We start from the raw sequence: 57,671 nt of genomic DNA, 5'->3' as shown, positions 1-57,671 counted from the left end.
TCGATGACGAGCCGCCTGTGCCTGCACAGGCGGTTTTTTCATGCGCGAAGAATCGGCGGGGATGCACGGGAAAAAGTTGCCGTTGCAACCAACCACTGGCGCGCAATAGGTTCTGTTGCGGCATCGCAACAACTGTGATTTAGTCGGGTTTCCGGTGACATTTCGAAGTGCCGCTGCGTGGGCAGGGCACGGTGTCGCCGTCACTCCGGTTTGAGGCAACACATGGCCCCTCGCAATCGCCAAGGCGGCTTTGACAACGGTCTGTACGACCCGAACGACGAACGCGACGCCTGCGGCTTCGGCATGATCGCGCAACTCGACGACCAGCCCTCGCGCGCGCTGGTCGATACCGCCATTGCTGCGCTGTCGCGCATGACCCACCGGGGCGGCGTCGCCGCCGACGGGCTCACCGGTGACGGCTGCGGCCTGCTGATCCGCAAACCCGATGTCTTCCTGCGCGCGCTCGCGACCGAAGCGAACATCGCGCTCGGTGCGCGCTTCGCGTCGGGCCTGGTATTCCTGCCGCACGACGAGGCGCAGGCCGCGCAGTGCCGCGCCACGCTGGAAGCCGAACTGTTCCGCACCGGCGTCACCGTGAAGGGCTGGCGCCTCCCGCCGACCAACGACGGCGTGTGCGGGCAACTGGCCAAGGACACGCTGCCGCGCATCGAGCAGGTGTTCGTCGAGGCCGGCGACGAGCAGAAGGACGAACCCTTCGCGCTGGCGCTGTTCCTCGCGCGCCGCCGCAGCGAACAGCAGTTGCGCATCAGCGTGCCCGACTTCTACGTGGTGACGCTGTCGCCGCACTCGATCGGCTACAAGGGCATGGTGCTGCCGGACAAGCTGGCGGCGTTCTACACCGACCTGCAGCGTCCGGAACTGGCCAGCAGCGCGGTGGTGTTCCACCAGCGCTTCTCGACCAACACGCTGCCGCGCTGGCCGCTGGCGCACCCGTTCCGCCTGCTGGCGCACAACGGCGAAATCAACACCATCGAAGGCAACCGCCGCTGGGCGCAGGCGCGCAGCAAGGTGTGGAAGACGCCGCGCTTCGACATCGGCGAGTTCGACCCGGTCATCTCGATGCACGGCTCGGATTCGCAGAGCCTGGACAACATGCTGGAGCTGCTGGTCGCCGGTGGCATGGAACTGATCCAGGCGTTGCGCGTGCTGGTCCCGCCAGCCACGCAGTCGCTGGAATTCAAGGACGCCGACCTGGCCGCGTTCTACGAGTTCTACGGCCTCAATACCGAGCCGTGGGACGGCCCCGCCGGCATCGTCACGATGGATGCGCGCTACGCCGCCTGCACGCTGGACCGCAACGGCCTGCGCCCCGCGCGCTGGATGCTGACCAGCGACCGCCACTTCATCGTCGCCAGCGAAGCCGGCGTGTGGGAAGTGCCGGCCGAACGCGTGACCCGCAAGGGCAAGCTGGGTCCGGGCGAGATGATGGCCATCGACCTGCGTCGCGGCGACCTGCTCGACAGCGACGCGGTGGACCGGATCAACCGCGGTCGCGCACCGTACAAGCAATGGCTGCAGCAGGGCGTCACCTACCTGCAGACCGAACTGATCGACCCGTCGCTGGTCGAGGAGCCGTTCGACGAGAAGACGCTGCGCGGTTACCACAAGCTGTTCCAGCTGACGACCGAGGAAGTGGAGCAGGTGTTGCGTCCGCTCGCGGAAACCGAGCAGGAAGCCACCGGCTCGATGGGTGACGACACGCCGATGGCGGTGCTGAGCCGGCAGACGCGGCCGCTGTACGACTACTTCCGGCAGGCGTTCGCGCAGGTCACCAACCCGCCGATCGATCCGCTGCGCGAAGACTGCGTGATGTCGCTGACCACGCAGCTGGGCCGGGAGACCAACATCTTCCACGCCGGCGCGGAGACGGTGAACCACGTCATCCTCAATTCGCCGGTGCTGAGCCAGCGCAAACTGCGGCAGTTGCTGAAGATGCCGCAGTACGTCGAGAAGAACCGTCTGATCGATCTGTCCTACGCGCCGGAGGAAGGCCTCAAGGCCGGCCTTGAGCGGATCTGTCGCGAAGCCGAGCAGGCCGCGCGCGACGGCGAGGTCATGCTGCTGCTGTCGGACCGGTATCCGCAGCCGGGCCGGCCGATGGCGCATGCGCTGCTGGCCACCGGTGCGGTGCACCACCACCTGTGTCGGGTCGGCCTGCGCTGCGACGCCAACCTGATCGTGGAGACCGGCACGGCGCGCGATCCGCACCACATGGCGTGCCTGATCGGCGTCGGCGCCACCGCGGTGTATCCCTATCTCGCCTACCAGACCCTGTTCGACCTGGGTCGTCGCGGCATCCTGCAGATCAAGAAGGGCGGTGAACAGGCGCAGATCGGCCGCAGCTACCGCAAGGGCGTCTACAAGGGCCTGTCGAAGATCATCTCGAAGATGGGCATCTGCACGATCAGCAGCTACCGCGGCGCGCAGCTGTTCGAGATCGTCGGCCTCGATCCGGACGTCGTCGACCTGTGCTTCGCCGAAACCCCGTCGCGCATCGGCGGTGTCGGCTTCGAGCGTCTCGATCTGGAAGCGCGCCAGCTGGATGCGCGCGCCTGGAACGAGCGCGAGTCGCCCGAGGTCGGCGGCCTGCTGAAGTACGTGCACGGCGGCGAGTACCACATGTACAACCCGGACGTGGTGATGACGCTGCAGCGCGCGACGCGCAGCGGCGATGCCCGCGACTGGCAGGCGTACGCGGATGCGGTGAACTCGCGTCCGCCGTCCGCGCTGCGCGACCTACTGCAACTGAAGAAGGCCGACGTGCCGACGCCGCTGGACCAGGTGGCGGATGCGTCCGACCTGCTGCGGCGTTTCGACAGTGCCGCGATCAGCCTGGGTGCGTTGTCGCCGGAAGCGCACGAGGCGCTGGCCATCGCGATGAACCGCCTCGGCGGCCGCAGCAACTCCGGCGAAGGCGGCGAAGACCCCGCGCGCTACGGCACCGAGAAGCGCAGCAAGATCAAGCAGGTCGCGTCCGGCCGCTTCGGCGTGACCCCGGAATACCTGGTCAATGCGGAAGTGCTGCAGATCAAGGTCGCGCAGGGCGCCAAGCCCGGTGAGGGTGGCCAGCTGCCGGGCCACAAGGTCAACGAACTGATCGCGCGGCTGCGTTACGCCAAGCCGGGCATCGGCCTGATCTCGCCGCCGCCGCACCACGACATCTATTCGATCGAAGACCTCGCGCAGCTGATCTACGACCTCAAGCAGGTCAATCCGACCGCGCTGGTGTCGGTGAAGCTGGTCAGCCATGCCGGTGTCGGCACGATCGCCGCGGGCGTGGTGAAGGCGGGCGCCGACCTGATCACCATCTCCGGCCACGACGGCGGTACCGGTGCCAGTCCGGTCAGCTCGATCCGTTACGCAGGCGTGCCGTGGGAGCTCGGCATCGCCGAGGCGCACCACGCGCTGGTGGTCAACCAGTTGCGCGACCGCACCGTGCTGCAGACCGACGGCGGCCTGAAGACCGGCCTGGACGTGGTGAAGGCGGCGCTGCTGGGCGCGGACAGTTTCGGCTTCGGCACCGGGCCGATGATCGTGCTGGGCTGCAAGTACCTGCGCATCTGCCACCTCAACAACTGCGCCACCGGCGTGGCCACGCAGGACGAGCGCCTGCGCACGCAGTACTTCACCGGCATGCCCGAGCGCGTGGAGAATTTCTTCCGCCTGCTCAGCGAGGAAGTGCGGCAGTGGCTGTCGTACCTCGGTGCGACGTCGCTGGACGAGATCGTCGGCCGTACCGACCTGCTGCAGCAGATCGATGCCTCGCCGCGCGAAGGCGTGCGCGTCGACCTGTCGCGCCTGCTGAAGGGCGCACAGTTCGACAGCAGCAGCTGCGCGGCGCAGCGCCTGTACGAATCGCCCGACAGCCTGGCCACGCAGCTCGACGGCCTGCTGGCGGAACCGATCCGCAAGAAGAGCGGTGGCGACCATCGCTTCCTGATCCACAACACCGACCGCAGCATCGGCACGCGCCTGTCCGGCGCCATCGCCCGCGCGCACGGCAACCACGGCATGGCGGACGCGCCGTTCAACCTGCGCTTCCGCGGCACGGCGGGACAGAGCTTCGGCGCGTTCAACGCCGGCGGCCTGCAGATGGAACTGGAAGGCGAAGCCAACGACTACGTCGGCAAGGGCATGGCCGGCGGCCGGCTGGTGGTGCGTCCGCCGCGCGGCGCGCGCTTCGAGGCACGCAACACGCCGATCATCGGCAACACCTGCCTGTACGGTGCGACGGGCGGCGAACTGTTCGCCGCCGGCCGCGCGGGCGAACGCTTCGGCGTGCGCAACTCCGGCGCGCTGGCGGTGATCGAAGGCGCGGGCGACCACTGCTGCGAGTACATGACCGACGGCATCGTGCTGGTGCTGGGCAAGGTGGGCCTGAACTTCGGCGCCGGCTTCACCGGCGGCCTGGCCTACGTGCTCGACCTGGACCGCGATTTCGTCGACCGCTACAACCACGAGTTGATCGACATCCACCGCATCAGCCCGGAAGGCTTCGAGAGCCACCGCCAGCACCTGCACACGCTGGTCAGCCGCCACCGTGAACTGACTGGCAGCATCTGGGCGCAGCAGATCCTCGACGAGTTCCGCGACTACGTGGGCAAGTTCTGGCTGGTGAAGCCGAAGGCGGCGAGCATCGACTCGTTGAACGAGACCCTGAGGCGCGCGGCATGAGTGCGCTCTCCGTGCTGCGCACGAATCGCCCCAGCGTTCGCTTCGCGAACACCGGGCCCCGCTATGTGCTTCCGATCCCCGCCCTTTCAGGGCGCCCCCTTACCAAGGGGGCTCTCGTTACGAGAGCCAGCGCGACGTTGCAGGTGAGCTGCCATGAGTAAAAAGCAGGTATTCCAGTTCCTCGACCTGCCGCGGACGATGCCGCAGCGCATCCCGCTGGAACTGCGCACGGGTGGCGACTGGGGCGAGCTGTACGGCAAGTTCGGCAAGGACGACGCGCAGTACCAGGCCGGTCGCTGCCTGGATTGCGGTAATCCGTACTGCAGCTGGAAGTGCCCGGTGCACAACGCCATCCCGCAGTGGCTGCAGCTGGTGCAGGAGAACCGCATCGAGGAAGCCGCGGCGCTGTGCCATTCCACCAATCCGCTACCGGAGGTCTGCGGACGCGTCTGCCCGCAGGACCGACTGTGCGAAGGCAGCTGCACGCTGGAGGAATTCGGCGCGGTCACCATCGGCGCGGTGGAGAAGTACATCGTCGACACCGCGCTGGCCAACGGCTGGCGTCCCGACCTCAGCGACGTGCAGCCGACCGGCAAGCGCGTGGCGGTGATCGGTGCCGGTCCCGCGGGCCTCGGCTGCGCGGACCGCCTGGCGCGCGCCGGCATCCAGGCCGTGGTCTACGATCGTTACGAACAGATTGGCGGCCTGCTGCAGTTCGGCATCCCCAGCTTCAAGCTCGACAAGAGCGTCATCGCGCAGCGCCGCGAGGTGCTGGAAGGCATGGGCGTGGAGTTCCGCCTGGGCGTGGAGATCGGCCGCGACCTGACGTTGGCGCAACTGCTCGAGGAGTACGACGCCGTGTTCCTCGGCACCGGCGCCTATCGCTATACCGACGGTGGCCTGCCTGGGCAGGATCTCGGTGGCGTGCTGCCGGCCCTGCCCTTCCTGGTGCAGAACGGTCGCGTCGTCAGCGGCAACGATCCATGGGGTCGGCCGATCGCCGGCTGGGAAGACAAGCTGCAATTGCCGGACCTGCAGGGCAAGCGCGTGGTCGTGCTCGGCGGCGGCGACACCGGCATGGATTGCGTGCGCAGCGCGATCCGCCTGGGTGCGGCCAAGGTCACCTGCGCGTACCGCCGCGACGAAGCCAACATGCCCGGTTCCGCGCGCGAGGTGGCGAACGCGCGCGAAGAAGGCGTGCGCTTCCTGTTCAACCGCCAGCCGCTCGCCGTCGTGGCGGGTGACGACGGTGCCGTCGCCGGCGTGCAGGTGGTGGAAACGAAGCTGGGCGAACCCGACGAGCGCGGCCGCCAGAACGCGGTGCCGATCGAGGGCAGCGAGTCGGTGCTGGAAGCGGACGTGGTGATCATCGCATTCGGCTTCTCGCCCAGCGTGCCGGCGTGGTTGGCGGACGTGGGCGTGGAAGGCACGCCGAACGGCCGCATCGTCGCCGGCGGCGGCGACCGCCTGCCGTTCCAGACCACACACCCGAAGCTGTTCGCCGGCGGCGACGCCGTGCGTGGTGCGGATCTCGTCGTCACTGCGGTGGCCGAAGGCCGCGATGCGGCGGGCAGCATCGCGACGCTGCTGCTGTCCTGAAACGGAAGAGCCGGGCGATGCCCGGCTCTTCTTTCTTTGCCCGGGCTGATCAGGCCTTCAGTGTCGCCATGTCGATGACGAAGCGGTATTTCACGTCGCCCTTCAGCATGCGCTCGTAGGCGGTGTTGATCTCGTCCATGCGGATCGTCTCAATGTCGGACACGATGCCGTGCTTCGCGCAGAAGTCGAGCATCTCCTGCGTTTCGCGGATGCCGCCGATCAGCGAGCCGGCGATCGAGCGGCGCTTGAGGATCAGGTTGAACACGCCCGGCGACGGATGCGGCTGGTCCGGCGCACCGACCAGGGCCAGGGTGCCGTCGCGCTTCAGCGCATTGAGGAACGGATCCAGGTTGTGCGGCGCCGCCACCGTGTTGACGATGAAGTCGAGCGTGTTGCCCTGCGCCGCCATCTGCGCGTCGTCCTTCGACACGACGACTTCGTCGGCGCCCAGGCGCAGCGCGTCCTCGCGCTTGCGTTCCGACGTGGTGAACAGCACCACGTAGGCACCCATCGCTTTGGCGATCTTCACCGCCATGTGGCCCAGGCCACCGAGGCCGACCACGCCCACCTTGCTGCCCGGTCCCACCTTCCAGTGCGCCAGCGGCGAATAAGTGGTGATGCCGGCGCACAGCAGCGGCGCGACCGCGGCCAGCTGCGCTTCGTCGTGCGCGATCCTCAGCACGTACTTGGCGTCGACCACGATCTGGTCGGAGTAACCGCCGTAGGTGTTCTCTCCGCCGAACAGCGGGCCGTTGTAGGTGCCGGTGAAGCCGTTCTCGCAGTACTGCTCCTCACCCTCCTGGCAGGAGGCGCAGGTGCGGCAGCTGTCGACGATGCAGCCGACGCCGGCGATGTCACCGACCTTGAACGCCTGCACGCCACTGCCGACGGCGGTGACGCGGCCGACGATTTCGTGGCCGGGTACGGACGGATAGAGGGTGTTCTGCCACTCGTTGCGCGCGGTGTGCAGGTCGGAATGGCAGACGCCGCAATAGAGGATCTCGATGCGGACGTCCTGCGGACCGGGTTCGCGGCGTTCGAAGGCGAACGCGGTCAGCGGCTGGTCGGACGAACGTGCGGCATAGCCGTGGGCAGCACTCATGGAATTTTCCGGTTGGGGGATAGACCGTCATTCTAGTCGGCCACCTGTGACGGACAATGCCGATTCCCTCCGCTTGCTTGCCTGATCCTGCAAGGCCCGCAGCGCTTGGCTTAGACTGACGTTCCCCCTTCAACGACGACGTCGCATGCGCCTGGGCCTGGCTGCCAACCGCCTGCATCACCACACCGAAGACGCCGCGCTGTTCCGCTGGCTGCGCGCCTGCGAATCGGGCATCCGGGAACTGCAGCTCGGCCTGCATGCGGTAGGTCGCACGCATGACGCGATCGCCGCCGCCGGCATGCTGCGCGGTTTCGACGCGTTGAAGCGCTACCCGTACGGCCGCGATGGCGGACTGATGAAGCTGGTCGCGGAAGTGGTCGGGCTGGAAGGAGCCGAGCGCAGCCTCGACGGCGCGATCTACTTCATCGATCCGGTCGATCCGTCCTCGATCTTCCCCGAAGCGACCGCCCTGAAACGCCAGTGCGTGATCCATGGCAAGCCGTTCCTGTCGACCGTTGCCTCGGCACGCGACTGGATCGAGATGGAGCGCATCCACGCCGGCTTCGCCCCGGACCGCAATGCCGACCCGTTCCACGCACTCGAGTCGCAGACGCTGGCGCTGATCGCCCACGATGCGATGAAGCCGCAGATGCTGGCCTTCGCCGACCTCCACTTCGACGTGCTCTCGCGCTTCGCCCATCGCATGGCGACGGGCACCACCGGTCAGCGGCTCAACGAACTCGCGTGGAGCCGCGGCTGGCCGCAGGACACGCCGTGGGTCGAGCGCTTCCAGAGCGGTCCGCTGGGCGGCGACGCGCAGATCGCCGACCGCGTGCTGGAGCGTCGTTGCCAGCGCGTGATCTTCTTCGAGGATCCGCACGTCGCACGCCAGCACGAAGCCGACATCCAGCTGCTGGAGCGCGCGGTGACCACGGTGACCGACGAGGCGGTCTGCACCACCTCACTGGCCGTCGCGCGCCGCTGGTGCGAGGCAGTGTCCAAGAGGTTGGCCGTTGTGGGAGCGACGTAAGTCGCGGCCGCACGCCGGAACCTCCCGTGACTCCCTCCGGCAAGCGGCGAAGATCATTCCATTCTCGCGGTCGCGACTTACGTCGCTCCTACAGGAACGGCAAGAGCGCATGAGCACTACATCCCGCCATCTGTTCAAAGACCTTTCGCTGTCCGCCATTGCGGCCGGCTTCGTCACCGTGCTGGTCGGCTTCGCCAGCTCGGCGGTGATCGTGTTCCAGGCGGCGCAGTCGCTGGGCGCATCGCCGGAAGAGATCAGTTCGTGGATGTGGGCGCTGGGCCTGGGCATGGGGCTGACCTGCATAGGGCTGTCGCTGCGCTACCGCATGCCGGTGGTGACGGCATGGTCCACCCCCGGCGCGGCCATGCTGATCAGCAGCGCGGCGGGACTGCCGCTGTCCGACGCGACCGGCGCCTTCCTGCTGTCGGCGTTGCTGATCGCGGTATGCGGCTTCTCCGGCTTCTTCGAGCGCATGATCAGCCGCATTCCGGTGTCGCTGGCGTCCGGCATGCTGGCCGGCGTACTGCTGCGCTTCGGCATCGATGCTTTCGCCTCCATGAAGACGCAGCTCGGCATGGTGCTGACGATGTTCGCGGTCTACCTGCTCGCGCGCAGGCTGCTGCCACGTTACGCGGTGATCCTGACGCTGCTGGTCGGCATCGCGTTCGCGGCGGCGCTCGGCCTGCTGCACGTGGACGGCCTGTCGCTGCAGTTGGCGAAACCGATCTTCACGACGCCGACCTTCTCGTTCGCCGCTGTCGTCGGCATCGCGCTGCCGTTGTTCATCGTCACCATGGCCTCGCAGAACGTGCCCGGCGTGGCGGTGATCCGCGCATCCGGCTATGCGATTCCGATCTCGCCCGTCGTCGGCTGGACCGGCGTGACCAACCTGCTGCTGGCGCCGTTCGGTGCGTTCGCACTGAACCTCGCCGCGATCACCGCCGCGATCTGCATGGGACGCGAGGCGCATGAAGATGCGTCGCGGCGCTACGTCGCCGCCATCGCGGCCGGCGTGTTCTACCTGATCGTCGGCCTGTTCGGTGCGACGGTGGCCGCCTTGTTCGCGGCGTTCCCGAAGGAACTGATCCTTGCCATCGCCGGCATCGCGCTGCTCGGCACCATCGGCAACAGCCTCGCCGCCGCGCTGCGCGAGGAAGCGGAGCGCGAACCGGCACTGGTGACCTTCCTCGTCACTGCATCCGGGCTGTCGCTGGGTGGCATCGGGTCGGCGTTCTGTGGACTGGTGGCGGGCGTCGTCACCCTGCTGGTATTGCGTCGAAGCTGAGTCTTCCGACGCAATTCCGCTTGTTCTCATGCAGGTGAACGCGGCGTGGAGTGTTCAGTTTGAACACCACATATTCACCTGCAGGTGATGCGAGCGCGGGCAGGATCTCCGCTCCACCCTCGCAGGAGAACCCCATGCAGATCCTTCGTCTTCGTCATCGTCTGTTGGCCCTCGCCACGCTGGCCGCACTGTCGGGCGCTGCGTTCGCGCAGACACCCTCGCCGACTGCAGGCAAGGATGCGCTGAAGGAACCGCAGGTGCGCGCGCTGCTGAGCGAGAAGGGCTACACCAACGTCGATGATCTCGACTTCGAGGATGGCCAGTGGGAAACCGATGCCACCAGCGCCAACGGTGAACGTGTCGACGTGCGTATCAATCCGGCCACCGGCGATGTTGTCGCCGAGAAGCTGGTGTCGAACCTCAGCGAGAATGACGTCAAGGCCAAGCTCGCCGCGGCCGGCTACTCCAAGATCCACGACGTCGATTTCGATGACGGCGTGTGGAAGGCCGAGGCCGAGCGCACCGACGGCAACGATGTCGAGATCCACCTGGCCGCCAACACCGGCGAGATCGTCCACGTCGAGAACGACTGATCGGTCGCGGCGACGCCATGAAGAAGGCCGCCCCTCGGGCGGCCTTCTTTCATCCGGCTGTCGCCGCGTGCGGTGGTCGTGCGAACCGCCATCCCACCAACCAGCCGATGGCCAGCAGTACGGCCGCCAGCAACCACGGCGCACCGGGTACGTGGGCCGGCGCTGATTGGCCGATGAACAGTGCGAACGTACCGGCGAACATCATCGGGCCAACGATACCGGCGAGACTGACGAGGCTCATCAGCGCACCCTGCACGCGGCCCTGCACGTCGGCGCCCACCTGCTGCGTGATCAGGGCTTGCGTCGCCGGACCCGCGAGCCCCCACAGCGCGCTGATCGGCAGACCGATGAGGAACACCCAGCCCACGTCGGCGATGCCGTAGATGAAGAAGCCGACCACGCCACACGCCAGTCCGAACAGCAGCGTGCGCCGCTCGCCGAGTTTCGGCACCACGCGGCCGACCAGCCCGGCCTGCACGATCACGCTGAAGACACCGACCGCTGCCAGCACCCAACTCACCTGCTGCTCGTTCCAGCGGTACTGGTACTCGGCGAACAGCACGAACACGCTGGGATAGACGTAGTGCGCCAGGTTGGCGATCAGCACGACGGCCGCCAGCCCGAACACCTGCGGATAGCGCTTCAGTAGCGCCATTGAGCCGATCGGGTTGGCGTGCGACCAATCGAATGTCGGTGTGCGGCGCTCCTTCGGCAGCGACTCCGGCAGCACGAACCAGCCGTAGAGGAAGTTGAGTAGCGCCAGTCCCGCTGCGAACCAGAATGGCAGGCGCAGGTCGATCGCACCCAGCTGGCCGCCGACGATCGGCCCGATGATGAAGCCCACGCCGAACGCCGCCCCGATCATGCCGAACGCCTGCGCGCGCTTGTCCGGCGCGGTGATGTCGGCGATGTAGGCGTTGGCGGTGGTGAAGCTGGCCGAGAACACGCCGGAGAAGATGCGCGCCACCAGCAGCCACGGCAGTGATTGCGCCAGCGCCATCAACACGAAGTCGATGCCCAGGCCCAGGCACGACAGCAGGATCACCGGCCGACGACCGAAGCGGTCCGACAATGCGCCCTGGATTGGCGTGCAGATGAACTGGATGGCGGCGAACAGCATGCCGAACGTTCCCACCCACCACGCGGCCTGCACGAAATCGCCACCGGTGAACTGGCGCACCAGCCCCGGCAGCACCGGAATGATCACGCCGAACGACAGGATGTCGATCAGCACCGTGATGAAGATGAAGACCAGGGCGGCGCGACGGCCGGGGATGGCGGGGATTTCAGCGCTCACGGGCGTGGAACCGCGGAAAAGGTGCGCAAGTGTAGGGCATGGCGCGAGGCGCGTGCTCCTCTGCTTGTGCAGGAGCGACGTGAGTCGTGACCGCGAACATTGCACGCCTGGAATCTGCCGGATCGAGACGATCTCGTTGCTGTGAGTCCACTGCCACGGAGGATCTGCGGTCGCGACTCACGCCGCTCCTACAGTGGAGACACCGAGACCACCTGGCTCAAGCGGTGCCGCTGGCCCGGCTCAAGCTCGATCGCATCGTCGCTGGCATTGGCCGCCTCCAGACAGACGAAGCTCTGCCAGCCATCGTCCGGCATGTCGCCGATGGCCGTGGCGCCGGCCTCGCCCGGATTCCACACCACCAGCGAACGGCTGCCGAAGGTGTCCAGGCGGATACGGCGACCACCGGCAGGATCGAGCAGGTCGAAGCGGTGCCCGGTGCCTGCATAGATGCGGTCGCTGCGGCCGGGATCGCGCGGATCGTGCAGCGACCACTCTCCGGACTGCACATGCGTGCCGCCGTCGTACTTGTCCTCGTAACGCAGCCCATCCAGGCCGGTGACCCGTACCTGCGTGGCGTCGGCGACGCGGAAGTAGGTATGCAGCGCCTGTGTCAGTCGGTACGGTGCATCACCGCGGTGGGCGGTATCGATGCTTTGCCGCAGCTCACGTCCGACATGCAGCGACATCTGCAGCTCCAGCGGCACGCCGTCGCGCAGTGGGAGCGCCAGCTTCAGCACCGCGCTGCCATCGGCTTCGCGCTTCACGTCGGTCAACGGCCAGCGCGAAATGCGCGCGTGGCCGTGCTGGACGGCATCGTCCGGCTGTCCCTGCTTGCCGAAGTACGGCCAGCAGACGGGTACGCCGCCGCGGATCGCCTTCGGCGGCAGCGCGGTGGTCGGCGACACCCACAGCAGGTCGTCGAAACCGGTCGGCACGAATGACAGCACCTGTGCGCCATGCAGGCTGATGCGCGCGGTGGAGAACGGCGTCTCCACGCGCAGCACGTCGATGCCCCCCCAGGTTTCGCGGGTCACGCCGTCGGGAAGCGCATTCATGGCTTGATCGCTGCAGGTGGCAAGACCGGCGGCCCTTCGGCCTTCAGCGCTGCAAGGATCTTCGTCCCCGCGCGACCGTCGGCCGGCAGCAGGCCCAGGCGCTGCTGTTCGACCACGATGGCGCGCCGCGTCTGCGTGCCGATCATGCCGTCGGCGGTGCCGATGGCATGGCCGCGCGCGAGCAGCAGGGTCTGCAGTTCGCGTCGCTGCGGGCGCCCGATCCCGGGATCGTCGGTCGGCCAGGCGGCGACCAGCCCCGTCCCGCCACGCAGGCGGTCCGCCAGCAGCGCGATGGCCAGCGCGTAACTCTCGGCGGCGTTGTAGGAATAGATCGCGTCGTAGTTCTTGAATACGACAAAGGCAGGGCCATTGACGCCGGTCGGCACCAGGACCGCGGCGTTACGGTCGTCGGCGGGCAACGGTTGGCCGTCGACGCGGGCGATGCCTTGCGACACCCACTGGGTCAGCGGCTTGCGGTTGGTGCGCCCGGCCTGCGCGAGGTCGAAGCCGGCGGGCAGCTTCACTTCGTAACCCCACGGCTCGCCCGTCCGCCAGCCGGACTTCACCAGGTAGTTCGCGGTCGAGGCCAGCGCATCGGGAATGCTGTCGATCAGGTTGCGGCGCCCATCGCCATCGAAATCGACCGCGATGCGCTGGTAGGTACTGGGCATGAACTGCGTGTGGCCGAACGCGCCGGCCCAGGAGCCGTTCAAGCCGTCCACGCGCACGTCGCCCGCCTGCAGCAGCTTCAGCGTGGTCAGGAACTCGCCGCGGAAGAACGCCTGCCGCCGGCCGAAGCACGACAGCGTGGACAGCGACACCAGCAGCGGCCGCTTGCCGAACACGCGCCCGTAGTCGCTCTCAACGCCCCACACCGCGACGACGGTGGCGGGATCCACGGCATAGGCCTGCGACACCCGACCCAGCAGTTCGGCGTGGGTCGTCAGCATGGCCAGCCCGTCGGCCACGCGCTGGTCGTCGACCAGGGCCGCCAGGTAATCCCACAGTGGCGTGGTGAATTCGGGCTGCGCGTCGAGCAGGTCCAGCACGCTCATGTCGGCGGCCAGGTCTTTCGTGTACGTGTCGAACGTCGCCGTCGTGACGCCCTGCTTCTCGGCGACGCCGCGCAGGCTGGTCATGCAGGTCGCGAATACCGGGTCCGGCACCGGCGTCGCTGCAGGTGCAGGTGCAGGTGCAGGTGCAGGTGCGATCGAGGGTGCCTGCGCGGCGGATGTCTGTGCGACCGCCGGGGCCGCGGCCATCAGCGCCAGCCAGAGAACGGATGCATGCGAGGTCATGACGGCCTCCCTTGCCTTTCGGGGGAGCGGTCACTTTGCCTTGCGACGACATCGAAGCCAAGCCGGAATCGAGCACGCCGGACACGGCGATGCACGACGCGCATCCTGCGGAACGGATCAGCGAACGATCACGTCATACTCCACCACCTCGACCGGCGGCACGGTCTCCCACGATCGTCGATAGACCATCCGCACGGTCGCCTCGCCCGGTTTATCCGCGCGAAACCACCAGCGCGCGATCGACGGTGCGCCCGGCATCGGCGGTTGCGTGTCCATCGGCGGCGGCGTGGCCGGACCGGTGGTCCGGGCCAGCACGGGTGCACCGTCCGAGGTGAACTCCCACTGGTAGCCGGTGCTGGCGTTCGACATCAGGGCGATCTCCAGCACCTGGCCCACGCGCATCACTACCGGTCCCTTGCCCTGCGGCCTGACCAGGCCGTCGTCGGCCAACGTGGCGGGCGGCGGACCGCCGCTGCTGGTAGGGCCGCCGACACAGCCGGACAGCAGGACGCACAGGCCCGGCAGCAGCAGTGATCGCATGGTCGCGTCCTCCCTGGAGACGCCGCCGTTATACACCCCGGCTTTAGGGCCCGTCCGTAAAATGGCGGCATGAACAACACCCCCCAGGATTCCTCGCTGGGTCGCGAGGTCGCGTATCCCGCGCACTACGACCCGACCCTGCTGTTCCCCATCCCGCGCCAGGGCGCGCGCGATGAAATCGGCATCGCGGCCGATGCCCTGCCCTTCGTCGGCCACGACCGCTGGCACGGCTATGAACTGAGCTGGCTGGATGCCCGCGGCAAGCCGCGCGTGGCGACCGCCACCCTGACCGTGCCCTGCACCTCACCGTGCCTGATCGAATCCAAGTCGCTCAAGCTCTACCTCAACTCGCTCAACAGCACCCGTTTCAACAGCGACGCCGCCGTGCTCGAGCGCATCGCCACCGACCTGTCGGCGCGCGCCGGCGCGGACGTGCAGGTGGTGTTCGGCCTGCCGCCGATGGCGGATGCGCCGGAGGGCGAATCGATCGACGGACTGGACGTCGAGATCGACCATTACGGTCCGCCGCGCGCCGAGTTCCTCGCCGCCGATCCGGAGGAGGACATCGAGGAAACGCTGTCGTCCGAACTCCTGAAATCCAACTGCCCGGTCACGGGCCAACCGGACTGGGCGACCATGGTGATCCGCTACCGGGGCCCGCGCATCGACCGCGTGGAATTGCTGCGCTACCTGGTCAGCTTCCGCGACCACGCCGAGTTCCACGAGCAGTGCGTCGAACGGATTTTTCACGATCTGCTGGCGCACTGCCGTCCGGCCTCGCTGTCGGTGGAGGCGCGCTACACGCGTCGTGGCGGCCTGGACATCAATCCATGGCGCGCGACCGCCGACATGAATGTCCCGCTCATGAAGCGCGACGTACGACAGTAAGGTTACTCACGTAACAATAGAGCCGGTTTCACGTGCGCGCTATGGTTTCTTAACAGCGCACGTGCAACGCTTTGCCCATCCCAACGGCCCGCCAGGAAGGGTGGTTGCAATGAGCACAGAAAAGAAAGCGGATTTCTCGGACGTTACTGCCAAGGTGGACTCCACTGCAGAGAAGGCAGCCGACTTCTCCGACGTGAGCGCGCGGGTGGACAGCACCGCCGAGATCATCGGTGAGCAGAGCTACACCATCGAGAAGGGCGACACGCTCTCCAAGATCGCCAAGGCGCACTACGGCAGCGCCAATGCATGGAAGCAGATCTTCGAAGCCAACCGCGACGTCATCGACGATCCGGATCGCATCTTCCCGGGGCAGGTCATCAAGCTGCCGCCGAAGCCTGCCGACGCCTGATCGCTTACCACTTCATTACAAGGACCGAACCCATGAAGCAGAACCGCATCTCCTACGCTCTGGCCATCGCGCTGGTCGGCACCGTCGCACTCGCCGGCTGCAAGAAGAAGGAAGAGCCCGTCGTGGCGCCACCGGTCGCCGTCGAGCCCGCACCTGCGCCTGCCGAGCCCGTGCCGGCACCCGCGCCCGTCAGCGCCACCAGCGTCACTGTCGGCAACACAGCCGCCGCGGACAAGTCCGTTGCCGCCGTCGGCATGTTCGGCGTGAAGGACAAGATCATCGTGTCAGTGAAGACAGATGCCACGACACCGGCCAATGCCGCGATCGATGCCAAGCTGACGTTCCAGGACGGCCAGGTGGCCGGCCAGCAGACCGCCAACGTCGTCGCAGGTGGTGTCGATACCACCAACATCGAGTTCACCAAGGCCACCGACTGGCCCGCCGGCAAGTACAAGGTCGACGTGACCTTGAACGGCCAGCCGGTCGGCATCACCCAGGAAATCGAGGTCAAGTAATCCCGTAGTACCAAGGCTCTCTCCCACGTGTGTGGGGCAAGCTCGGGCGTGGAGCGATCCACGCCCGCTTTTTTTGCGCGGCACCCCCGCGCGCGGTCGTCTCCTTTGCAACGACCGCATTCCCTGTCCCAGGACAACCCTCGTGCTGCGCGAGGGCATCCATACCCCTTCGTTTTGCCCTGCGTGCGATGGCGCGCGACAATGGCGTGCTGAATTCCCCATCGCCCCTTGTCGAGAGTCCTGATCCCCATGTCGGATACGCCCCGCATCATCTACACCCTCACCGACGAAGCCCCGTTCCTCGCCACCCAGTCGCTGTTGCCGATCATCGAGGCGTTCACCGCCCCCGCCGGCATCGCCGTTGAAACCCGCGACATCTCGCTGGCCGGCCGCCTGCTGTCGCAGTTCCCCGAGTACCTGAGCGACGCGCAGAAGATCAGCGACGACCTGTCCGAGCTGGGCCAACTGGCGACGCAGCCGGAAGCCAACATCATCAAGCTGCCGAACATCAGCGCCTCGGTGCCGCAGCTGAAGGCCGCCATCAAGGAACTGCAGGCGCAGGGTTACCCGCTGCCGGACTACCCGGACGAACCGAAGGACGACAAGGAAAAGGACGCGAAGGCGCGCTACGACAAGGTCAAGGGCAGCGCGGTGAACCCGGTGCTGCGCGAAGGCAACTCCGACCGTCGCGCCCCGCTGTCGGTCAAGAATTTCGCCCGCAAGCACCCGCACCGCATGGGCGCGTGGAGCAAGGACTCGACCTCGCACGTCGCGCACATGGCCGCCGGTGATTTCTTCGGCAGCGAACAGTCCGCCACACTGGCCGCCGACGGTGCGCTGAAGATCGAACTGGTCGCCGCCAACGGCGCGGTCAACGTGCTGAAGGACAAGGTGAAGGTGAAGGCCGGCGAGATCGTCGACGCCGCCTCGTTGAGCCGCAAGGCGCTGGCGTCGTTCGTCGCCGCCGAAATCGCCGACGCCAAGGCCAAGGGCGTGCTGTTCTCGCTGCACCTCAAGGCCACGATGATGAAGGTCTCGGACCCCATCATGTTCGGCGTCGTGGTCAACGAGTACTACAAGGCCGCGCTGGCGAAGCATGCTGCCGTGCTGGAGCAGATCGGCTTCGATGCCAACAACGGCATCGGCGACCTGTACGCACGCCTCGGCGCGCTGCCGGCCGACCAGCAGGAGGCGATCAAGGCCGACCTGCAGGCCGTCTACGCCGACGGCGCCGCGGTGGCGATGGTGAACTCCGACAAGGGCATCACCAACCTGCACGTGCCGAGCGACGTGATCGTCGACGCCTCGATGCCGGCGATGATCCGCGACTCCGGCAAGATGTGGAACGCCGACGGCAAGCTGCAGGACACCAAGGCCGTCATCCCCGACCGCTGCTACGCCGGCATCTACCAGGCGGTCATCGACGACTGTCGCGCGAACGGTGCGTTCGACCCCGCCACGATGGGCAGCGTGCCCAATGTCGGCCTGATGGCGCAGAAGGCCGAGGAATACGGCAGCCACGACAAGACCTTCCAGATCCCGGCCGACGGCACCGTGCGCGTCACCGACGATGCCGGCAAGGTCGTGTTCGAACAGCAGGTCGAAGCCGGCGACATCTGGCGCATGTGCCAGACCAAGGACGCGCCCATCCAGGACTGGGTGAAGCTGGCCGTCGGCCGCGCGCGCCTGAGCAAGACCCCGGCGATCTTCTGGCTGGACAAGGCCCGCGCGCACGACGCGCAGGTGATCGCCAAGGTCGAGCAGTACCTGAAGGACTACACCATCGATGCGCTGGACATCCGCATCCTGCCGCCGGTCGAGGCGATGAAGGTGTCGCTGGAACGTACCCGCAAGGGCGAGGACACCATCTCGGTGACCGGCAACGTGCTGCGTGACTACCTGACCGACCTGTTCCCGATCATGGAGCTGGGCACCAGCGCCAAGATGCTGTCGATCGTGCCGCTGATGGCCGGTGGCGGCCTGTTCGAGACCGGCGCCGGCGGTTCCGCCCCGAAGCACGTGCAGCAGTTCCTGGAAGAGGACTACCTGCGCTGGGATTCGCTGGGCGAGTTCCTGGCGTTGGCCGCATCGCTGGAACACCTGGGCCAGCGCTACCTCAACACGCCGGCGAAGGTGCTGGCGAACGCGCTGGACGTGGCCAACGGCCGCATCCTGGACGAGAACCGCTCGCCTGCGCGCAAGGTCGGCGAACTCGACAACCGCGGCAGCCATTTCTACCTGGCCCTGTACTGGGCGCAGGCGCTCGCAGCACAGGATGAGAATGCGGAGCTGAAGGCCAAGTTCGCCCCGCTGGCGAAGGTGCTGGCCGACAACGAGGCGACCATCCTCGGCGAGTTGAACGGCGCGCAGGGCAAGGCGCTCGACATCGGCGGTTACTACCACCCCGACATCGCAAAGACCTCGGCGGCGATGCGTCCCAGCAAGACGTTCAACGACGCGCTCGCCGCGCTGTAAGCGCTGCGGCGATGCCTTCGTGGCGTCGCTGTCCGGTGTTCCCTGTCAGGAAAAACCCGCGCTCCGGCGCGGGTTTTTCTTTGCGCGCACGCCGCGCGTCAGGTTCATGCAGATACGTCGCGTGCCGCTCGCGGTTCTGTGGTTGCCCGCACGAATCGCCCGTGGTGGTTTGCATACCGTACGTGGCACACCACACCGGTGTCGTCGCAGTGCTTCTTTCAGGGGAAGAGCATGGCCAGCCGTCTTGCAGCCGACCCGCACCAACGGGATCGGCCAGTGCCATCGTCGCTCTCGCACGCCGATGCGGGCGACGACGCCACGTCGACGCTGCTGCCCGCCGTCACCGGCAGCAAGCCGCTGACGCAGCGCTTGCGCCAACGTCTGTGGCAGAAAGCCGGATTCGCGCAGTTGTCCCTCGACGGCCAGCCTCGCCTGTTGATCGATTTCGCGCAGGACCACGGCGTGCCGGTGAATACCGCGATGCTGGCACGGCCGCTGGTGTGGGCGCTCGGCGCGGGCTTCGGCCGTATCGTCCTGCAGGAACTTCCAGCCGACCGCTTCGCATCGCTCGCGAGCGGACACGTCCACCAGCCACTGCGCCCGGTCCTGTGGCAGATCGCGCAGCACGGTGGCGAGTGGGACGATCTGGATCGCCGGCTGCTGCACCACGCACGCATCCGTCTGCTGCGCTGGCCGGATTTCCGCCTGCTCGCGCATCAGCACGACGGTTTTCGCCTGTGTTCGCTGCTGCTGAAACGGCCGAGCACGGTGGACGAATGCCGGCGGATGCTGGAGCTGGACAGCGACACCGTGCAGGCCTTCGTCCGGTCGGCCTACCTGTGCGGCTACGCGATGGTGGAAACCCCGGCGTCCGCCGCGCGCGCCGCGCCCTCGCCGGCAGCGGCGCATGGTGGCTCGATGCTGGCGCGCATGTGGCGCAGCCTGCGGAGCACCGCCTCGTGAGTCCGCGCGAGCACAAGATCGTGGTGCTGGGCGCAATGGGCGCCGGCAAGTCCACGCTGGTACGCGCGCTTGCCGGCGACCGGATGGTGGATACCGACGTGGCCAACACCGACGCGGCGTCCGACAAGCTGTCGACGACGGTGGCGATGGACTATGCCGACATCGACCTGCCGAACGGCGACCGCCTGCGCCTGTACGGCACGCCGGGCCAGGCGCGCTTCGACTTCATCTGGCCCGTGCTGCTGCAGGGCGCCAGCGGCGTGCTGGTCTTGGCGGATGCGAGCGTGCCGGCGTTCGTCGCCGACCTCGACCGCTACCTGAGGACGCTGCGCGACCACGCGCCGGACGTGGCGGCGGCCATTGGCGTGTCGAAGCTGGATCTCGCGCCGCACGCCGATATCGACGCGCTCGCGACACGCGCGATGGACCTGCTGCGCGCGCTGCCGGTGGTGCCGTTCGATCCGCGCTCCGATGCGGCCGTGATGATGTTGATGGATGTGCTGATGTCGGAGATCGAAGCCATGGATCTGGTGGGATCGCATGGCTGACGGACAGCGCCACCGCGGACTCGGCGAACCCGTGCGCGCCAACGTGGAGCGCCGCCTGAGTGAGTTCTCCGATTCGGTCGATGGCGTCCGCACGGCCGTGGTCGCCAGCGTCGACGGTTTCGCGCTGGCGCAGTCGAACCCCGCATCAGCGAACGGAGAGCGCCTGGCGGCGATGACCAGCGCGATGCTGGCACTGGCCGCCGCCATCGGCCGCGAACTGTCGCTGGGCCAACTGGGCGTGCTGATGCTCGAATCCGAACACGGCAAGGTACTGATGCTCTCGCTGCGGACGGACGACACGCCATTGCTGCTGATGGCCGCCTGCGACCACCGCAGCGTGATCGGCAACGTGCTGTGGAGCGCGAAGGAATGCGGCCGGAACGTCCTGGCCGAACTCGCTGGGTCCTGAGCCGGCCCGCGTCGAGGTAAGCATGGCTCTTCATATCAACCACAGGGGTGCGACATGGCAGGACTCGGCGATTCGTTGAACGAACTGATGACCATCGACGGTGCGCAGGCGGTGGCGCTGGTCGACTACGAGAGTGGCATGCTGCTGGGCGAGGCCGGCGCCGGTATGGACATGGAAGTGGCGGCCGCGGGCAACACCGAGGTGATCCGCGCCAAGATGAAGACCGCCAACGCGCTCAAGCTCAACGACACCATCGAGGACATCCTGATCTCGCTGGGCAAGGCGTACCACATCATGCGCCCGGTGGCCTCGAAGCCGGGGCTGTTCTTCTACGTGGTGCTCGACCGCAACAAGTCGAACCTCGCACTGGCGCGCCGCAAGGTGCTGGACGTCGAAAGCCAGCTGAGCATCTGACCCGGACACGCCGGGCGGTCCATGTCGCCCGGCAGTCATGCATTGCGGAGCACGCCTCCGCACCCGCATGCTGGGCGTCCACGAACGGGTGGCACGCCCATGGCGGATCGCGACATCCTGCTGTTTTCCTACGGCACGCTGCAGCTGGAAAGCGTGCAGCTCTCCTCGTTCGGCCGCCGGCTCGACGGCGAACCGGATGCGATGACCGGTTACGCGCGGACGATGGTGGAGATCACCGATCCCGATGTGCTCGCCGCCAGTGGCGAACGCTTCCATCCCATCGTCAGTCCGAGCGACGAACCCGCCGACGAAGTGGCCGGCACCGTGTTCCGCATCAGCGCCGACGAACTCGCGGCGGCGGACCGCTACGAAGTCGCCGACTACACGCGGGTGCAGGTCCGGCTGAAATCCGGCCACGATGCCTGGGTCTACGTGAAGGCCTGACGGCAGCATCGAAGCCGATGTGGGAGCGACGTCAGTCGCGATGGATTACCGCGGAAGCTGTTTCGCGACTGACGTCGCTCCCACGAGGAAATGCTCGATCGTCGCCCGCTGCCGGGCAATCGGATGCCTGCAGCGCTTTCAGGGAACGGGCCGCTCGGCCGACAGCAACGAGACGAGCAGATGCAGGCGCCGCGCACCCAATCGCTGCACCGCGTGTTGATGCCGCACCTTGCCTGCCGCGTCGTGCACATGGTGACGGCGCGCTTCCTGTGCCTGCGTTGCCTCGACGGGCTGCACGACATGACCCTGCAGGAACAACGCGCCCTGGCTCATGCCACCCAATTGCTGCCACCACTGCTTTCTGGTTTCGGTCTGCATGGCACTGCTACGTTGCGCCGTCGTCCGGCTTGAAGGCTTACCAAGCTAGGCGCATCATCTGCCCCCAAAAAGCGAAAGCTCCGCAACCCAGCCTTGAGGTGGATTCAAGATGAGCCGGCTGCCGCTGGACCAGGTGGATGCCTTCGTCACCGCTGCCCGCCTGCGCAACCTGACGCGTGCGGCGGAAGCCATGCACCTCACCGTCAGCGCACTGAGCCATCGCATGCGGCTGCTGGAGCAACGGCTGGGCCACAAGCTGCTGGCGCGTGGCCCGCGCGGGGTGGAACTGACGCCACACGGACAGCGGTTGTTCGATGCGATCTCCGGCCCGCTCGACACCATCGACCATGCCCTGCGTCGCGCCACGCTGCGCAACGACCACACGGTGACGCTCAGCCTGATCCCGTCGATGGCGACCGCGTGGCTGGTGCCGCGCCTGCCCGCGTTCCTCGCGGCACATCCCGAGTTGGGCCTCAACCTGCAATCGAGCACGCACGTCGTCGACTTCGAGCGCGAGCCGGTGGACCTGGCGCTGCGCCTCGGCGGGGGCCGCTGGCCGAACGTGCACGCCGAGTTCCTCTTCCACGAATGGATCACGCCGGTGGCCAGTCCAGCGCTGGTAAAGCAGCACGGCAAGCCGGCCCCGGACCAGATGGCGAAGCTGCCGCTGCTCGGCGACCCGGCCAACCGCTGGAAGGACTGGTTCGAGCATTTCGGCGGGCAAGCGCCGGCGCGCTACGTGGCCCAGTTCGACGACACCGAGACGCTGCACCAGGCCGCGGCGCAGGGCGTCGGCGTGGCGCTGGCGCGCTGGACGCTGGCCGAGCCGCTGGTGAAGGCCGGCCGGCTGGTGACGCTGACGAAGAAGCGGCTGCAGGCCGACTTCGCGCACTACCTGGTCTACCCCGAGCGCAGCCTCTCCCATCCGGGCTTCCGCAAGGTGCGCGGCTGGCTGCTGGAACAGGCCGGCATCGCGGTGGAGCGATGACTCCAGCGCGCGCCGGCTAACATCCTGCGCATGGTCCACGAGAATGCCATCGCCCGCCTGATCCACGACGCCTTCGCGGACTACCACGCGCGGTTCGCCGAGATCACGCAGCGCGCGAAAGTCCGGTTCGAGACGATGGACTGGGCCGGCGCGCGGGGCGACGCGGTGGAGCGCATCGAACTGTACGACCAGTGCATCGCCGAGTGCGCGCTACGCCTGCAGTCCACGCTGCTCGGGCGTGCGCACGATCGCGCGCCCTGGATCGACGCGCGTGCGGCCTTCGAACAGCTGATCGCGGGACAGATCGACCGCGAGCTCTACAAGACCTTCTACAACACGCTGAGCCGGCGGTTCTTCCGCACCCGCGGCGTCGATCCCGCGCTGGAGTTCGTCGCGCTGGACGTGGAGCCCACCGATGCGATCACCCATCCGGTCGCGCGCCACAGTTATGCCGTATCCGAACAGCGGCCGACCGATACCTTCGCGCGGATGCTCGGCGATTACCGGTTCGATGTGCCGTACGCGCACCGCACGCGCTGTGCCGCGGCCATCGCCGTGCGCCTGCAGGACGACCTGGCGCACTGGGGCGCCAATCCCGTCCGCGGCATCGAACTGCTGGATACCGTGTTCTATCGCGAACGCCGCGCCTACCTCGTGGGCCGCGTATTCGGAGAGCATCGGTTCTCGCCCTGCGTCATCGCATTGGTCAACGACGGCGGCCAGCTGAAGGCGGAAGCCGTGCTGACCCATCGTGGCGACGTGGCGCATCTGTTCGGCACCTCGCGCAGCTATTTCCACGCCGACCTGGCGACGGTCGGCGACGCGGTGGTGTTCCTGCGCTCGCTTCTGCCGGGCAAGCCGATCGACGAGATCTACACCGTGCTCGGCCGCGCCAAGCAGGGCAAGACCGAGCGCTACCGCACCTTCTTCCATCACTTCCACGCGCAGCCGGACGAACGGCTGGTGCACGCCGAAGGCACGCCCGGCATGGTGATGGCGGTGTTCACCCTGCCCAGCTACCCGCTGGTGTTCAAGGTGATCCGCGATCGCTTCGCCTACCCCAAGGCGATGAGCCGGCAGGACGTGGAGGAAAAATACGACCTGGTGTTCCACCTGGACCGCGTCGGCCGGCTGCTGGATACGCAGGCGTTCCGTTTCCTGCGCTTCCCGCGTGTACGCTTCTCGCCGGAGCTGCTGCAGGAACTGCGCGAAAGCTGCGGGCAGAGCCTGAGCGAGGACGACAACGACCTGGTCATCCATCTCTGCTATGTGCAGCGACGCCTGCGCCCGTTGAACCTGTACCTGCGCGAACAGAAGGCCGAGGCGGCGCGCACCGCCGCGCTCGACTACGGGCAGGCGATCAAGGACATGGCGCGCAACAACATCTTCCCCGGCGACATGCTGCTGAAGAACTTCGGCGTGTCGCGCCACGGCCGCGTGGTGTTCTACGACTACGACGAACTGCGCCTGGTCGCCGACTGCCGCTTCCGCGACTGGCCGCAGCCGAGCACGTACGAGGAGCAGATGGCCGATGGCCCGTGGTTCCATGTGGATGCCGGCGATGTCTTCCCCGAACGCTTCCCGCAGTTCCTCGGCCTGCCCGACGCACAGGCGAAAGCGCTCAAGGCCGCGCATGGCGAGCTGTTCCGTCCGGCGTGGTGGCGCGACCTCCAGTCGCATCTCGCCGCCGGCGATTACCCGGATACTGCGCCGTATCCGGATGCGTTGAAGCTGGCGTGATGGCGCGCATGCGGTCGCAATGCGCATCGCGCTACCCTTGCCTGCATCCGGAGAACGCCGTCCCGCCATGAGCACGTACCGCCTCGATTCGATCTTCCGGCCTCGCGCCGTCGCGGTGGTGGGCAGCCAGTCGCGGCCGCGTTCGGTCGGCCGTGCGGTGATCGAGAACCTGCTGGCGGCCGGCTTCGACGGAAAGATCGGGCTGGTGAACAAGCATCCGACCCCGATGGACGGCGTCGCCATCGCGCGCCACCTGCGCGAGCTGCCCTGGACACCGGACCTGGTGGTGATCGCGACACCTGCGGCGACGGTGCCGCAGATCGCCGCGGAAGCCGCCGAAAAAGGCGCGGCCGCCGTGGTGGTACTGACCGCCGCGATGGGCAGTGGCCCCGGTTCGCCCGCCGCGCAGCTGGAAGCGTTGACGCGCGAGAAGGGCCTGCGCGTCCTTGGCCCGAACTGCCTGGGCGTGATCGCACCGCATGCGCGCCTCAACGCCAGCCTCGCCAGCCGCTTCCCGAAGGCGGGCGATCTCGCGCTCATTTCGCAGTCGGGTGCGATTTCCGGTGGGCTCGTCGAGTGGAGCATGAGCCAGCCGGTCGGCTTTTCCGCCGTGGTGTCGCTGGGCGATGCGCTGGACGTCGACTTCGCCGATCTGCTGGATTACTTCGCGACGGACCACCGCACGCGGGCGATCCTGCTGTACGTCGAAACCATCCGCGACGCACGCAAGTTCATGTCGGCGGCGCGCGCCGCGGCGCGCACCAAGCCCGTGGTGGTGGTGAAGTCGGGCCACGGTGGCAACGCGCAGGTCACGCCGGCAGGCAGCACGCATACGCAGAACCTGGCGAAACCGAACGCGGTGTATGGCGCCGCGTTCCGCCGCGCGGGCCTGCTGCGCGTGCGCTCGCTGCATGATCTGTTCGCCGCTGCGCGCACGCTCGGCCAGGTGCGCCCGTTCCACGGACGCCGGCTCGCTGTGCTGACCAATGGCGGCGGCGTAGGCGCATTGTCCGTCGACCATCTGTACGAACAGGGCGGCACGCTGGCGACGCTGTCGGACGCCACCCGCGATGCGCTGGACCGCTTGCTGCCGGTGGGCTGGTCGCGGACCAATCCGGTCGATCTGCTGACCGACATCGACGCCGACCGTTATGCCGCGACGATCGAAGCGCTGCTCGCCGATCCGGAGAACGATGCGCTGCTCGCGGTCAACGTACCGACGGTGCTGTCGTCGTCGTCGGAAGCCGCGCACGCGGTCACCCGCGTGCTGTCGCAGCGACCCGCGCACGGTGCGCGCAAACCGGTCTTCACCGTCTGGCTGGGCAACGACCCGCAGGCCGAAGCCGTGCTCGACGAGGCCCAGATCCCGCGCTATCCGAACGAGTCCGACGCGGTCGCCGGCTTCATGCACCTGGTCCGCCATCGCGAGGTGCAGGCCGCCCTGATGGAGACCCCGCCCAGCCTGCCGGAGGACTTCAGCCCGGACATCGCCACCGCGCGCATGCTGGTCGAGGCCGCACTCGATGCAGGACAGACCTGGCTGGACCCATTGGCGACGACGCAGTTGCTCGCCGCCTATGGCATCCCGATGGCGCCGCTGTGGCGCGCTCGCGATGCCGACGATGCCGCGCGCATCGCCGCGCCGTTGCTGGCCGAGGGCGCCACCGTCGCGGTGAAGATCCTGTCGCCCGACATTCCGCACAAGTCGGACGTTGATGGCGTCCGCCTCAACCTGCCCAACGCGAACGCCGTCCGCGAAGCTGCCGCCGGCATCCTGCAACGCGCGCGCGAACGCCGGCCGGACGCCCGCATCGAGGGCGTGCTGGTGCAGCCCACGCTGCTGCGGCCGAAGGCGCGCGAACTGATCGCCGGCATCGCCGACGATCCGGTGTTCGGCCCGGTCATCGCGTTCGGCCGCGGCGGTACCGCGGTGGAGGTCATCAACGACCAGGCGGTCGCGCTGCCGCCGCTGGACCTGCGCCTGGCGCACGAACTCATCGCGCGCACCCGCGTGTCGCGCGTGCTGAAGGCCTACCGCGACGTGCCGGCGGCCGACGAGCGCGCCGTCGCACTGGTGCTGGTGAAGCTGGCGCAACTCGCGGCCGACCTTCCGGAGATCCAGCAGCTCGACATCAATCCGCTGCTGGCCGACCGCGACGGCGTGGTCGCCGTCGATGCGCGCATCGCGGTCGCGCGCGGGCGCGCGCTGCACAAGGGCCGCGGCCATCCGCGTTTTGCGATCTTTCCGTATCCGACCGAGTGGGAACGCACGATCCCGCTCGCCGACGGCCAACCGGCGCTGGTGCGCCCGGTGCGACCGGAAGACGACGCGATGTTCCGCGAGTTCTTCACCCACATCACCGACGAAGACCTGCGCCTGCGCTTCTTCCAGTCGGTGCGCCACTTCAGCCACGAGTTCATCGCCCGCCTGACCCAGCTCGATTACGCACGCTCGATCGCGCTGGTCGCGGTGCATCCCGGCACGCACGAGATGCTGGGCGCGGTGCGCCTGCATGCCGACGCCAACTACGAGAAGGGCGAGTACGGCATCCTGGTGCGCTCGGACCTGAAGGGCCACGGCATCGGCTGGAAGCTGATGCAGATCATGATCGAGTACGCGCAGTGGCAAGGCCTGAAGATCATCGAAGGCCAGGTGCTGCGCGAGAACCGCACCATGCTCGCGATGTGCGAGAGCCTGGGCTTCGCGGTGAAGCTGGATCCGGAAGATCCCACGCTGATGAATGTCAGCCTGCCGGTGCCGCCGGCCGCATGATGCGCCGGACCGTCCTGGTCGCCGTGGTGCTGGCGTCACTGGCGCTGATCGTCGGCATCGTGGCATGGCAACACGCGGATCCCGGGCCCGCCGCACGGGCGCCGGTCGCGCGGATTCCCGCGGGCGCGACTCTGCTGGAGACGTCGCATTACCGCGTACACAGTACGGCGACACCGGATCAGACGCGGCAGGTCGCGGATGCAGCGGAGAGCCTGCATGCCGCTTACATGGCGCTGTTCGCCGACGAAGTCCGCGCGGCTGCCCGGCCACTCACGCTGGTGCTGTATGCCGATCGCGAGGAGTTCCAGCGCAACAACCGTAGCCGGCCCTGGGCCGAAGCGTACTACCTGCGCCCGGCCTGCTATGCCTACTACGGCGGCGGGAAGGAGAACCCGCATCACTGGATGCTGCATGAGGCGGTGCACCAGTTGAATACCGAAGTCGCCGGCTGGCGCCTGCCCGCGTGGGCCAACGAGGGTGTCGCCGGCTACCTGGGCGCGAGCTGGCTCGAGGATGGTGTGCTGACACCGGGTCGAAGCGATCCCGATACCTACCCGATCTGGTGGCTGTCGCGCATGAAGCTGATGGGAAGCCTGCAGGCGGATGTCGCTGCCGCTCGCTTCATCCCGTTGCGCGACTTGCTGGAAGGCCGTGGCCCCGGCGTCGACCAGCACGTCAACCTTTACTACCTGCACTACTGGGGCCTGACCCACTTCCTGTTCCACTACGAGAACGGCAGGTATGCAGCGGCTTACAAGCAGCTGCTTGCCCATGGCGAGTCGACGCCGGACTTCGAGCGCATGATCGGACCGCTCGGCGATATCGAGGAAGCGTGGTACGCCTACATGCTGGACGCCATCGCGACGATGCAGGCGTACGAAGCCGAGAACGGCATCGAGCGCTGAGTCGCGACGCTCAGAGTTTCACGACCACCTTGCCGAAGTTCTCCCCGCGCAGCAGACCGATCAACGCACGCGGTGCATTCTCCAGCCCGTCGATGACATCCTCGCGCCAGCGGATCTTTCCTTCCGCCAGCCAGCCACCCATCTCGCGCAGGAATTGCGGATACAGCGCGATGAAATCGTGCTGGATGAAGCCGCGCACCGTCAGGTGGCGGGTAAGGATCTGGCTCATCAGCCACGCCATGCGATCCGGACCAGCCGGCAACGCCTTGTCGTTGTAGTGCGCGACCAGGCCGCACACCGGGATGCGGGCGAAATCGTTGAGCAGCGGCACCACCGCATCGAACACCGTGCCGCCGACATTCTCGAAGTAGACATCGATGCCGTCCGGACAGGCCGCACGCAGCTGCGCGGCGAAGTCCGGCGCGCGATGGTCCAGCGCGACGTCGAAGCCGAGTTCGTCGTGCAGATAGGTGCGCTTGCGCTCGCCGCCGGCGATGCCGACCGTGCGCGCGCCCTGCAGCTTCGCGATCTGGCCGACGGTGGCACCGACCGGGCCGCTGGCCGCGGCGACCACGACGGTCTCGCCCGGTTTCGGCTGACCGATCTCGTGCAGGCCAACGTACGCGGTGAACCCGGGCATGCCATACACGCCCAGCGCGGTGGTCAATGGCGCGATGTTCGCATCGAGCTTGCGCTTCAATGTCTTTCCATCGGCCACCGCATGCGTCTGCCAGCCACCGTGCGCCAGCACCACGTCGCCGACCTGCAGGTCGGGATGGCGCGACTCGACGACTTCCGACACCGTACCGCCATCCATCGCCTCGCCGATCTCGACCGGCTTGGCATACGAACGCCCGGCATTCATCCGCCCACGCATGTATGGATCGAGCGACAGATGGTGGTTTCGCAGCAACACCTGGCCGTCCTCGGGCACCGGCACTGGCACCCGCTCAAGACGGAAGTCGTCGACCGTTGGCTCACCCTGTGGGCGTGAGGCGAGCACGATGCGGGTGTTATGGATCGCCTCTTGGGTGCCCATGTCGTTTCTCCGGAATTGTCGATGACCGCAGTCTAGCGACCCTGCATGCGGATGCGACGAAGCGTGCCTGCGGTGCGGCGACCGCCATGCGGGCTGAACATGCTGCGTGCTAGGCTCCGCGCACCTTTCTGGAGGGCTGACACATGACGATCCGTATTCCGCTGTCCCTGGCACTCGTCGCGGCGCTTGCCGCCTCGCAACCCGCGCTCGCTGCATCGCCGGCCAAGCAGGCTGCGCCCGCCCATGCATTGTCGGCTGCGGACGCGACCGCGCTGGACGCCGCGCTGACGGGTGCGTGGCGCGATCCGAAGAATGCCGCGCGCGACGTCTATCGCCATCCGAAGGAAACGCTTTCGTTTTTCGGCGTTGCACCGACGCAGACCGTCATCGAGATCACACCCGGCGGCGGCTGGTACTCGGAAGTGCTCGCGCCCTACCTGAAGGCCGCCGGCCACTACGTAGCTGCCGTGGTCGATCCCGCATCCGTGTCGGAGAAAAGCCGCAGCTACCAGCAGCGCAGCCTCGACGGCCTGCAGAAGAAGTTCACCGACGGTCCTGCTCAGTTCGACAAGAGCACCGTCGTGAAATACAACCCGGCCACGCCAGTGTTCGGTGCCGCGGGTTCGGCCGACGTCGTGCTGACCTTCCGCAACGTGCACAACTGGCGCAGCGCCAACCAGGCAGAGGGCATGTTCAAGGGCTTCTTCGCCGTGCTGAAGCCGGGCGGCGTGCTGGGCGTGGTGGAGCACCGTGCGAACAAGGACGTGGCGGCGGGTGATGATTCAGGCTACGTCAGCGAAGCGCAGGTCATCGCGCTCGCCGAAGCGGCCGGCTTCCGCCTCGACGCGAAGAGCGAGGTCAACGCGAATCCGAAGGACACCAAGGACTACGCGAACGGCGTGTGGACGCTGCCGCCCACGAACCAGCACCCGGAAGCCGAGCGCGCCAAGTACCAGGCCATCGGCGAGAGCGACCGCATGACGCTGCGGTTCGTGAAGCCGCACCACTGATCCGGCCCGGCTCGATGCGCCGCGATCCGCACAGGGTCGCGGCGTTGCGGGTCACCACCCCATGCTGATCGCGTTCAACAAGCCCTTCAACGTGCTCTGCCAGTTCACCGATCGCAGCGATCCGCCGCGGCGGACGCTGGCGGAGTTCGGCCTGCCGCCGAACGTGTACGCGGCCGGGCGGCTGGACTACGACAGCGAAGGCCTGTTGCTGCTCACCGACGACGGCACGCTGGCGAACCGGCTGACCGATCCGCGCCACAAGCAACCGAAGACCTACTGGGTACAGGTGGAAGGCACGCCGACGGCTGCGCAGCTGGCTCAGCTGCAGCGTGGCGTGGTGTTGAACGACGGACCGACGCGCCCCGCGCTGGTCGAACGCATCGAGCCTGCGCCGGCGCTGTGGCCGCGCGATCCGCCGGTGCGGTTCCGCAAGACGGTGCCGGATGCGTGGCTGTCGGTGACGATCACCGAGGGACGCAACCGGCAGGTCCGGCGGATGACGGCGGCTGTCGGCCTGCCGACCCTGCGGCTGGTCCGTGCCGCCATGGGCGACAGCTCACTCGGCGATCTCGCGCCCGGTGCGTGGCGCGAGATCTGACGGCACAAGGATCGAATCAGCTTTCGGCGGAACGGGCCGTGCTGCGCGGCTTGCGCGGCGTGCCGGTCTTGCGCGCGGTGGACGCCTTGCCGTTGACCTTGCGGGCTTCCACGCGACGCGACTTGCCTTCGATCGCACCGGTGGCCTGATCCTGCTTGCGCTTGCGATAGGCCACCAGCGCCAACAGGCCCACGCCGATGCCCGTCGCCACGGCGACGGCGGGATTGCGCCGGACGAAGTTCACCGCGAGCTTGCCACCGGTTTTGGCGACCCCCAGCGCGGCGCCGGTCTGCAGCAGCTTGTCTGCGCTCGGCACGGCGTGCTTGAGGCTGGTGCCGGCCTGGCTCGCCAGCTCCAGCGCACGGTCGGTGATGGTGGTCAGCTTGCTCATGGGATGTTCCCTGGTGGGTGTGGGGATGCCGCCAGTGTCCGGGCGAGGATGTTTACGCGGTGTTAGTTCCGCGGCCCCGCGCTGGCCCCGGGCTGAATGGACCCCAGGCGTCGTGCGTCGTGCGCGCAGCGCACGCTACGTACCGCGGGGCTTGGCGCGATGGGTCGCCTGCGCACTCCACGGATCGTCCGGCCACGGATGCTTCGGATACCGCCCCTTCATTTCCTTCCTGACCTCGGCATAGGTCGAGTTCCAGAAGTTGCGCAGATCGGAGGTCACCTGCAGCGGCTTGCCGCCGGGCGACAGCAGGTGCAGCAGCAACGGCACGCGTCCATCGGCCACGCGCGGCGTGTCGGCCAGGCCGAACAGTTCCTGCAGCTTCACCGCCAGCACCGGCGGCTGGCCATGCGCGTACTCGATGCGCCGCTCCATGCCGGACGGCACGGTGATGCGGGTCGGCGCCAGCTGGTCGATGCGCTGGCGCAGCGACCACTCCATGCCCGACTTCAGCGCGTTCGCCAGGTCGTCCTCGCCCAGCGCCTCCAGCCGGGTCTTGCCGGCGAACGCAGGTTTCAGCCAGTCATCGAGCGTAGCCATCAGCGCGTCGTCCGACAGATCAGGCAGGCCGAGGTCCGGCATCCACTCGCGCAGGCAGCGCACGCGCTCGCGCCATTGCTGAAGCGACTCCGGCCACGCGAGTGCCTCCAGACCGAGATCGCGCACCGCATCGGTCAAGGCAGCGGCAGCAAGCACGGGATCGACGCGCCCGGCCGGACGCGCGTCGAACACGATCTGGTCGAAACGCGACTCGCGCTGGGCGGACAGCGCACGCCGCGCGGCGTCCCAGCGCACGGTGTCTTCGGTGACGAAGCGGTCGGCAAACTCGCGGCGCAGGCGCTGCTCGTCCACCGGGGCGCCGCGTTGCACCAGTGCATCGCGGTTCTCGTGGCGCAGCTCGCTGACGACGATCCACGGTTCGCCGACCAGCGCGCTGTCGTCGAACAGCCGCGCACTGCGGCCATTCGCCAGCAGGTAGCGGCGCGTATCCTGCGGATGCTGGAAACCGATGCGGTCCGGGAACGCATGCATCAGCACGTCACCGAGCCGGTGCGCTTCGACCGACGAAGGCGGCGGCGCGGACTCACGCACGCGGCGGCGCCATTGCTTGGCAGCAGCGTCGATGGCCGCCAGGCCGGAGCGGTTGGCGTCGCCCGGTGCGCGTCCCGTACGGAACGCGGCCAGTGCCCGCCAGCGTGCCGCCAGCGCGTCGCCGCCCATGCGCAGCGGATCGCGTGCTTCGACCAGTGCGGCGAGATCGCAGGCCAGTGCGCGGTCATCGCCCTCGCCCGCCGACAGCAGCATCGCGGCCAGGCGCGGATGCGTACCCAACGCCAGCATGCGCTTGCCGAGGGGCGTGATGGCGTTCGTCGTCGTCAGCGCGCCAAGGCGGCGCAACAGATCGCGCGCCGCGTTCATCGCACCCGGCGGCGGCGTGTCGACGAAGCGCAACGCGTCGCTGCCCCAGGCGGCCAGTTCAAGCGCCAGCGCACCGAGTTCGACCAGCGCGATCTCCGGCCGGCGCTGCGGGTCCAGTCGCTGCGATTGTGGCCACAAGCGGTAGGCCCAGCCATCGGCGACACGACCGGCGCGACCGGCGCGCTGGTCGGCGGAGGCCTGCGAAATCGTTGCGACTTCTAGTCGGGAGAAGCCGCTGTTCGGATCGTAGGACGGTTCGCGTGCCAGGCCGCTGTCGATCACGACGCGTACGCCGGGCAACGTCACCGACGACTCAGCCACGTTGGTCGCCAGCACCACGCGGCGGCGACCCTGCGGATCGGGCTGCAGCGCTTCGGACTGCTTTTCGACCGGCAACTCGCCGTGCAGCGCCAGCACGATGAAATCCTCTTTCCCTTCTCCCCTCGGGAGAAGGTGCCCGGAGGGCGGATGAGGGGCGAGCGCAGTCATGTTGCCGGCCCCATCGCGGCCTTCGTTGCCCCTCTCCCCAACCCCTCTCCCGGCGGGAGAGGGGCTCAGCATCGCCTCCACGCGCGCGATCTCGCGCTGGCCCGGCAGGAACACCAGCACGTCGCCGGGATGCGACTGCACCGCATGTTCGACGGCGCGGCGCACCTGGACTTCCAGCGATTCGTCGCGACGCGCAGGGAAGTGCGCCACCTGCACCGGGAAACCGCGACCCTCGCTGCTCAGGCGCGGCGCGTCGAGGAAGCGTGCCAGCTTCTCACCGTCCAGCGTGGCCGACATGACGACCAGGCGCAGGTCCTCGCGCAGCTGCGCCTGCACGTCCAGCGCGAGCGCCAGGCCGAGATCGCCGGCGAGATGACGTTCGTGGAATTCATCGAACAGGATCGCACCGACGTTCTCGAGCATCGGATCGTCCTGGATCATCCGGGTGAGGATGCCTTCGGTGACGACCTCGATCCGCGTGTCCGGACCGACCTTGTTCTCGAAGCGGATGCGGTAGCCGACCGTGCCGCCGACGGCCTCGCTACGCTGCTTCGCCATGAATCCGGCAGCCGCGCGTGCGGCCACGCGGCGTGGTTCCAGCACGATGATCTTGCGGCCGTGCAGCCACGGTTCGTCCAGCAACGCCAACGGCACCTGCGTGGTCTTGCCGGCACCGGGCGGCGCTTCCAGCACCAGGCGCGGATGCTCGGACAGGCTGCGGACGATGTCCGGCAGCAGCGGGGTGATCGGGAAGGTAGGCGACGGCATGCGGCGCAAAGGATAAGGCCTGCGCGCCGCAATGCATGAAACGGGCTGTGGGAGCGACGTCAGTCGCGAAAGATCGCCGGGAGTGCCTCTTCGCGACCGACGTCGCTCCCACATCGGGTATCACTGCCACAACGACCGGACGCCAGGGCTTAAAATGCGGGCATGGATCTCATCGACATCGGCGCCAACCTCACCCACGAAAGCTTCGACCACGACCGCAACGCCGTGCTGCAGCGCGCGCGCGAGGCCGGCGTGGTGCAGCAGGTGGTCACCGGCGCCAGCCGCGAGCACTCGCCCACCGCGCTGCGGCTGGCGCAGGCGCATGCGGGCGAACTGTTCGCCACCGCTGGCGTGCATCCGCACCACGCCACCGAGTACACCGACGAATGCGATGCCGAAATGCGAGCGCTGCATGCGCACCCGGAAGTCGTGGCCGTGGGCGAGTGCGGGCTGGACTACTTCCGCGACTTCTCGCCGCGTCCCGCGCAGCGCAAGGCGTTCGATCGCCAGCTGCAGATTGCGGTGGACACCGGCAAGCCGCTGTTCCTGCACCAGCGCGACGCGCACGACGATTTCGTGGCGATGATGAAGAACTTCGACGGCAAGCTGGGCCCGGCCGTCGTGCACTGCTTCACCGGCACGAAGAAGGAACTGTTCGACTGCCTCGACCAGGACTGGCATATCGGCATCACCGGCTGGCTGTGCGACGAGCGCCGCGGCCTGCACCTGCGCGAGCTGGTCAAGAACATCCCGGCCAACCGCCTGATGATCGAGACCGACGCGCCCTACCTGCTGCCGCGCACGGTCAAGCCGCAGCCTTCGCACCGGCGCAACGAGCCGATGTACCTCGCCCACATCGTCGCCGAGCTGGCGCGCGACCGTGGCGAGGACATCGAGGTCACCGCCGCCGCCACGACGGCGACGGCGCGTGCGTTCTTCCGTCTGCCGGTGCCGCGGCAGGCCTGACTCCTCAATCGGCCGCGCGTTGCGTTTCGTAGGCCTGCAGATGCACCCAGGCCGTCCGCAGCCTAGGCGTGTCGACACCGAGCGCATCCGCACGGTGGAGCATGTCGCCGACAATGTGCGCGGCCTCCACACGCTGTCCCGCTTCCAGGTCGCGCAGCATCGACGCCTTCATCGGCGAACCCTCGGCAACCAGCGTCTCGCGTGCCGCCGCCTGTGCGGCCGCAGGCACCGGTTGGCCGAACGCGGCTGCGACCGCCAGGCATTCCTCGTGCAGGGCCGCCATGAAGTCCGCACCGCCCTCGCCCGCCACGATGGTGCCGATCGGGGCACGCATCGTGCAGGTACCGGCCGCCAACGCGGTGAGGAAGCTGTACTTCACCCACTGCGCCTGCGCGATGTCCGGCGTGTGCAGGTGATCGATGCCGGCCTGCGCGCACGCGGCAGCGAGTGCCTGCAGGCGTGCGTCCGGCGTCTGGCCGACGCGTTCGCCGAACGTCATCGATGCCGGCTTGCCCAGGTGCAGGATTTCGCCATCCGCGCCCAGCGCGGCGCTGATGAAGCAGAGGCCACCCAACACATGGTCGAACCCGAAGCGCGCGTCCAGTGCCTCGTACTGACACAGGCCGTTGAGCAGTGGCAACACGCGCGCACCCGCGGCGACGGCCGGCGCGATGGCGTCCATCGCACTGTCCAGGTCGTAGGCCTTGCAGCTCAGCAGCACCAGGTCGAACGGCGCCGCCGTCGACAGGTCATCCGCGGTCAACACGTGCACCGGCACATCGGCGTCGCCGAGCGGACTGCGGATGCGCAGGCCATGCTCGCGCAGCAACGCTGCGCGTGCGGGACGCACCAGGAAGCTGACGTCGATGCCGGCCTGCGCGAGGCGACCGCCGAAGTAGCCGCCGGTACCGCCGGCGCCAAGCACGAGCAAGCGCATCAGCTGCGCAGCCCCACGCCCTTCTTCAGCAGCCACAGGCCCAGCGCGGCCAGGCCGACAACGAAGGCGATCATCAGCGCGTAAGCGATCCACAGCGGTACGTCGCTGGTGCCCAGCAGGCCGTAGCGGAACGCGTTGACCATGTAGAAGATCGGGTTGGCGTGGGTCAGCGCCTGCGCCCACGGTGGCAGCAGCGTCACCGAATAGAACACGCCACCCAGATAGGTCAGCGGGGTGAGGATGAAGGTCGGCACGATGGCGATGTCGTCGAACTTCTTCGCATACGCCGCGTTGACGAAGCCGGCCAGCGAAAAGATCGTCGCGCCGAGCAGCACGGTGCTGATCGTCACCAGCGGATGCGGGACGCGCACCTTGGTGAAGAACATCGCGATGACCAGCACGATGACGCCGACCAGCAGGCCGCGCAGCACGGCGCCGGCGACGTAGCCGAGCAGGATCACCCAGTTCGGCATCGGGCTGACCAGCAGTTCCTCGACGTGGCGACCGAACTTGGCGCCGAAGAACGACGACGAGATGTTGCCGTAGCTGTTCTGGATGATGCTCATCATCACCAGGCCCGGCACGATGAACTCCATGTACGTGTAGCCGCCCATGTCACCGATCTGCCGGCCGATCAGGCCGCCGAAGATCAGGAAGTACAGCGTCATGGTGATGGCCGGTGGCACCAGGGTCTGGCCCCAGATGCGCAGGATGCGGGCGACCTCGCGGCGGACGATGGTGCCCAGGGCGACCATGTTGGGGGAACTCATGCCGCCTTCTCCTTGGCGCCGTCGTTGTTGCCGGTCATGCGCACGAACAGTTCCTCCAGCCGGTTGCTCTTGGTGCGCATCGAACGCACGCGGATGCCGGCTTCGTTGAGCGCGGCGAACACGCGGTTGAGGTCCATCGCGCGCGGCATGTCCAGGTCCAGCGTATGTGCGTCGGTCGCGACCAGCGTGGTGCCTTCGATCACCGGCAGCTGCGCCGGCAGGTCGCCGTCGATATCGAACAGGAAGCCTTCCACGTCCAGCTTGGCCAGCAGCGCGCGCATCGGGCCCTGCTCCACGATCACGCCGTGGTCGATGATGGCGAGGTTGCGGCAGAGGCTCTCGGCCTCTTCCAGGTAGTGCGTGGTCAGGATGATGGTGGTGCCCGCCGCGTTGATGTCCTTCAGCGTCTTCCACATGCCGCGGCGGATCTCGATGTCCACGCCCGCGGTGGGCTCGTCGAGGATCAGCAGCTTCGGCCGGGTCATCATGGCACGGGCGATCATCAGCCTGCGCTTCATGCCACCGGACAGCGTGCGGCTCATGACGTTGGCCTTTTCCCACAACTGCGCGCGCTTGAGTTCCTCTTCGGCGCGGACCAGCGCCTCGGCGCGCGGGATGCCGTAGAAGCCCGCGTAGTTCACGCAGATGTCGAGCGGCTTCTCGAACATGTTGAAGTTGATTTCCTGCGGCACCAGCCCGAGCAGGCGCATCGCGCCGTCGCGGTCGCGGTCGATGTCGACGCCGAACACGCCGACCTGGCCACCGCTCTTGTTGACCAGGGAGCTGACGATGCCGATGAGGGTGGACTTGCCGGCACCGTTCGGGCCGAGCAGGGCGAAGAAATCGCCGGGTTCGACCTGCAGCGAGACGCCCTTGAGGGCCTGCACGCCGGTGTCGTAGACCTTGCGCAGGTCGTTAATGGCCAGCGCAGGAGTGGCGGCAGAAGCCGCAGAAGGAAACGCCATGGGAGCCTTGCGATGCGCGCGGGGGCGCGGTGGGAGGGCGAGCGCTTATTATAGGCGCCTCGCCGGGACCGCCCCGGGCCACACAGTGTTCCAGTCGCTTTGGCCATCCCCCACTTTCCCCTGAAGCTCGTCGGCCGCCGCATGCTGGCGCCCAGCGTGGGGCACTACCGCTTCGTGCGCGACGACGGATTGCCGCTGGACTTCATCCCCGGCCAGTTCATCCAGGTCCATTTCAGCTACGCGGATGGCACGGCGACCAAGCGCAGCTATTCGCTGGCGACGATCCACGACCACGCGATGGGCCCGGGCGAAGCGGTGGAGATCGCGGTCAGCTACGTGCCCGGTGGCGCAGCGACCGCGTTGTTCGAAGGCCTGCCGGAAGGCGGCCACGTGGACGCCAGCGGTCCGTTCGGCCGCTTCTGCCTTATGCCGGGCGACCGCAACGCACGCTACCTGCTGATCGCCACCGGCACCGGCGTCACCCCCTACCGCTCGATGCTGCCGCAACTGGAAGCGCTGATGGCCGGGCGCGGCGTCGAGGTCGTGCTGCTGCAGGGCGCACGTACGCCGACGGAACTGCTGTACGGCGACGACTTCCGCGCCTTCGCCGACGCGCACCCGGGTTTCCGCTACGTGCCGTGCCTGTCGCGCGAGTTGCCGGCCGATCCCCATCCCGATGTGCGCGAGGGCTACGTGCAGCAGCACCTGGCCGAGTTCGCACCAGAGGCCGCACGCGACATCGCCTACCTGTGCGGCAACCCCGACATGGTGGATGCCTGCTTCGAGGCGCTGAAGGGCCATGGCCTGCCGATTCCGCAGATTCGCCGCGAAAAATACGTCAGCAGCAAGTAGTGCCCGCCACTCGACCGTCGTGACGACGGAACGATACCCATAGCTCCCTGGTCACATCCGTCCCGCCGCATCGTCATGGCATGCTGGGACCCGCCTCCAACGGAACTGATACATGGCATCTCTTCTTCGACGATCGCTCGCGCCTGCGCTGGGCGCCCTGCTGCTCGCAGGCTGCAACGGCACCGCCACCGGCCCCGACCAGCAGGCCGTGCGCCACTACGGCGATATCGCCTTCAAGCCCTGCACGCTGACCGCCCCCTACCTGACCACGACCGTGGAAGCGCAATGCGCGACCTTCGACGTGGCCGAAGATCCGGCCAAGCCGGACGGGCGCAAGGTCGGGTTGAACATCGCCTGGCTGCCGGCGACCAACGAAGGTTCCGCCACCGACGATCCGGTGTTCTTCCTCGCCGGCGGTCCGGGCCAGGCGGCGGTGCAGGTCTGGCCGGCGATCGACGCGGCGTTCCGCGAGGTACGCAAGTCGCGGCATATCGTGCTGGTCGACCAGCGCGGCACCGGCAAGTCGAACCCGCTCGCGTGCAAGGACGATGAAGGCCGCAACGCCTACAGCGATGCGGAAGACCTCGGCGAGGCCGCGGCGGTCGCCTTCGCCCGCGAATGCGCCGCGGCGCTGCAGGCCGATCCGCGCCTCTACACCACCACCGATGCCGTGCGCGACCTGGACAGCGTGCGCAAGGCACTGGGCGTGGCGAAGATCAACCTCGTCGGCGGTTCCTACGGCACGCGCGTGGCGCAGCAGTACGCGATGCGCCACCCCGGCAGCACCCGCGCGGTGGTGATCGATGGCGTGGTACCGAACGAGCTGGTGCTGGGCAGCGAGCACGCGCGCAACCTGGATGCGGCGCTCGCGCTGCAGTTCCAGCGCTGCCAGGCGACGGCGACCTGCAAGGACCGCTTCGGCGACGACCTGCGCGGCCAGCTGCGCACGCTGATGACCGGACTGGCGGCGACGCCGGTGGAAACGGAGTACCGCGATCCGTCGACCGGCGAACTCGTCAGCGGCCAGGTCACCGCCGGCACGGTCGCCGGCATCACCCGCATGTACTCGTACTATCCGCAGGGCGCCGCCCTGTTGCCGCTGGTATTGAATGAAGCGCAGCAGGGCCGCTATGGCTCGCTGATGTCGCTGTCCAAGCTGCTGGAAACGCAGGTTGGCGACCAGTTCATGCACGGCATGCAGCTGTCGGTGATCTGCGCCGAGGATGCCGACCTGCTGAAGGCCGATCCCGGCGACGCCGACACGGTGCTGGGCAGCCTGCTGGGCGACACCCTCAAGGCGCAGTGCACGGCATGGCCCACGGGCACGCGGCCGGCGGATTTCCACACGGCGTGGACATCGGACATCCCCACGCTGGTCACCTCCGGCGAACTGGATCCGGTCACGCCGCCGCGGTACGGCGAGCAGGTACTGCGCACGCTGTCGAACGGCCGCCATCTGACGCTGAAGGGTCAGGGCCACGGCACGTTCGCCGTCGGCTGCATGCCCAAGCTGCTGGGCCGCTTCCTGGAAACGGCGAACGCCAAGGAGCTCGATGCCACCTGCCTCGACAGCCTGGACTACGTGCCGCCCTTCACCAGCTTCAACGGCTGGGAGCCGTGAGTCGCGCTTCGCGCGCCCGCCACCTTCAATGGACATGACCGAATGATCATCGCCAACGACCTGCACAAGTCCTTCAAGACCAAGACCGGAACGGTCACCGCCGTGGACGGCGTCAGCTTCACCGCCCACGACGGCCAGATCACCGGCCTGCTCGGCCCCAATGGCGCCGGCAAGACCACCACCATGCGCATGCTGTACACGCTGATGACGCCCGATCGCGGCGAAGTGCGCGTGGACGGCCTGGACACCGCGCGCGAACCCGTCGCGGTGCGCCGCGCGCTGGGCGTGCTGCCCGATGCGCGCGGCGTGTACAAGCGCCTGACTGCACGCGAGAACATCGCCTACTTCGGTGAGCTGCATGGCCTGTCGTCGACGCAGATCGCCGAACGCACGAAGGCGTTGTCCGACGCGCTGGACATGGGCGACATCCTCGACCGCCAGACCGAGGGCTTCAGCCAGGGCCAGCGCACCAAGACCGCGATCGCCCGCGCACTGGTGCACGACCCGCGCAACGTCATTCTCGATGAACCCACCAACGGCCTGGACGTGATGACGACGCGCGCGATGCGCGGCTTCCTGCGCCAGCTGCGTGAGGAGGGACGCTGCGTGATCTTCTCCAGCCACATCATGCAGGAGGTTGCCGCATTGTGTGACCGCATCGTCATCATCGCCAAGGGCACGGTGGTCGCCGCCGGCACCGCCGACGAACTGCGCGAGCAGGCAGGCGAGGACAACCTGGAGGACGCCTTCGTCAAGGTGATCGGCTCGGAGGAGGGCCTGCTGGCATGACCATGTTCCGTACCCGTCTTCTATCTACGGTGTTCACCGTGATGCGCAAGGAATTGCGCGACCTCTCGCGTGATCGCCGCACGTTGGCGCTGGCGTTGTTCCTCGGCCCGCTGTTGTACCCGGCGTTGATGCTGGGCATGGGCTACCTGACCGAGAACCGCATCCGCACCCAGGTCGACAAGACGCTGGAGATCCCGATGGTGGGCGCCGAACACGCGCCGAATCTGGTGAAGTTCCTCGCCACCAACGGCATCACCACGGCGAAAGCGCCCGCCAACCTGGACGCGGCGATCCGTTCGCAGGAGATCGATGTCGCGTTGCGCATCAGTCCGGGCTACGCCGAGGACTGGCGCAACGGCCGACCCGCGCTGGTGGAGATCATCCGCGACAGCACGCGACGCGATGCCGACATTCCCACGCAACGCGTCAACGCTGCACTGTCGGCGTACAGCCAGCAGGTCGGGGCGCTGCGCCTGCTCGCGCGTGGCGTGGATGCGTCGGTCGCGCGGCCGGTGAACGTCGGCATGCAGGATCTGGCCACACCCGAAGCCAAGCAGGGCATGCTGCTGTCGGTGCTGCTGCCCTACCTGTTGATCCTGACGTCCTTCATCGGCGGTGCCTACCTGATCCTCGATGCGACGGCAGGCGAGCGCGAGCGGCAATCACTGGAGCCGTTGCTGGCCACGCCGGCGCCTCGCAGTGCGGTGGTCAGCGGCAAGATCGCAGCCGCCTGCGTGATCGGCTTGGCCACGCTGCTGCTGACGCTGCTGGCGTTCAAGTTCAGCGCGCAATTCGCGGGCACGCTGGGCCGGCAGTTGAACGTGTCGTTCCTGTCGATGGCGAAGATGCTGCTGATCCTGCTGCCGATGCTGTTCATCGGGACGTCGCTGCTGACCTACCTGGCCGCGTCCGCCAAGAGCATGAAGGAAGCCCAGAGCCACATGACCTGGCTGATGCTGCTGCCGATGATCCCGACGTTCGCGTTGATGGCCAATCCGCTGAAGAGCCAGCCGTGGCAGTTCGCCGTGCCGTTCCTGGCACAGAACCAGTTGCTGTTGAAGGTGATCCGCAACGAGTACATCGGGCCGCAGACGTGGGGCATCTACATTGCGGCCGCGTTCGGCGTGGCGGCGTTGCTGTGGTTCGCGGCGGTGCGCCGCTATCACCAGGAGAAGCTGGCGGTGGCGGGCTAGATCGCGCCGACGCCACGGGATGTCCAGAAAGAAAAACGCCGGCCCGGGGCCGGCGTTTTTTTTCCTGATGACGGTGATCAGCCCGGGCTGAAGCCGATCGTGCGTCGCGTGGTCACCGGCGCATCCACCGGTTCGAAACGCCAGCGACGCACCGCGTTCAGCGCCTCGCGATCGAACACGCGCGCCGGTGTTGCACGCACCACGCGTGCGTTGGTCACCGCGCCATCCGTTCCCACGGTGATCTCGACCAGCACTTCACCGCTGGTGCCCGAACGCAGGGCTTCCGGCGGATAGCGCGGGGCCGGCGTGCTCACGGCGCGCAAGGACTGCGCGGACGCGGATGCTGCTGCCGGCACCGCGGCGCGGGCAGCGGCGGCCTGGCGCTCGGCGGCTTCCCGCTGGGCGGTCGCCTGACGCTCCGTTTCCTGCCGTGCGGCTTCCGCGCGCGCGGCTTCCTGCTGCTGGACAAGCTGCTGGGCGGCAGCGGCTTCGGTCGCACGCTGCTGGTCCGCCTGCTGGGTCAGGCGCTGCTGTTCCTTCAGGCGCGCATCTTCCACCGCCTTGGTCTTCGCGGCTTCGTCGGTCACGGCACGCTGCGCGACCGCCTGCTGCGCAGCCGCGATGCTCTGCTGCAGGCGCGGCAGGGCCGGCGCTTTCGGATCGGCCTTCTCGATGATGGCCGACAGGCGCTGCGCCTCGGTGAACTCTTCGCGCGCGATGCTCTGCTCGGCCGCAATCAGGGTGTAAGGCATCAAGTCGGTCAGCGCACTGCTGACGCCGGGATCGGTCGGCAGCTTGTCGCGCAGCGCGAGGTAGTACTCCATGGCGTTGTCGCCGCCCGGTGCGTAGATGCGGTTCTCGCGCAGCGCCTTGGTGGCGGCTTCGCGCAGGGCGTCGGCGTTCATCGCCTGGACTTCGGCGGAGACGGCCGGCGGCGGCGGCGCGGCCGGCGTGGCGGCGGCGCCGGGTGCGGTCGCGGGTGCGGCCGCATCGTCCTGCTTGGAGCACGCCGCCAGTGCGACGATCAGCAGCAGCGGCGCGGCGTAGCGCAGGCGCCCCGTGGTCTGGATCAAGAACATCGTTTCAACTCCCCCAAGTACGTTTCCAATGGTGTCGACACGCCCAACGACCCGCGCAGCCACGCGGGACGGGATGTCGCGAATCAGTACCGGCCCGCCACCTGCCAGGCCCTCTCCGGGCTGGGATGGCGCGATGCCTTCCGGGTACCCCTACCCGGACGCCAGAGTACGTCGGCGCCTTGGGGGCAACACTTGATGTCTGTCACACTTTTGGCGGACTGGCGGCCAGCACGCTCATTTGCCGATGCAGAAGGTCGAAAAGATGTGGCCCAGCATGTCGTCCGCGCTGAGGCGGCCGGTGATGTCGCCAAGGGCGTCATGCGCCAGCCGCAATTCCTCGGCCGCGAGTTCCAGCTGTTCGTGCCGGAGTTGATCCGAAGCCATGGCGGCATGGGTAGCGGCACGCTGCAGCGCGTCCACATGCCGGGCACGTGCGGAAAATTCGCCCTCGCCGCCCTCGCTGGCGGGTCCACCCGCCAACGCGCGCAGCCGGTGATGCAGCTGTTCCAGGCCCAGGCCCTGCGCGGCCGACACATGCACCCGCGTTTCCTCGTCCGCCGGTACGTGGGCCAGCAAGTCGGCCTTGTTGTGGATCCACAGCACGGTGGCCACGCCGTCAAGACTGTCGGCAATCGCGGCGGATCCGGCATCCGGATCACGGGCGTCGACCACGGCCAGCGCCACGTCGGCACGCTCGAGTTCGGCGCGGGCCCGGCGCATGCCTTCGCGCTCGATCGCGTCGCCACCGTCGCGCAGGCCCGCCGTGTCCACCAGGTGCAATTCCAGTCCATCAAGACGGATGGTTTCCCGCAACGTGTCGCGGGTGGTGCCGGCAACGTCGGTAACGATCGCGCGATCACTGCCGGCCAGTGCATTGAGCAGCGAACTCTTCCCGGCGTTGGGCGGACCGACGATCACTGCGTGCACACCATCGCGCAGCTTGCGGCCGCGTTCGGCATCGCCTATCAGTGCGTCGAGCTGCGTGCGCGCGTCTGCCAGGCGCGTACGAACCTGCTCGCCACCCAGCGTATCGATGGATTCGTCGGCGAAATCGATCGCCGCCTCGACATGCACCCGCAGGGCGAGCAGCGAAGCGCCAATGGCATCGACACGTGCAGAGAACACTCCGTCGAGCGAACGACGGGCCGCTCGCGCTGCACGCGTATCGGCGGCGGCGATCAGGTCGGCGATGGCCTCGGCCTGGGCGAGGTCGAGCTTGTGGTTGAGGAAGGCGCGTTCGGAGAACTCGCCCGGCCGCGCCATACGGGCGCCGAGCGCGCAGGCACGTGCGACGAGCTGCTGGAGGACGACAGGACTGCCATGCGCCTGCAGTTCGACGACGTCTTCACCGGTGAAACTCGCGGGGCCGGGAAACGACAGTGCGATGCCATCGTCGATCGTGCCGCCGTCGGTGTCGCGGAAACGTGCGTGATGCGCGTGGCGTGGCGTCAGCGTGCGGGCGCAGATCGCGTTCGAGATCGCCGCTGCCGCCGGACCCGACAGGCGCACGATCCCGACGCCACCCGCGCCGGGAGCGGTGGCGATGGCGACGATGGTGTCCTGGGCTGGCGACATGGCTGCGGGTTCGCGGAAGATCTTTCAGGGTAGCGGAAACACGAAGCCCGCCGGAGGGCGGGCTTCGTGGCGTCGCGGGAGCTGCGGATTACTTCGCGACCGCGGTCTTCGGCGGCGTGGACGATTCGCCGTGGCGCTTGGTCATCCACCACTGCTGCAACAGGCCCAGCGCGCCGTTGGTGACCCAGTAGAGCACCAGGCCCGACGGGAAGAAGGCCATCATCACGCCGAACACCAGCGGCATGAACTGCATCATCTTCTGCTGCATCGGGTCCATGCCCGGCGCCGGCGTCAGCTTCTGCGTCAGCCACATCACCAGCATGTTGAGCACCGGCAGGATGAAGTACGGATCGCGCGCGGTCAGGTCCTGGATCCACGCGAACCACGGCGCCTGGCGCAGTTCGACGGTTTCCACCAACACCCAGTACAGCGCCAGGAACACCGGCATCTGCACGAGGATCGGCAGGCAGCCGCCCATCGGGTTGATCTTCTCCTTCTTGTACAGCTCCATCATGGCGACCTGGAACTTCTGCTTGTCGTCGCCGTAACGCTCCTTCAGCTGCTGGATGCGCGGCTGGAATTTGCGCATCTTGGCGAAGCTCTTGTACTGCGCCGCCGACAGCGGATACAGCGCCAGCTTCACCAGGATCACCAGGCCGATGATCGACCAGCCCCAGTTGCCGAGGAAGCCGTGCAGGAAGTTCAGCACCCAGAACAGGCCCTGGCCCAGCAGCGCGAGGATCGCGAACTGGCTGTAGTCGACCACGCGGTCGATACCGGGCGCCTTGATCGCATGGATCTTGTCGACCAGCTTCGGACCGACCCACAGGCGTGCCGTGGTGGTCGCCTGCTGGCCGGGACCGACATTGACGCCCGGACCCATCTCACGGATCAGCGCGCGGGTACCGTTCTCCGGATTGTCGAGCGAGATCGTGGTGGTGTCGTCGGCCTGCGGAATCCACGCACTGAAGAAATGGTGCTGCGGAATGGCGATCCAGCCGCCCTTCACCTGCTGGTTGACGCGACCGTCTTCCAGGAAGTCCTCGTTGAACTTGCGGCGCTGGTAGCTGCCGTCCCACCACGTGGCACCGTTGAAGCTGAAGGATTCCGGATTGGTCATGCCGCTCTTGACCTGCGGCGGCGTGCGCAGCAGCTGGCGATAGACCGTGCCCTGCCACGTGCCGGCGCCGGCGTTGACGACCTGGTCGCTGACCTCGATCTCGTAGCTGGCGCGCTTGAAGGTGTAGGTACGGCGGATGGTCACGCCATCCGGACCCTGCCACACGAATGGCACGCTGACGCTGTCGGCACCCTTGGCCAGCGCCACATCACCCGCGCCGCTCTCCGGAGTGAAGGCATGATGGTCTGGCGCTTTGGCTGCGCTGCTGACCCAGCCGCTTTCGGCCGCATAGAAGTGTTGCGGGTCTTCACTGAAGAGACGTACCGGACCACTGCCCGGCGTCTTGCTCAGCGGGTAATGCAGAAGATCCGCTTCCAGCACGCTGCCGCCGTCCAGCACCAGACGCAGGACATCGGTGCTCACGGTAACGCGCGGTCCCGCAGTCCCGCGCTCAGCTGACGCCGGCATCGGTGCAACCGTCGGTGCGCTCGGCACGCTCCCTGTCGACGCCGGTGTGGGTGCGACCGCGGCAGGCACGGTGCTTCCCTGGGTCGTGGTCGTCTGGGCGGCAATGGCGGGAGTTGCCGGCGGCGCGGCCTTGTTCCACCGCAGCCACAGCAAGGTCGCCACCATCATCCAGGCGAAGATCAGGAATACACGGGTCTGGTTCATCAGGCAGGCAATCTCAACCGGCGTCGGAAACCGGTTTAGTCGGAGAAGAAGGTGTGGGTGGCGGCGCGGGGGAATTCAAGCCCGGCGGCATTGTGCCGCCCGGTGCCGGTGCGGGCAATGCACCGGCGCGCGTCAACGTACGTTCGAAGGTCGCACGCAACTGGCTGGTATCGGCTTTCGCCGCGGGCGGTCGCGCGACGACGACGTAGTCGCCACCCGGGAGCACGTCGCGCAGGCGACGGAAATGTTCACGAAGCTGCCGCTTGATGCGGTTACGTCCTACTGATCGCGTATCGACCTTCCGGGACACCGCCAGGCCTAGGCGCGCAGGACCATCGCCAGGCAACCAGTGCAGGCTCATCAGCGGATCGGAGGTGCGGCGGGCCTGCTCGAACACGCGCGAATACTCGGCGCTCGCTCGCACCCGCGCGCTGCGCGGGAAAGCCGTAGTCATCTCAGCAAGAAGCCCGCTCGTGAACGGGCGGGCTCCTTTTGATGCAGGGAACGCATGGATGCCGGCCGTCGAAAGACGGCCAAGCCATCAGGCGGTCAGGCGCTTGCGGCCCTTGGCACGGCGACGGGCCAGGATCTTGCGACCGTCGGCGGTCTTCATGCGGGCACGGAAACCATGGTCGCGCTTGCGCTTCAGGTTGCTGGGTTGGTAAGTGCGCTTGGTGGCCATGGGGCCCTCGGGCGTGTGCGGGTGGAAAGAACCGGAAATTCTATAGGAGCCACAGGGTTACGGTCAACCACTCAAGCACTTTCGCTTCAAACGACTTCGCGCGACGACGTGCCTGCCTGCCTCTCGGCCGTTCATCCACATGTTATACACAGGATCGTTGGCGGGTCCGGGCACCGGTGGTAGTCTGGCCGACCCCATTGATCCCGCTCCGTGCTGCCTACGGCAACGCGGGATGGCCTGTTCGACCCCACTCGCGAGTTGTTCCACCTGATGGATGCCTGGCCCCGTTGCCTCGAACGCCTGGAAGCCGAATTGCCGGCGGAGGATGTACACACCTGGCTGAAGCCGTTGCAGGCCGAGCAGCGCAGCAATGCGATGGTGCTCTACGCACCCAACGCCTTCATCGTGGAACAGGTCCGCGAACGCTACCTGGGCCGCATCCGCGAACTGCTGGACTATTTCGCCGGGCATGACGACGTGTCGCTGGAGATCGGTTCTCGCAGCAAACCAGTCGAAGCCCCGCTTTCTTCGCTGACGGGAAGCAGTGGGAGCGTCACCGCGCCCACGGAGCCGTTCGCGGGCAACATGGACACGCATTACACCTTCGACAACTTCGTCGAGGGCCGCAGCAACCAGCTCGGCCGTGCCGCCGCGTGGCAGGCCGCGCAGAAGCCAGGCGATCGGTCGCACAACCCGTTGCTGCTGTACGGCGGCACCGGACTCGGCAAGACCCATCTGATGTTCGCTGCCGGCAACGAGATGCTGCGGCAGAACCCCGGCGCGCGCGTCCTTTATCTGCGCAGCGAGCAATTTTTCAGCGCGATGACCAAGGCGCTGATCGAAAAGTCGATGGACCAGTTCAAGCGCCGCTTCCAGCAGGTCGACGCGCTGCTGATCGACGACATCCAGTTCTTCGCCGGAAAGGACCGTACCCAGGAAGAGTTCTTCCACACGTTCAATGCGTTGTTCGACGGTCGCCAGCAGATCATCCTGACGTGCGACCGCTATCCACGCGAAGTGGAAGGTCTGGAACCGCGCCTGAAATCACGCTTGGCGTGGGGTTTGAGCGTGGCGATCGACCCACCGGATTTCGAGACACGAGCGGCGATCGTGCTGGCCAAGGCGCACGAGCGCGGTGCGCAGATTCCTGACGACGTGGCGTTCCTGCTGGCCAAGAAGATGCGCAGCAACGTGCGCGACTTGGAAGGCGCACTCAACACGCTGGCCGCACGGGCCAACTTCACCGGTCGAGCCATCACGCCTGAGTTCGCCCAGGAAACCCTTCGCGACCTGCTGCGCGCGCAGCAACAGGCGATCAGCATCCCTAATATCCAGAAGACCGTGGCAGACTATTACGGCCTTCAGATCAAGGACTTGCTGTCCAAGCGTCGCACGCGTTCACTGGCGCGGCCGCGACAGGTAGCGATGGCTTTGGCCAAGGAATTGACCGAACACAGCCTGCCTGAAATCGGCGACGCGTTCGCTGGCCGTGACCACACGACCGTGCTGCATGCCTGTCGACAGATCCGCACGCTGATGGAAGCGGATGGCAAGTTGCGGGAAGATTGGGACAAGCTGATCCGCAAGCTCAGCGAGTAACGCGGCAACCGTGTTCAAGTACGTGGGTGGTGAGCCAGCATGCTGACGGCGACATCGTCCAGACAAGGCGGCAGGTGGTTGTGGGGTTTCGCGAGCAGGAATGGCGGCGATACGCATGCTGGGGTTGGTCGTGTAGATCGCATCCGGATGCCGTGGAGCAACTGTAGACAAGGCGATAACGGCGGACAACGGACAACTCCGTGGGCAAGTGGGCACACGATCTGTGGATAAGATGTGTGCCGTTTCGACGGCGAAAGTTGTCCACAGGTTTCACTGCCGGTCCACCACCCCATGTCCACCGGGTTGTTGGAGTAAAAAACACATGAAATTCAAATAGTTGTAATGGTTTTCCCGAATTTTCGTGCCTACCACCACCACCAGCTTTTAAGCTTTTAGTCTTAAAAATCCAAAGCGAAGGGGCTCCAACACTCATGCGTTTCAGTCTGCAGCGCGAAGTCTTCCTCAAGCCCTTGGCCCAAGTGGTCAACGTGGTCGAACGCCGGCAGACGTTGCCGGTCCTGGCGAATTTCCTGGTCCAGGTGCAGAACGGACAGCTCTCGCTGACCGGCACTGATCTGGAAGTCGAGATGATTTCCAGGATTGCTGTCGATGATGCGCAGGACGGCGAGACGACAATCCCCGCCCGCAAGTTGTTCGACATCATTCGTGCTCTGCCCGATGGCAGTAAAGTCACCGTCAGTCAGACGGGCGACAAAGTCACGGTGCAAGCAGGCCGCAGCAGGTTCACGCTGGCGACGTTGCCTGCCAATGACTTCCCGTCGGTGGACGAGGTGGAAGCCACCGAGCGGATCGAAGTGCCGGAAGCGACGTTGAAGGAGCTGATCGAACGGACTTCGTTCGCCATGGCCCAGCAGGACGTCCGCTATTACCTCAACGGCCTGCTGTTCGATCTGAGTGAGCGCACGCTGCGTTGTGTGGCGACCGATGGTCACCGACTGGCGATGTGCGAGTCGCAGCTGGAGGGATCACCTGTCGGCAAGCGCCAGATCATCGTCCCGCGCAAGGGCGTGACCGAATTGCAGCGCCTGCTTGAAGGCGGTGATCGGTCGCTGGAACTGGAGGTCGGCCGTAGCCACATCCGCGTGAAGCGCGACGATGTCACCTTTACCTCCAAGCTGATCGACGGCCGCTTCCCGGATTACGCGGCGGTCGTTCCTATCGGCGCGGATCGCGAGGTCCTGCTGGATCGTGAAGTGCTGCGGGCTGCCTTGCAGCGTGCCGCGATCCTTTCGAACGAGAAGTATCGCGGCGTCCGTGTCGAGGTATCGCCCGGCCAGCTCAAGATCAGCGCCCACAATCCGGAGCAGGAAGAGGCGCAGGAAGAGGTCGAGGCGGATACCAAGGTCGACGGCTTGGCGATCGGCTTCAATGTGAACTATCTGCTGGATGCGCTTTCGGCGCTGCGCGATGAGCACATCGTCCTGCAATTGCGCGACGCCAACTCATCGGCATTGGTCCGCGAAGCCAGCAGCGAAAAATCACGACATGTGGTGATGCCGCTGCGTCTCTGACGCTCCTGTTTCACGTGGAACACTCGACATCGCCCGGCTTGAACCGGGCGATGTCGTTTCAGATGCTGCAAGAAGGGCTTCACACAGTGGCTGACGCCTCCCGCACTAGAATTTTGCCCATGTCGTTGCTGTTTACCTCCTCTTTTCCGTCGCTGTATCCCGGGTGCGCCTCGGACCAATCGTCTTGCGCGAGCTGGTCGTCATGCAGGTAACCCGACTGGAGGCAAGCGGGCTGAGGCGTTTCGATCATGTGGCGCTTGCGCCCGAAAAAGGACTGAACCTGATTACGGGCGACAACGGCGCCGGTAAAACCAGTCTGTTGGAGGCATTGCACCTGATGGCGTACGGCCGCAGCTTTCGTGGGCGTGTGAGGGATGGCCTGGTTCGGACGCAGGCCGAAGCGTTGGAAGTCTTCGTCGAGTGGCATGAAGCCGCGCATTCTCGGGTCCGGCGGGCGGGTCTCCGGCACACGGGCCAGACGTGGACCGGTCGACTGGATGGTGAGAACGTGTCCCAGCTGGGGGATCTTTGTGCCGCCTTGGCGGTCGTCAGCTTCGAACCCGGCAGCCACGCTTTGGTTACTGGCGGCGGCGAACCGCGCCGCCGATTCATGGATTGGGGCTTGTTCCACGTGGAACAGGGACATGAAGGCGGCTTCCTTCACTTGTGGCGGCGGTACGCACGGGCGCTCAAGCAGCGGAATGCATTGTTGAAAGCCGGCATGGGAGGCGCTCAGCTGGATGCTTGGGATCATGAGCTGGCCGAGGCCGGCGAACCACTAACGGATCATCGGCAGCGTTATCTGGATGCCCTGCAGCGAGATCTCGCCACTGTCGTGGATGAGCTCGCCCCCTCCTTGGGCTCCGCGACCCTGATATTCCAGTCCGGTTGGCGGCGTCACGAACTGGCGTTAGCGGACGCGTTGTTGCTCGCGCGGGATCGAGACCGTGTCGCTGGCTACACCACAGTGGGTCCACACCGGGCCGACTGGCGCATCGAGTACACAAACGTAGCCCAGCGCGAAACCTTGTCGCGAGGTCAGGCCAAGCTCACCGCCCTCTCCTGCCTGCTGGCCCAAGCGGAAGACTTCGCGCGCCGACGTGGTGAGTGGCCGATCATTGCCTTGGATGATCTGGCATCCGAGCTGGATCGCTACCATCAGCGTCGGATTCTGGAGCGGCTACTCGCCAGTGGCGCGCAGGTCTTCATCACAGGTACCGAAAAGCCAACAGGACTGGAGGAAGCCCGCGTGTCCCACGCTCTGTTCCACGTGGAACACGGCGAGGTGACCCGCCTCTCGGACGTCTGAAGCAAGGTCTAAGTGCCCACCAGTGCTATAATTTCGCATTGATCCCTTGGCCTGCGCAGAACGTCACCGACCGGGTGGCGCACTGCCGGCCATGCAGCCGAACCGAAGCGAATGACCGACGAAACGACCTCTTCTGCACCGAACGGCAATACGTACGACGCCAACAGCATCACCGCCCTGGAAGGTCTGGAAGCGGTTCGCAAGCGCCCCGGCATGTACATCGGCGACGTGCACGACGGCACGGGTCTGCACCACATGGTGTTCGAAGTCGTCGACAACTCGATCGATGAGGCATTGGCGGGCCACGCTGACCATGTCGCAGTGACGATCCATGACGATGGCTCGGTCTCGGTCTCCGACAACGGGCGCGGCATCCCGGTTGGCAAGCACGCACAGATGAGCGCCAAGCTGGGTCGCGAAGTCTCCGCCGCTGAAGTCGTCATGACCGTTCTCCATGCGGGAGGCAAGTTCGACGACAACAGCTACAAGGTGTCGGGTGGCCTGCACGGCGTGGGCGTTAGTGTGGTGAACGCACTCTCCGAAAAGCTGCAGTTGGACATCTTCCAGGGGGGGTCCCACTACCGCCAGGAATACAGCCACGGCGCTGCTCTTGGCCCGTTGAACCAGATCGAAAACAGCACGAAGCGCGGTACCACCTTGCGCTTCTGGCCGTCGGTTACCGCCTTCCACGGCAACGTCGAGTTCCACTACGACATCCTGGCTCGCCGCCTGCGCGAGCTGTCGTTCCTCAACTCCGGCGTCAAGATCGTCCTGGTCGACGAGCGCGGCGACGGCCGTCACGACGATTTCCACTATGAAGGCGGCATCCGCAGTTTCGTGGAGCACCTGGCGCAATTGAAGACGCCCCTGCACCCGAATGTCATTTCAGTCACCGGCGAAGCCAGCGGCATCGTGGTGGACGTCGCGCTGCAGTGGACCGATGCCTATCAGGAAACGATGTTCTGCTTCACCAACAACATCCCGCAGAAGGATGGCGGTACCCACCTGATCGGCTTCCGTGCCGCGTTGACGCGCACGCTGACGAACTACATCGAACAGAACGGCATCGCGAAGCAGGCGAAGGTCAATCTGTCTGGTGACGACATGCGCGAAGGCATGATTGCCGTGCTGTCGGTGAAGGTACCGGATCCTAGCTTTTCCTCGCAGACCAAGGAGAAGCTGGTCAGCTCCGACGTCAGGCCGGTCGTTGAGAGCACGTTCGGTGCACGTTTGGAGGAGTTCCTGCAGGAACACCCGAGTGAGGCCCGTGCCATCGCCAGCAAGATCGTCGATGCCGCCCGCGCCCGCGAGGCCGCGCGCAAGGCGCGCGATCTGACCCGCCGCAAGGGTGCGCTCGATATCGCCGGCCTGCCCGGCAAGCTGGCGGACTGCCAGGAGAAAGATCCGGCGCTGTCCGAGCTCTTCATCGTCGAGGGCGACTCGGCCGGCGGCTCCGCCAAGCAGGGCCGCAACCGCAAGAACCAGGCTGTGCTGCCGCTGCGCGGCAAGATCCTCAACGTGGAACGCGCGCGCTTCGACCGCATGCTCGCGTCCGCCGAAGTCGGCACGCTGATTACCGCGTTGGGCACCGGCATCGGCAAGGACGAGTACAACCCGGACAAGCTGCGCTACCACCGCATCATCATCATGACCGACGCCGACGTCGACGGCTCGCACATCCGCACGCTGCTGCTGACGTTCTTCTACCGGCAGATGCCCGAACTCATCGAGCGCGGCCACGTCTACATCGGCCTGCCGCCGCTGTACAAGCTCAAGCAAGGCAAGCAGGAGCTGTACCTGAAGGATGACGCCGCGCTCAATGTCTACCTGGCCAACAACGCCGTCGAAGGCGCATCGCTGATCCCCGCCGATGGCGAACCGCCGATTTCCGGCGAGGCGCTGGAGAAGTTGCTGCTCGTCTTCACCACGGCGCGCGACGCGATCGTGCGCAATGCGCACCGCTACGATCCGGTGCTGCTGGAGTCGCTGATCGACTTCACGCCGCTGGACGCGGAACACCTGCAGCAGAACATCGACGAGCGTCATGAGCTCGCCGCACTGGAAGCCAAACTCAACCGTGGCAGCATCGGCAGTGCGCGTTATGCACTGACCCTGCAGCCTGCCACGGACCAGCGTCCTGCAGCCCTGCTGTCCACGCGCCGGCACATGGGCGAGGAGCTGGTGCAGGTGTTGTCGCTGTCTGCTTTCGAGAGCGGCGAACTGCGTCCGTTGCGCGAAGCCGCTGCGCTACTGCATGGCCTGGTGCGCGATGGTGCGCAGGTCGTCCGTGGCAACAAGGCGCAGTCGGTTGCCACGTTCGCCGACGCGCAGGCATGGCTTCTGGAAGAGGCCAAGAAGGGCCGCAGCATCCAGCGCTTCAAGGGCCTGGGCGAAATGAATCCGGAGCAGCTGTGGGATACCACGGTCAATCCCGAGACGCGTCGCCTGCTGCAGGTCCGCATTGAGGATGCGGTCGCGGCAGACCAGATTTTCAGCACACTGATGGGTGATGTCGTCGAGCCGCGCCGCGAGTTCATCGAAGACAACGCGCTGAAGGTGTCGAACCTCGACGTCTGATGTTTCGAGGATGACGCCGCCGAGCGCATCGCCCGACGCATCCCCGATCGCGCTGCCGTTGCGCAGCGTGCTGACGGCGTTCGCCGTCGATGTGGCGCTCGCCATCACGCTGTCGTTCTCGATGCTGATGGCGGGGGTGTTCGGTTGGGCGGCGTGGCGTGGCGTACAGCTGGCGCGAAGCGGCACGCTGGACGCGCAGGCAATACAGGCCAACCTGGGAACACCTCCCGTCCTGTTCCTCATCGTGGCGACGTTGGTCAGCACGGGCGGAACCGCTGTCTTGCTCTACGCGTGGCGCCGACGTGCAAGCCTGGTCGAGCGACAGGAATCCTTGTCCCGCCTTCGCCATGCTCGCACCTGGTGGTGGGCGTTGGCAGCGGGATTGGCGACCTTCGTCTTCAGTACGCTCATGAGCGCTGGCGGTCGCGCGCTGGGTCTGGATCTCAAGCCCAGCAATCTCGACCTGATCGAGGCCGGCTTCGCCCAGTACCCCATCTTCCTGCCGCTCTTTGCGGTTGTGCTGGCCCCCCTTTACGAAGAGCTACTGTTCCGGCGCGTCCTGTTCGGACGCTTGTGGCAAGCAGGGTGGCCGGTCTTGGGTCTGGTGTTGAGCAGCGTGGTCTTTGCGTTCGTCCATGAGCTGCCCGGCCTCAATGGCAAGCCGCCAACCAGCACGCTGTTCCTGATCCTGGTGTATGCCGGCATGGGTGCGATCTTCGCCTGGGTGTACCAGCACACCCGGACCCTATGGGCGCCGATCACCGCGCATATCCTGAACAACGCGATAGCGCTGGCTGTCCTGCAGGTTTACGGCGGTGCGCAGGTCTAATGTGATTGACAAAAGTTTAAGACGCGCTTGCCCAGACTCTGGTGTCACGCAATGTCGCAGGGGGCGAACATGAAACTCCGGATCCTCGGAACCGCCATGGTGCTGGGCTTGACCGCCTGTGCCACCACCACCTCGCCCACCGGGCGAACGCAGATGGTGGGGGGAGTCTCACAGGAGCAGCTCGACCAGCTGGGCGCGCAGGCCTTCGCCGAAGCCAAGGCGAAGGAAACCCTCAACCGGGACGCGAAGCAGAATGCCTACGTCACTTGCGTGGTCAACGCTTTGGTGCGCCAGTTGCCACCGGAACAGCGTAGCGTCGCTTGGGAAACGGCTGTGTTCACCGACAACGAGCCCAACGCATTCGCGCTACCCGGAGGCAAGGTCGGCGTCAACACGGGCATCCTCACCGTTGCCAAGAACCAGGAGCAGTTGGCCGCGGTGCTCGGCCACGAAATAGGCCACGTGATTGCACGCCACCATGAAGAACGCATCACCCGCCAGATGGGCGCGCAGACGGGCGTCGGCGTTATCAGTGCACTTCTGGGGGCACGCTACGGGCAGGGCGCCGCCAACACGGCCAACCAGATTGGCGGCATGACCGCACAAACCGTCTTCCTGCTCCCCGGCTCACGGGAGCAGGAGAGCGAGGCCGATATCGTCGGCCAGCGCTTGATGGCACAGGCGGGGTTCGACCCGCGCCAGGCAGTGGGTTTGTGGCAGAACATGATGGCCGCCAGTGGGGGTCGTTCGCCCCAATGGTTGTCGACACACCCCGATCCGGCGAACCGCATCCGCGAACTCGAACGTGACGCGCCCTCCCTCGTACCCACGTACGAGGCGGCCAGGAAGGCCGGAAACACACCGAAATGCGGCTGACACACGGCACAGTATTGCTGCGTAGCAACACCTAAAACGGTATCCGCCTTCCCCCTGTTTCTGTTAGTTTTGCCGGCCCCGCACGCAGACGGCAAGGGTCATCCCTCCTCTGCATGGCCCCACGAGGTTCAGACATGAAGCACCGCATGCCGCAGAAGACCCTTCTTAGCCTGATGTTGTTGACTGCTTTCGGCGGCGCGGTAGTCGCCGATGCCGTGGCGTATGACGCCCGCTCGCCGGATCGCGGCGGCCGCAAGAACAGCAGCAAGGTTGAAGTGCGTTATCCCGACGCGACGCGCGAGGAGCCGAAGGCCAAGGCATCCAGCAAGATGCAGGGCAAGTTGAGCAAGCTCTTCAAGGCGTACGAGAAGGAAGGCAACGACGCGGAGACGCTGACGCTGGCCAAGGAGTTGCTCGCCGAACCCAATGCGAACGAATACGACAAGGCGATGGCGGCCCAGCTCGGCGCTCAGGCGGCGTACAACCTCGACGACACCGCTACTGCCAAACAGCTGTTGCAGCAAGCGGTCGATCTGAACGCGTTGGACAACAACGGCCATTACCAGGCGATGGTGATGCTGGCGCAGCTTCAGTTGCAGGACGAAGAGTTCGCCCCGGGCATGGCCAATCTCGACCGCTATCTGGCCGAAACAAAATCCAACAAGCCGGAAGACCTCATCCAGAAGGGTCAGGCGCTGTACCAGATGGAAAAGTACGCGGAAGCCATTCCGGTACTCGAGAAGGCGATTGCGTCCACGCCTGAGCCCAAGGACAACTGGTATGGCCTGCTGCTGGCGTCGCTGGTCAACGCCGACCGTCCGGCTGAAGCGGTGAAGATCGCCGAGCAGATGGCCGCCAAAAATCCGACCGACAAGAAAGCGCAACTCAACCTCGTGTCGACGTATCAGCAGGCGGATCAGTTCGACAAGGCGGCGGCCACGCTGGAGAAAATGCGTGCGGCGGGTCAGCTGACCGAAGAGAAGGAGTACCGTCAGCTCTACGTGACGTACGCGAACATGGATGGCAAGGAAAAAGAGGTCATTTCCGTCGTCAACGAGGGCCTGCAGAAGGGTGTCCTCAAGCCCGACTACCAGACCCAGTTGGCGCTTGCGCAGGCCTATTACTACTCCGAGCAGATCCCCCAGGCCATCGCAGCCTGGCAGAAGGCTGCGCCACTGGCGCCGAATGGCGAAACCTACCTCAACCTGGCGCGTGTGCTGTGGCAGGAAGACCGGATCCCGGAAGCCAAGGCGGCCGCGCGTGCCGCATTGGACAAGGGATTGAAGAAGCCGGACGACGCGAAGAAGATCATCGCGCTGCCGTGACAGGATCCACTGACACCGAAGGCCAAAAATCCATACGGATGATGGCAACGGGGCGTCGGATTGGTATAAGCTGAGGATTCCGCCGGTGAAAACCACCGGCAGGATCCAGAATCAACGAGGCGCCTCGGCGCCCGTATCAACCTTGAGTTAATTGGCGCATGGCTGAACAACTGGTCATCAACAGGTATCGGGAAGAGGAAGAGGACAACAGCCTCAACTGGCCCCGTATCATCGGTATTGCCTTCGTGATCGCGTTGCACGCAGCGGCCCTGCTTGCATTGCTGATCCC

Annotated in this window: 49 protein-coding genes and 1 pseudogene; 33 read left to right on the top strand and 17 right to left on the bottom strand. The window is 66.7% G+C overall.

Annotated elements, in window-relative coordinates; genetic code table 11:
* Positions 1-222 precede the first annotated feature (222 nt).
* The gene (gene gltB, locus AX730_RS08190; RefSeq protein ID WP_062354618.1) at positions 223-4,695 is read left to right on the top strand and encodes a glutamate synthase large subunit; all 4,473 of its coding nucleotides are present in this window, start codon (positions 223-225) and stop codon (positions 4,693-4,695) included.
* 153 nt (positions 4,696-4,848) lie between these two features.
* Positions 4,849-6,294 carry an FAD-dependent oxidoreductase gene (locus AX730_RS08185; protein WP_062354615.1) on the top strand — a complete coding sequence of 482 codons (1,446 nt, stop codon included), beginning with the start codon at positions 4,849-4,851 and terminating at the stop codon, positions 6,292-6,294.
* 49 nt (positions 6,295-6,343) lie between these two features.
* Here AX730_RS08185 and AX730_RS08180 read toward each other — a convergent pair whose 3' ends face one another.
* Positions 6,344-7,396 carry an NAD(P)-dependent alcohol dehydrogenase gene (locus AX730_RS08180; protein WP_062354612.1) on the bottom strand — a complete coding sequence of 351 codons (1,053 nt, stop codon included), beginning with the start codon at positions 7,394-7,396 and terminating at the stop codon, positions 6,344-6,346.
* A gap of 145 nt (positions 7,397-7,541) precedes the next feature.
* On the opposite strand from AX730_RS08180, the gene AX730_RS08175 reads away from it, so the two are divergent.
* From AX730_RS08175 to AX730_RS08165, 3 genes are all read left to right on the top strand, one after another.
* Positions 7,542-8,426, top strand: coding sequence for a methylglyoxal synthase (locus AX730_RS08175; protein WP_062354608.1), 885 nt, complete (start codon positions 7,542-7,544; stop codon positions 8,424-8,426).
* 109 nt (positions 8,427-8,535) lie between these two features.
* On the top strand, positions 8,536-9,711 hold the full coding sequence (locus AX730_RS08170; protein WP_062354603.1) for a benzoate/H(+) symporter BenE family transporter: 1,176 nt from the start codon (positions 8,536-8,538) through the stop codon (positions 9,709-9,711).
* Between the two features lie 134 nt (positions 9,712-9,845).
* Positions 9,846-10,304, top strand: coding sequence for a PepSY domain-containing protein (locus AX730_RS08165; protein ID WP_062354601.1), 459 nt, complete (start codon positions 9,846-9,848; stop codon positions 10,302-10,304).
* Positions 10,305-10,353: 49 nt separating this feature from the next.
* Here the strand turns inward: AX730_RS08165 and AX730_RS08160 are convergent, their stop codons facing one another.
* The 4 genes from AX730_RS08160 to AX730_RS08145 form a co-directional block, all read right to left on the bottom strand.
* Positions 10,354-11,601 carry a TCR/Tet family MFS transporter gene (locus AX730_RS08160; RefSeq protein WP_062354599.1) on the bottom strand — a complete coding sequence of 416 codons (1,248 nt, stop codon included), beginning with the start codon at positions 11,599-11,601 and terminating at the stop codon, positions 10,354-10,356.
* Positions 11,602-11,789: 188 nt separating this feature from the next.
* Positions 11,790-12,656 carry a D-hexose-6-phosphate mutarotase gene (locus AX730_RS08155; RefSeq protein ID WP_062354596.1) on the bottom strand — a complete coding sequence of 289 codons (867 nt, stop codon included), beginning with the start codon at positions 12,654-12,656 and terminating at the stop codon, positions 11,790-11,792.
* Positions 12,653-13,918 (bottom strand): lytic murein transglycosylase, encoded by a 1,266-nt coding sequence (locus tag AX730_RS08150; RefSeq protein ID WP_062354704.1) that lies wholly within the window; start codon positions 13,916-13,918, stop codon positions 12,653-12,655. Before AX730_RS08150 ends, AX730_RS08155 begins: the two co-directional genes overlap by 4 nt.
* A gap of 153 nt (positions 13,919-14,071) precedes the next feature.
* The gene (locus AX730_RS08145; protein WP_157074156.1) at positions 14,072-14,494 is read right to left on the bottom strand and encodes a protease inhibitor I42 family protein; all 423 of its coding nucleotides are present in this window, start codon (positions 14,492-14,494) and stop codon (positions 14,072-14,074) included.
* Positions 14,495-14,563: 69 nt separating this feature from the next.
* Here AX730_RS08145 and queF point away from each other — a divergent pair, with 69 nt between their 5' ends.
* From queF to AX730_RS08100, 9 genes are all read left to right on the top strand, one after another.
* A complete protein-coding gene (gene queF, locus AX730_RS08140) occupies positions 14,564-15,382 on the top strand; it encodes an NADPH-dependent 7-cyano-7-deazaguanine reductase QueF (RefSeq protein WP_062354591.1) in 819 nt (272 codons plus the stop codon).
* Between the two features lie 109 nt (positions 15,383-15,491).
* A complete protein-coding gene (locus tag AX730_RS08135) occupies positions 15,492-15,791 on the top strand; it encodes a LysM peptidoglycan-binding domain-containing protein (protein ID WP_062354588.1) in 300 nt (99 codons plus the stop codon).
* A 32-nt stretch (positions 15,792-15,823) separates the two neighbouring features.
* Positions 15,824-16,306, top strand: a complete 483-nt coding sequence (locus AX730_RS08130) for a hypothetical protein (protein WP_062354585.1) — start codon at positions 15,824-15,826, stop codon at positions 16,304-16,306.
* A 249-nt stretch (positions 16,307-16,555) separates the two neighbouring features.
* Positions 16,556-18,781, top strand: a complete 2,226-nt coding sequence (locus AX730_RS08125) for an NADP-dependent isocitrate dehydrogenase (protein ID WP_062354583.1) — start codon at positions 16,556-16,558, stop codon at positions 18,779-18,781.
* A 276-nt stretch (positions 18,782-19,057) separates the two neighbouring features.
* Positions 19,058-19,744 (top strand): hypothetical protein, encoded by a 687-nt coding sequence (locus AX730_RS19350; protein ID WP_062354580.1) that lies wholly within the window; start codon positions 19,058-19,060, stop codon positions 19,742-19,744.
* Complete coding sequence (locus AX730_RS08115; RefSeq protein WP_269746989.1) at positions 19,741-20,292, top strand: GTP-binding protein; 552 nt, start codon at positions 19,741-19,743, stop codon at positions 20,290-20,292. The genes AX730_RS19350 and AX730_RS08115 overlap by 4 nt, the downstream gene beginning before the upstream one ends.
* A complete protein-coding gene (locus AX730_RS08110; RefSeq protein ID WP_062354577.1) occupies positions 20,285-20,701 on the top strand; it encodes a roadblock/LC7 domain-containing protein in 417 nt (138 codons plus the stop codon). Before AX730_RS08115 ends, AX730_RS08110 begins: the two co-directional genes overlap by 8 nt.
* Positions 20,702-20,755: 54 nt before the next feature.
* On the top strand, positions 20,756-21,115 hold the full coding sequence (locus AX730_RS08105; RefSeq protein WP_062354575.1) for a hypothetical protein: 360 nt from the start codon (positions 20,756-20,758) through the stop codon (positions 21,113-21,115).
* A gap of 99 nt (positions 21,116-21,214) precedes the next feature.
* Positions 21,215-21,559 (top strand): gamma-glutamylcyclotransferase family protein, encoded by a 345-nt coding sequence (locus AX730_RS08100; RefSeq protein ID WP_062354572.1) that lies wholly within the window; start codon positions 21,215-21,217, stop codon positions 21,557-21,559.
* Positions 21,560-21,697: 138 nt separating this feature from the next.
* On the opposite strand, the gene AX730_RS08095 is transcribed toward AX730_RS08100, so the two are convergent.
* A complete protein-coding gene (locus tag AX730_RS08095) occupies positions 21,698-21,937 on the bottom strand; it encodes a hypothetical protein (protein ID WP_062354569.1) in 240 nt (79 codons plus the stop codon).
* Positions 21,938-22,046: 109 nt separating this feature from the next.
* On the opposite strand from AX730_RS08095, the gene AX730_RS08090 reads away from it, so the two are divergent.
* From AX730_RS08090 to AX730_RS08075, 4 genes are all read left to right on the top strand, one after another.
* Positions 22,047-22,925 carry a LysR substrate-binding domain-containing protein gene (locus AX730_RS08090; RefSeq protein ID WP_062354567.1) on the top strand — a complete coding sequence of 293 codons (879 nt, stop codon included), beginning with the start codon at positions 22,047-22,049 and terminating at the stop codon, positions 22,923-22,925.
* A 30-nt stretch (positions 22,926-22,955) separates the two neighbouring features.
* Positions 22,956-24,665 carry a bifunctional isocitrate dehydrogenase kinase/phosphatase gene (gene aceK, locus AX730_RS08085; RefSeq protein ID WP_062354564.1) on the top strand — a complete coding sequence of 570 codons (1,710 nt, stop codon included), beginning with the start codon at positions 22,956-22,958 and terminating at the stop codon, positions 24,663-24,665.
* 67 nt (positions 24,666-24,732) lie between these two features.
* Positions 24,733-27,438, top strand: coding sequence for a bifunctional acetate--CoA ligase family protein/GNAT family N-acetyltransferase (locus AX730_RS08080; protein WP_062354563.1), 2,706 nt, complete (start codon positions 24,733-24,735; stop codon positions 27,436-27,438).
* Entirely contained in the window at positions 27,435-28,343 is a 909-nt protein-coding gene (locus AX730_RS08075) for a hypothetical protein (RefSeq protein WP_062354560.1), read from the top strand. The genes AX730_RS08080 and AX730_RS08075 overlap by 4 nt, the downstream gene beginning before the upstream one ends.
* A 10-nt stretch (positions 28,344-28,353) precedes the next feature.
* Here AX730_RS08075 and AX730_RS08070 read toward each other — a convergent pair whose 3' ends face one another.
* Complete coding sequence (locus tag AX730_RS08070; RefSeq protein WP_062354557.1) at positions 28,354-29,382, bottom strand: NADP-dependent oxidoreductase; 1,029 nt, start codon at positions 29,380-29,382, stop codon at positions 28,354-28,356.
* Between the two features lie 143 nt (positions 29,383-29,525).
* On the opposite strand from AX730_RS08070, the gene AX730_RS08065 reads away from it, so the two are divergent.
* Positions 29,526-30,392: a class I SAM-dependent methyltransferase gene (locus AX730_RS08065; RefSeq protein ID WP_062354553.1), complete on the top strand. Its 867-nt coding sequence runs from the start codon at positions 29,526-29,528 to the stop codon at positions 30,390-30,392.
* Positions 30,393-30,453: 61 nt separating this feature from the next.
* Entirely contained in the window at positions 30,454-30,990 is a 537-nt protein-coding gene (locus AX730_RS08060) for a pseudouridine synthase (protein WP_062354551.1), read from the top strand.
* A 16-nt stretch (positions 30,991-31,006) separates the two neighbouring features.
* Here AX730_RS08060 and AX730_RS08055 read toward each other — a convergent pair whose 3' ends face one another.
* Positions 31,007-31,381: a hypothetical protein gene (locus AX730_RS08055; RefSeq protein WP_232310208.1), complete on the bottom strand. Its 375-nt coding sequence runs from the start codon at positions 31,379-31,381 to the stop codon at positions 31,007-31,009.
* A gap of 135 nt (positions 31,382-31,516) precedes the next feature.
* Positions 31,517-34,123, bottom strand: a complete 2,607-nt coding sequence (hrpB, locus tag AX730_RS08050) for an ATP-dependent helicase HrpB (protein ID WP_407071482.1) — start codon at positions 34,121-34,123, stop codon at positions 31,517-31,519.
* Between the two features lie 153 nt (positions 34,124-34,276).
* On the opposite strand from hrpB, the gene AX730_RS08045 reads away from it, so the two are divergent.
* The gene (locus AX730_RS08045) at positions 34,277-35,080 is read left to right on the top strand and encodes a TatD family hydrolase (RefSeq protein ID WP_062354545.1); all 804 of its coding nucleotides are present in this window, start codon (positions 34,277-34,279) and stop codon (positions 35,078-35,080) included.
* Positions 35,081-35,084: 4 nt separating this feature from the next.
* On the opposite strand, the gene panE is transcribed toward AX730_RS08045, so the two are convergent.
* Genes panE through AX730_RS08030 form a run of 3 tightly spaced genes read right to left on the bottom strand, consistent with a single transcriptional unit; the run spans position 35,085 to position 37,752 of the window.
* Entirely contained in the window at positions 35,085-36,017 is a 933-nt protein-coding gene (gene panE / locus AX730_RS08040; RefSeq protein ID WP_062354541.1) for a 2-dehydropantoate 2-reductase, read from the bottom strand.
* Positions 36,017-36,787, bottom strand: a complete 771-nt coding sequence (locus tag AX730_RS08035) for an ABC transporter permease (RefSeq protein WP_062354538.1) — start codon at positions 36,785-36,787, stop codon at positions 36,017-36,019. Before AX730_RS08035 ends, panE begins: the two co-directional genes overlap by 1 nt.
* Entirely contained in the window at positions 36,784-37,752 is a 969-nt protein-coding gene (locus AX730_RS08030; RefSeq protein WP_062354534.1) for an ABC transporter ATP-binding protein, read from the bottom strand. The genes AX730_RS08035 and AX730_RS08030 overlap by 4 nt, the downstream gene beginning before the upstream one ends.
* A 141-nt stretch (positions 37,753-37,893) precedes the next feature.
* Between AX730_RS08030 and AX730_RS08025 the strand changes: the two genes are divergently transcribed.
* The 4 genes from AX730_RS08025 (at position 37,894) to AX730_RS08010 (ending at position 42,207) form a co-directional block, all read left to right on the top strand.
* Positions 37,894-38,604: an FAD-binding oxidoreductase gene (locus AX730_RS08025; RefSeq protein WP_062354531.1), complete on the top strand. Its 711-nt coding sequence runs from the start codon at positions 37,894-37,896 to the stop codon at positions 38,602-38,604.
* A 112-nt stretch (positions 38,605-38,716) separates the two neighbouring features.
* Positions 38,717-40,225 carry an alpha/beta hydrolase gene (locus tag AX730_RS08020; RefSeq protein WP_062354529.1) on the top strand — a complete coding sequence of 503 codons (1,509 nt, stop codon included), beginning with the start codon at positions 38,717-38,719 and terminating at the stop codon, positions 40,223-40,225.
* A gap of 42 nt (positions 40,226-40,267) precedes the next feature.
* On the top strand, positions 40,268-41,014 hold the full coding sequence (locus tag AX730_RS08015) for an ABC transporter ATP-binding protein (RefSeq protein WP_062354526.1): 747 nt from the start codon (positions 40,268-40,270) through the stop codon (positions 41,012-41,014).
* Positions 41,015-41,016: 2 nt separating this feature from the next.
* A complete protein-coding gene (locus tag AX730_RS08010) occupies positions 41,017-42,207 on the top strand; it encodes an ABC transporter permease (protein WP_062354524.1) in 1,191 nt (396 codons plus the stop codon).
* Positions 42,208-42,284: 77 nt separating this feature from the next.
* Here AX730_RS08010 and AX730_RS08005 read toward each other — a convergent pair whose 3' ends face one another.
* From AX730_RS08005 to rpmH, 5 genes are all read right to left on the bottom strand, one after another.
* Positions 42,285-43,286 carry an energy transducer TonB gene (locus tag AX730_RS08005; protein ID WP_062354521.1) on the bottom strand — a complete coding sequence of 334 codons (1,002 nt, stop codon included), beginning with the start codon at positions 43,284-43,286 and terminating at the stop codon, positions 42,285-42,287.
* A 234-nt stretch (positions 43,287-43,520) separates the two neighbouring features.
* Positions 43,521-44,861, bottom strand: a complete 1,341-nt coding sequence (gene mnmE, locus AX730_RS08000) for a tRNA uridine-5-carboxymethylaminomethyl(34) synthesis GTPase MnmE (protein ID WP_062354517.1) — start codon at positions 44,859-44,861, stop codon at positions 43,521-43,523.
* A gap of 88 nt (positions 44,862-44,949) precedes the next feature.
* Positions 44,950-46,653, bottom strand: a complete 1,704-nt coding sequence (yidC, locus tag AX730_RS07995; RefSeq protein WP_062354516.1) for a membrane protein insertase YidC — start codon at positions 46,651-46,653, stop codon at positions 44,950-44,952.
* A 13-nt stretch (positions 46,654-46,666) separates the two neighbouring features.
* On the bottom strand, positions 46,667-47,107 hold the full coding sequence (rnpA, locus tag AX730_RS18455) for a ribonuclease P protein component (RefSeq protein ID WP_083537804.1): 441 nt from the start codon (positions 47,105-47,107) through the stop codon (positions 46,667-46,669).
* 87 nt (positions 47,108-47,194) lie between these two features.
* Positions 47,195-47,335, bottom strand: coding sequence for a 50S ribosomal protein L34 (gene rpmH, locus AX730_RS07990; protein WP_013536759.1), 141 nt, complete (start codon positions 47,333-47,335; stop codon positions 47,195-47,197).
* A gap of 270 nt (positions 47,336-47,605) precedes the next feature.
* On the opposite strand from rpmH, the gene dnaA reads away from it, so the two are divergent.
* From dnaA to AX730_RS07950, 8 genes and pseudogenes are all read left to right on the top strand, one after another.
* Positions 47,606-48,934: a chromosomal replication initiator protein DnaA gene (dnaA, locus tag AX730_RS07985; protein WP_062354698.1), complete on the top strand. Its 1,329-nt coding sequence runs from the start codon at positions 47,606-47,608 to the stop codon at positions 48,932-48,934.
* 431 nt (positions 48,935-49,365) lie between these two features.
* On the top strand, positions 49,366-50,466 hold the full coding sequence (dnaN, locus tag AX730_RS07980) for a DNA polymerase III subunit beta (protein WP_062354513.1): 1,101 nt from the start codon (positions 49,366-49,368) through the stop codon (positions 50,464-50,466).
* Between the two features lie 202 nt (positions 50,467-50,668).
* Positions 50,669-51,775: a DNA replication/repair protein RecF gene (gene recF, locus AX730_RS07975; protein ID WP_062354696.1), complete on the top strand. Its 1,107-nt coding sequence runs from the start codon at positions 50,669-50,671 to the stop codon at positions 51,773-51,775.
* A 111-nt stretch (positions 51,776-51,886) separates the two neighbouring features.
* Complete coding sequence (gyrB, locus tag AX730_RS07970; protein ID WP_062354509.1) at positions 51,887-54,352, top strand: DNA topoisomerase (ATP-hydrolyzing) subunit B; 2,466 nt, start codon at positions 51,887-51,889, stop codon at positions 54,350-54,352.
* Between the two features lie 10 nt (positions 54,353-54,362).
* A complete protein-coding gene (locus AX730_RS07965; protein WP_062354506.1) occupies positions 54,363-55,181 on the top strand; it encodes a CPBP family intramembrane glutamic endopeptidase in 819 nt (272 codons plus the stop codon).
* Positions 55,182-55,250: 69 nt separating this feature from the next.
* On the top strand, positions 55,251-56,057 hold the full coding sequence (locus tag AX730_RS07960) for a M48 family metallopeptidase (protein ID WP_062354693.1): 807 nt from the start codon (positions 55,251-55,253) through the stop codon (positions 56,055-56,057).
* 134 nt (positions 56,058-56,191) lie between these two features.
* A complete protein-coding gene (locus AX730_RS07955; protein ID WP_062354504.1) occupies positions 56,192-57,382 on the top strand; it encodes a heme biosynthesis protein HemY in 1,191 nt (396 codons plus the stop codon).
* A 158-nt stretch (positions 57,383-57,540) separates the two neighbouring features.
* Positions 57,541-57,671, top strand: a pseudogene (locus AX730_RS07950) (energy transducer TonB); the annotation flags it as partial.

This window comes from Pseudoxanthomonas mexicana (assembly GCF_001556105.1).
Lineage (GTDB): Bacteria > Pseudomonadota > Gammaproteobacteria > Xanthomonadales > Xanthomonadaceae > Pseudoxanthomonas_A > Pseudoxanthomonas_A mexicana_A.
This window is presented reverse-complemented; position numbering and strand designations above follow the sequence as displayed.

Coding starts and splice junctions, on each gene's coding strand:
- AX730_RS08075 (WP_062354560.1), top strand. CDS start 27,435: ATGATGCGCCGGACCGTCCTGGTCGCCGTGGTGCTGGCGTCACTGGCG.
- panE (WP_062354541.1), bottom strand. CDS start 36,017: ATGCGCTTGCTCGTGCTTGGCGCCGGCGGTACCGGCGGCTACTTCGGC.
- AX730_RS08035 (WP_062354538.1), bottom strand. CDS start 36,787: ATGAGTTCCCCCAACATGGTCGCCCTGGGCACCATCGTCCGCCGCGAG.
- mnmE (WP_062354517.1), bottom strand. CDS start 44,861: ATGTCGCCAGCCCAGGACACCATCGTCGCCATCGCCACCGCTCCCGGC.
- AX730_RS08010 (WP_062354524.1), top strand. CDS start 41,017: ATGTTCCGTACCCGTCTTCTATCTACGGTGTTCACCGTGATGCGCAAG.
- rpmH (WP_013536759.1), bottom strand. CDS start 47,335: ATGGCCACCAAGCGCACTTACCAACCCAGCAACCTGAAGCGCAAGCGC.
- rnpA (WP_083537804.1), bottom strand. CDS start 47,107: ATGACTACGGCTTTCCCGCGCAGCGCGCGGGTGCGAGCGAGCGCCGAG.
- AX730_RS08135 (WP_062354588.1), top strand. CDS start 15,492: ATGAGCACAGAAAAGAAAGCGGATTTCTCGGACGTTACTGCCAAGGTG.
- AX730_RS08185 (WP_062354615.1), top strand. CDS start 4,849: ATGAGTAAAAAGCAGGTATTCCAGTTCCTCGACCTGCCGCGGACGATG.
- AX730_RS08165 (WP_062354601.1), top strand. CDS start 9,846: ATGCAGATCCTTCGTCTTCGTCATCGTCTGTTGGCCCTCGCCACGCTG.
- AX730_RS07955 (WP_062354504.1), top strand. CDS start 56,192: ATGAAGCACCGCATGCCGCAGAAGACCCTTCTTAGCCTGATGTTGTTG.
- AX730_RS08180 (WP_062354612.1), bottom strand. CDS start 7,396: ATGAGTGCTGCCCACGGCTATGCCGCACGTTCGTCCGACCAGCCGCTG.
- AX730_RS08080 (WP_062354563.1), top strand. CDS start 24,733: ATGAGCACGTACCGCCTCGATTCGATCTTCCGGCCTCGCGCCGTCGCG.
- AX730_RS08125 (WP_062354583.1), top strand. CDS start 16,556: ATGTCGGATACGCCCCGCATCATCTACACCCTCACCGACGAAGCCCCG.
- yidC (WP_062354516.1), bottom strand. CDS start 46,653: ATGAACCAGACCCGTGTATTCCTGATCTTCGCCTGGATGATGGTGGCG.
- gltB (WP_062354618.1), top strand. CDS start 223: ATGGCCCCTCGCAATCGCCAAGGCGGCTTTGACAACGGTCTGTACGAC.
- AX730_RS08150 (WP_062354704.1), bottom strand. CDS start 13,918: ATGGCCGCGGCCCCGGCGGTCGCACAGACATCCGCCGCGCAGGCACCC.
- AX730_RS08070 (WP_062354557.1), bottom strand. CDS start 29,382: ATGGGCACCCAAGAGGCGATCCATAACACCCGCATCGTGCTCGCCTCA.
- AX730_RS08055 (WP_232310208.1), bottom strand. CDS start 31,381: ATGAGCAAGCTGACCACCATCACCGACCGTGCGCTGGAGCTGGCGAGC.
- AX730_RS08100 (WP_062354572.1), top strand. CDS start 21,215: ATGGCGGATCGCGACATCCTGCTGTTTTCCTACGGCACGCTGCAGCTG.
- dnaA (WP_062354698.1), top strand. CDS start 47,606: ATGGATGCCTGGCCCCGTTGCCTCGAACGCCTGGAAGCCGAATTGCCG.
- dnaN (WP_062354513.1), top strand. CDS start 49,366: ATGCGTTTCAGTCTGCAGCGCGAAGTCTTCCTCAAGCCCTTGGCCCAA.
- AX730_RS08145 (WP_157074156.1), bottom strand. CDS start 14,494: ATGCGATCACTGCTGCTGCCGGGCCTGTGCGTCCTGCTGTCCGGCTGT.
- AX730_RS08030 (WP_062354534.1), bottom strand. CDS start 37,752: ATGGCGTTTCCTTCTGCGGCTTCTGCCGCCACTCCTGCGCTGGCCATT.
- AX730_RS08170 (WP_062354603.1), top strand. CDS start 8,536: ATGAGCACTACATCCCGCCATCTGTTCAAAGACCTTTCGCTGTCCGCC.
- aceK (WP_062354564.1), top strand. CDS start 22,956: ATGGTCCACGAGAATGCCATCGCCCGCCTGATCCACGACGCCTTCGCG.
- AX730_RS08060 (WP_062354551.1), top strand. CDS start 30,454: ATGCTGATCGCGTTCAACAAGCCCTTCAACGTGCTCTGCCAGTTCACC.
- AX730_RS08095 (WP_062354569.1), bottom strand. CDS start 21,937: ATGCAGACCGAAACCAGAAAGCAGTGGTGGCAGCAATTGGGTGGCATG.
- AX730_RS08025 (WP_062354531.1), top strand. CDS start 37,894: ATGCTGGCGCCCAGCGTGGGGCACTACCGCTTCGTGCGCGACGACGGA.
- AX730_RS08005 (WP_062354521.1), bottom strand. CDS start 43,286: ATGTTCTTGATCCAGACCACGGGGCGCCTGCGCTACGCCGCGCCGCTG.
- AX730_RS07965 (WP_062354506.1), top strand. CDS start 54,363: ATGACGCCGCCGAGCGCATCGCCCGACGCATCCCCGATCGCGCTGCCG.
- gyrB (WP_062354509.1), top strand. CDS start 51,887: ATGACCGACGAAACGACCTCTTCTGCACCGAACGGCAATACGTACGAC.
- queF (WP_062354591.1), top strand. CDS start 14,564: ATGAACAACACCCCCCAGGATTCCTCGCTGGGTCGCGAGGTCGCGTAT.
- AX730_RS08015 (WP_062354526.1), top strand. CDS start 40,268: ATGATCATCGCCAACGACCTGCACAAGTCCTTCAAGACCAAGACCGGA.
- AX730_RS07960 (WP_062354693.1), top strand. CDS start 55,251: ATGAAACTCCGGATCCTCGGAACCGCCATGGTGCTGGGCTTGACCGCC.
- AX730_RS08105 (WP_062354575.1), top strand. CDS start 20,756: ATGGCAGGACTCGGCGATTCGTTGAACGAACTGATGACCATCGACGGT.
- AX730_RS08045 (WP_062354545.1), top strand. CDS start 34,277: ATGGATCTCATCGACATCGGCGCCAACCTCACCCACGAAAGCTTCGAC.
- AX730_RS08175 (WP_062354608.1), top strand. CDS start 7,542: ATGCGCCTGGGCCTGGCTGCCAACCGCCTGCATCACCACACCGAAGAC.
- AX730_RS08110 (WP_062354577.1), top strand. CDS start 20,285: ATGGCTGACGGACAGCGCCACCGCGGACTCGGCGAACCCGTGCGCGCC.
- AX730_RS08065 (WP_062354553.1), top strand. CDS start 29,526: ATGACGATCCGTATTCCGCTGTCCCTGGCACTCGTCGCGGCGCTTGCC.
- recF (WP_062354696.1), top strand. CDS start 50,669: ATGCAGGTAACCCGACTGGAGGCAAGCGGGCTGAGGCGTTTCGATCAT.
- AX730_RS08090 (WP_062354567.1), top strand. CDS start 22,047: ATGAGCCGGCTGCCGCTGGACCAGGTGGATGCCTTCGTCACCGCTGCC.
- AX730_RS08020 (WP_062354529.1), top strand. CDS start 38,717: ATGGCATCTCTTCTTCGACGATCGCTCGCGCCTGCGCTGGGCGCCCTG.
- AX730_RS08155 (WP_062354596.1), bottom strand. CDS start 12,656: ATGAATGCGCTTCCCGACGGCGTGACCCGCGAAACCTGGGGGGGCATC.
- AX730_RS08130 (WP_062354585.1), top strand. CDS start 15,824: ATGAAGCAGAACCGCATCTCCTACGCTCTGGCCATCGCGCTGGTCGGC.